The following is a 56149-nucleotide window of genomic DNA, read 5'->3' as shown; positions in this document are numbered from 1 at the left end:
CGGGGCGCCGGGGCGGTGGGCGGCGGCGGCGAGCGCGGCGGCCCCCTCTCGAGCCGCGCGGTCCTCCTCCTCGTCCGGGCGGTGCCCGTAGCCGTCCTCGAAGTCGACCCGCAGGTCCTCGACCGGCTCGCCGATCAGCTTGTCCCGCACCCGGTCGTAGACCTCACCGACCAGGGTCGTGGGCATCTCGGTGGCCTCGGCGAGTGCGGCTGCCGTGGGCGCCTGGCGGTCGAGCAGCTCGCGCGCCGCCCGGCCCCACTGGGCAGGCGTCTCGGCGGTGAACCGGTCGGCGGGCACGTAGACGGTGTGCACCGGCTGCCGGGTGCCGGGATCGCCGGGATAGCGGACCTGCAGTTCCCGGTCGGCCTCGGCCAGGTGCTGGTCGAGCAGGTCGGCGAGCTGGTCGCTGACTCGGGTCATCTGCGTGCTCCTCTCCTCGCACCGCACGGGGCGGTGCACGCGGCCGGCTGGGCCGGCCGGGTCAGTCGGCGCTGCCGGCCTGCTCGGCGACCTTGCGGACCGCGGCCGCGACGGCGGGGGCCACGCCGGCGTCGAAGACGCTGGGGACGATGTAGTTGGCGTTCAGCTCCTCGCCGGTGACGGCGTCGGCGATCGCCGTGGCGGCGGCGACGAGCATGTCGTCGGTGATGTCCTGGGTGCCGGCGTCCAGCAGGCCCCGGAAGACGCCGGGGAAGGCCAGCACGTTGTTGATCTGGTTCGGGAAGTCGCTGCGCCCGGTCGCCACGATCGTCGCGTGCTGCGCCGCCGCCTCCGGTGCGACCTCCGGAACCGGGTTGGCCAGGGCGAAGACGACGGCGTCGGCAGCCATGGTGGCGACGTCCTCACCGGTGAGGATGCCGGGCGCGGACACCCCGATGAAGACGTCGGCGCCGCGCAGCGCCTCCTTGAGCGTGCCGGTGACGCCTTCGGGGTTCGTGTGCTCCAGGAGCCACTGCCGCTCGGGATCGGTGGCCCGGGCCTGCTCCAGCACCCCGTGCCGGTCGCACGCCAGGATCGACCGGGCACCCTGGTGCAACAGCAGCCGGATGATCGCCGTCCCGGCCGCCCCCACACCGGAGACGACGATGCGGGCATCGGCGAGCTCCTTGCCGACCAGGCGCAGGGCGTTGGTCAGCGCGGCCAGGACGACGATCGCCGTGCCGTGCTGGTCGTCGTGGAACACCGGGATGTCGAGGACCTCCCGCAGCCGTCGCTCGATCTCGAAGCAGCGCGGCGCCGCGATGTCCTCGAGGTTCACCCCGCCGTAGACCGGCGCCAGGCAGCGGACGACCTCCACGATCTGGTCGGTGTCCTGGGTGTCGAGGCAGACCGGCCAGGCATCGACGTCGGCGAAGCGCTTGAACAGCGCCGCCTTGCCCTCCATGACCGGCAGGGCCGCGGCCGGGCCGATGTTGCCCAGCCCGAGGACCGCCGAGCCGTCGGTCACGATCGCCACGGTGTTGCGCTTGATGGTCAGCCGGCGGGCGTCCTGCGGGTTCTCGGCGATGGCGGTGCACACCCGGGCCACGCCGGGGGTGTAGGCGCGGGACAGGTCGTCGCGGTGGCGCAGCGACACCTTCGGCGTCACCTCGATCTTGCCGCCCAGGTGCAGCAGGAACGTCCGGTCGGAGACCTTGCGGACGGCGAACCCCTCCAGTGCCCGGATCGCGTCGGTGATCTGCCCGGCGTGGTCGACGTCGACGGCGTCGCAGGAGATGTCGACCACCAGCCGGTCGTGCGCCGATTCCGACACGTCGAGGGCGGTCAGCGCGCCGCCCACGGAGGCGACGACCCGGGACAGCTGGGCCGTGGCCTCGCTCGACGGCTTGGTCTCGACGCGGAGAGTGATCGAGTATCCGGGACTCGGGACGGCCATGATGTCCTCCTCGATGCTGGCTTTCGGTAGGCGAACGTAAGGTTTCACCATACGAGAGAGCAAGTATTTCGCTGGACGAAAACCGCGGCGCTGCTTGGGTAGACTGAGATGATCCGCCGCACGTGAGAGGTTGGCCCAGATGACAGACGCTGCACCGTCCGGCGGGGTCCAGTCGGTCTCCCGGGTCCTCGACGTCCTCGAGATCCTGGCGGGCGCCGGCGGGCAGATGCCCCTCAGCGAGATCGCCGTGGCGTCCGGCGTCCCCCTACCCACGGTCTACCGGCTGGCGCGCACCCTCGTCGACCGGGGCTACATGCAGCAGCTGCCCAACCGCCGCTACGCCCTCGGCTCTCGGCTGATCCCGCTCGGGGAGGTCGCCGGGGCCATGCTCGGCACTCGGGCCCGGCCGGTGCTGCAAGGGCTCGTCGCCGAACTGGGCGAGTCGGCGAACCTGGCCGCCCTGGACGGTGACCGCGCCGTCTACCTCGGCCAGGTCCCGTCCACCCACTCCATGCGGATGTTCACCGAGGTGGGCCGCCGCGTGAACCTGCACTCCACCGGCGTGGGCAAGGCCGTCCTGTCCCTGCTGCCCGACGACGAGGTGCGCGCCCTGATGGCGCGCGCCGGGATGCCGGGTCAGACATCGCACTCCATCACCGATCCCGACACCCTCATCGCCGCGCTGCACCAGATCCGGCAGGACGGCTACGCGGTGGACGAAGGTGAGCAGGAGGTCGGTGTGCGTTGCGTCGCCGTTCCGGTGGACGCTCCCCACCTGCGGATGGCGATGTCCATCTCCGGACCGGCCGGGCGCATGACGCCCGCGCTCGTCGACCGGGCCATCCCGCTGCTGACCGAGGCGAGCAAGCGCCTCGCCGCGGACATGGCCGAGTAGCCCTCGGCTCGTCCAGCACCCTCCTCCACGCCTCCTGCTCGAGGAGGCTGCACCCCTCGGGCACCGACCCGGTGAGGGGTCTTGCGCTGAACGCCGAGCGCTCGGCGCCGGCCGTGACGCCGACCGCCACGCTCGGGACGCCGCTGCGGCGCCTGTCGCCGTCGGCAGCGGCCACCGGTCGCCGGAGAAGCGCTGCAGAACCCCCTTGACTGTGCGGTGGGTCACGCATACCTTTCTGCCAGCGAAAGGGTTGTTTCGACATACGAAAACCGAGGTGGTCCATGGAAGCGCAGCCGGTCAGCGACGCAGCCCTCGACCGCTTCAACACCTCGCCCGCCGACACGGCGCGGCAGGCGCTGAGCGTGTGCTGCGCCAGCACCACCTGGGTGTCCCGGCTCGCCGCCGGCCGCCCGTACCGCAGCAGGGAGGCCCTGCTCGACACCGCCGAGCTCGCCTGTCGTGAGCTCAGCGACGCGGACCTCGAGGAGGCGCTGTCCGCGCACCCCCGGATCGGCGACCGTGCGAGCGGTGGGAGCACCGAGGCCCGCTGGTCTCGGCAGGAGCAGGCATCGGTCAGCGACAGCGACGACCGGACGCGCGCAGAGCTGCGTGCGGCCAACCTCGCCTACGAGGAGCGCTTCGGCCGGGTGTTCCTCATCCGGGCGGCCGGCCGGTCCCCGGTGGAGATGCTCGCCGAGGCCCGCCGTCGCCTGCGCAACGACCCCGCGACCGAGCGGCGCGAGGTGGGCGAACAACTGGGGCAGATCGCCCGCCTCCGGGTCGAGAAGCTGCTCGAGACGTGAGCGAGCGTGCGAGCTCACCCAGGAGCACAGCAGCACTGCGAGCAGTGCCGACGAGCGCCAGCGAGGAGGGGCCGTGAGCTCCCTGTCCACCCACGTGCTCGATGCGGTCACCGGAGACCCGGCCGTCGACGTCGCCGTCCGCCTGGAGCGACGCGGCGGTCGACCGCCCGGCCCCTGGACCCCGGTCGCCGACGCCAGGACCGACGGCGACGGCCGCGTGCGTGACCTCACGCCGGCCGGACTGGAACCCGGCGTCCACCGGCTCGTTTTTGACACCGCCGGCTACTTCGCCGGCTCCGGACAGCGCGGGTTCTACCCCGAGGTCGTCATCTGCTTCGAGGTCACCACCGAGCGGCACTACCACGTGCCGCTGCTGCTGTCCCCCTACGCCTTCTCCACCTACCGAGGTTCCTAGACACACGAGGAGTGATCCCCATGGCAGTCGTGCTCGGGCACAACCAGTACGGCAAGGCGGAGAACCGGGTCGTCCGGGTCTTCCGCGACAGCGACCCGCACGAGATCGTCGACTACAACGTCAGCGTCGCGCTCTCCGGCGACCAGGACCCGCCCCACCTGACCGGCGACAACGCACCGGTGCTGCCGACGGACACGCAGAAGAACACCGTGTTCGCCTTCGCCAAGGAGGACGACGTCGTCGCGCAGCCGGAGTCGTTCGGCATCCGGCTGGCCCGCCACTTCGTGGACAACACCGAGACGATCCACCGGGCGCGGGTGAAGCTGGAGATGTACCCGTGGGCGCGGCTGGGCAACCCGCACGCCTTCGTCCGCGACGGCCGCTACGTCCGCACGGCGACGGTGACCTACGACGGCTCCACCACCTGGGTGGTCTCCGGCGTCAAGGACCTGGTCGTGCTCAAGACCACCGACGCGGAGTTCTGGGGCTACATCGAGGACGAGTACACGACGCTGGAGCCCACCCACGACCGCATCGTGGCCACGTCGCTGCTCGCGCAGTGGTACCACACCAGCGAGGACGTCGACTGGGGCAAGTCCTACGACGGTGTCCTGCAGGCCCTGCAGGACACCTTCGCCGGCCACCACAGCCTGGCGCTGCAGCACACCTTGTTCGAGATGGGCACGGCGGCGCTGGAGAGCCAGCCGGAGATCGCCGAGATCCGCTTCTCCGCCCCGAACAAGCACCACTTCGTCTACGACCTGGATCGCTTCGGGCTGGACAACGCGGGCGAGGTCTTCCACGCCGACGACCGGCCGTACGGCCTGATCGAGGCCACCGTCCGCCGCGACGACGCCCCCGACCCGGGTCTGGCCTTCGACCCCGGTCAGGGCTGGTGACCACACCGACCCGCTGACCGAGGAGGAGGACCGATGGCCCTGTGGAACAAGAGGAAGCACGCCGGGGCGACCAAGGCCGGCGTGCACCCGGTGGACGAGGTGCTGCCGCCCGGACCGATGGTGGCCTACGGCTTGCAGCACGTGCTCAGCATGTACGCCGGGGTGGTGGCGGTACCGCTCATCATCGGCACCGCGCTCGAGCTCACCCCGCAGCAGACCACGTACCTGATCAGCGCCGGGCTGTTCATGTCCGGCCTGGCCACGCTCCTGCAGACCATCGGGGTGTGGCGGATCGGCGCCCGCCTCCCGCTCGTGCAGGGGACGTCGTTCGCGGCCGTCTCGACGATGCTGGCCATCGGGGCACCGCTGGGCGGCGAGGCGGGGCTGCGCGCGATCTTCGGAGCGCTCATCGTCGCCGGCGCCATCGCCTTCTTCATCGCACCGTTCTTCACCCGGCTGCTGCGGTTCTTCCCCCCGGTGGTCACCGGCACGGTGATCACCGTGATCGGGGTGTCCCTGCTGCCGGTGGCGATCCGGTGGGCGCGCGGAACGGCGAACACCCCCGAGTTCGGCTCGATGCGCAACATCGGCCTGGCCGCGGCCACGTTGTTGATCATCGTGCTCATCTACCGCTTCCTGGGCGGCTTCTTCAACCGGGTGGCGATCCTGCTCGGCCTGGTGCTCGGCACGCTGGTGGCCATCCCGTTCGCCGCCACCGACTTCGGCCGGATCGGGGACGCCGCGGCCTTCCAGCTGACCGAGCCGTTCCACTTCGGCACCCCGACCTTCGCCGTGGGCGCCATCGTCTCGATGCTCGTCGTGATGCTGGTGATCATGACCGAGACGACGGCGGACATCCTGGCCATCGGGGAGGTCGTCGACAAGCCGCTCGGCCGCCGCGACGTGACCGGTGGTCTGCAGGCCGACATGCTGGCCACCACCGTCGCCGGCGTCTTCAACGGCTTCTCGGTCAGCGCGTTCGCCCAGAACGTCGGGCTGGTCGCGGTGACCGGGATCAAGAGCCGGTTCGTCGTCGCCGTCAGCGGCGTCATCCTGTTCCTGCTGGGCCTGTTCCCGGTCCTCGGGGCGCTGGTGGCGCTCGTGCCCCTGCCCGTCCTCGGCGGCGCCGGCCTGGTGCTGTTCGGCACGGTCGCCGCCAGCGGCATCCGCACGCTCGCCAAGGTGGACTACGACGGCAACGCCAACCTGGTGATCGTCGCCGCCGCGATCGGGATGGGGATCATCCCCATCGCCGTCCCGGAGTTCTACGACTCCTTCCCGAGCTGGTTCCAGGTCGTCTTCGACTCCGGCATCAGCGCCGCCGCCATCACCGCGATCCTGCTCAACCTGCTGTTCAACGTGCGGCGCGGGCAGCCCGAGGAGGCGCCGATCTTCGCCGAGGCCCCGGCGATCGGCACGACCTTCGAGGGCGACGCCGAGGGGATCGCCGTCGAGCACACCGACACCGACCACCCCACCCCGACCCGGTCCAGGCTGCCCAACCCACGAGCCACCCACTGACCGCCGGAACGACGGAGCGGACCCGACCGGGGCCGCTCCGTCGTCCGCGGAGCTCCTCGCCCGTTCCACGGCGACCTGTTCGGCCAGCCACCATGCACCAAGCCAGCCACCGTGCACCGAGGAGGAAGACCCATGCCGACGCGGCTCCAACCAGGTGATCCGGCCCCCGACTTCACCCTGCCGACCCCCGACGGCGACGAGGTCTCCCTGACAGACCTGCGCGGGGGCAAGGTGATCCTCTACTTCTACCCGGCCGCCGGAACGCCGGGCTGCACCGCCGAGGCCTGCGACTTCCGGGACAACCTGGCGTCCTTGGACTCGGCCGGCTACACCGTCATCGGCGTCTCGCCGGACCAGCCCGCCGACCTCCAGCGGTTCCGCCAGGACCAGTCGCTGACCTTCCCGCTGCTGGCCGACCAGGAGCACGCGGTGCACCGGACGTACGGCGCCTGGGGAGAGAAGAGCATCGACGGGCGGACCGTCACCGGGCCGCTGCGCTGCACCTTCGTCCTGGACGAGGACGGGCGGGTCGAGCTGGCCCGGTACGACGTCCCGGCTCGCGGCCACGTCGCCGACCTTCGCCAGCGGCTCGCGCTGGACGCCTCCACCGCCTGAGTCCCCGGGACCGGCCGACGGGGTGTGTCCCGGCCGGGCACGCAGGTCGTCGAGCGGCGCTGAGGGTGGCGTCGGCCAACGCGAGCGGCTCCCGCGCGCGGTCAGCGCAGTACGGGGAACACCAGGTGGGTGACCCGGTCACCCTGGATGCTGAGCGTGGGGTCGCCCAGGAGGGCGTCGTCGAGGGAGAGTTCGCCGAAGAACGGGCGGCCCTGGCCCATGACGACCGGTACCAGGTCGACGGCCACCTCGTCGAGCAACCCGAGCTCGAGACACTGCCGGGCGATGGTCCCGGCGGTGACCTCGACGACCCGGTCGCCGGCGAGCTCCTGCGCCCGCGCGACGGCGGCCTCCACCCCGGAGGTCACGAAGGACACCTGCGCGTCGGGATGGGCGGCGACCCAGTCGGTCGGCACGGAGTGGGTGACGACCACGACCGGCACGTCCTTGGTGTGTCGCCCACCCCAGCCGTCGGTGAAGTCGAACAGCGTCCGGCCGCAGACGATCGCACCGAGCGTGGCGGCCCGCCGTCGCCAGTACGCGGCGCTGGGCGGGGTCAGGTGGACGGTCATCCCCGGCGTCGCGGTCGAGAACTCGACGTCCCCGTTCTGCAGCCAGTCGAACAATCGGCCGATGGTGTCGTCGTGCTTGGCGATGTAGCCGTCCAGCGACATCGACGCCGTCGCGATGACCTTGCCCATCAAGTCCTCCTCCGATCGCTGATCAACAGGCGCTGTGGCACCCGACGGCTGCTCCCACGGTGTCCGCTGGTGAGGTCGTCCGCGCTACGTGCCGCCGGGGCGTAGTGGGCGGCGGGTCCCCCGGCTCCCGGGAGGTCTCGGTGCAGAGCTCGACCCCGTGCGCGCCCACCTGCACGGACTCTCCCCGTGGGTTCAGTCGGTGAAGTCGGCGGCGGTCATGCCGTCGGGGTGGTCGGGCGGCCACTGGACCAGCTCGATCCGGACGCCGTCGGGGTCGGTGACCCACGCCGTGCGGATCTCGTCCGGTTCGTCCGGCGCGCCGGGCACCTCGGTGTCGATGCCGCCGGCTGCGAGCCGGGCGGTGGTCGCGTCCAGGTCCGCGGTCTGGACGACGAGGTGGCTGAGGCGGTTGCCGCGGTGGACCGGGTCGCCCGCCGGGTCGTGCACGAGCTCCAGGCTCACGAAGTCGTCCCCGGGCAGCTTCAGCATGGTGAGGCGACCCAGCGGGGTGTCGGGCACGCTGCCGACCAGTTCGTAGCCCAGGGCTCGGTAGAAGGCCAGTGACCGGTCCAGGTCGGCCACCCGGAGCCCGACGTGCAGGGTCCTCACGCCGCTGCTGCCGTCCGCCGGACCCGGTGGTGCAGGTGGGTCACCCCGGCCTCCCCCGGCAGGACCCGGGTGCGCTCGAGCTCGACGTGCCCGGCGATGAACCCGTCGAGGGACATCGACGTGTGCAGCACGGTCGCCGACACCGGGTCAGGCCCCGTCCGTCCACCCGGTGCGCGCGTGCGACCCGTCGCAGAACGGCTTGTCCGCCGAGCGACCGCACCGGCACAGGTGCACCTTGGACGCGGGTGCTCCGATCGGGTCGCCGTCCGGACGGGCGATCTCCAGCAGCCCGGTCACCTCGTACGGGCCGTTCGGCAGCGGAACCAGACGTACGGGGATCGCGGACGTCTCCCCGAGGTCGGGTGCGCGGGCCTGCGCCTGTGCGAAGTTCTCCATCGTGATCACCCTCCTGTGGGGTCGGGATGGGTCACCTCACCGGTCGGCGAGGTGCGGACGGCGGCGGGACCCGCGCCTCAGCTCGGCATGACGCCCGTCTCGGGCGGGCGGCCGGTCGGCTCGTACCGCAGCACCACGGCGCCCTTCGGCGAGGTGATCGCGGGTTCCACGAGTCGCAGGCCGGTCGGGAGGGCGCCACCCTGGAAGACCTTCTTGCCCGCGCCGAGCACGAGCGGGTGCACGAAGAGCGTGAGCTGGTCGTAGAGCCCCTCGGCGAGCAGGGTCTGCACGAGGTCGAGGCTGCCGGAGACGTAGACCTTCTCGTGCCGGTCCCGCAGCTCCCGCACCTCGGTCGCGAGGTCGGCGCCGATCCGGGTCGACTCCTCCCAGGTGAGCTGCGGAGTTCCCCGTGACGCGACGTACTTGTGTGCCCCGTTGAACAGCCGCGCGACCTCGTCCTCCGGAGAGGGCCAGAACCCGGCGAAGAACTCGTAGGTCCTGCGGCCCAGCAGGAGGGCGTCCATCCCGCTCATGCCCGCGTCGATGCGTTCGTCGACGACGTCGTCCATCAGCGGCCACTGCCAGCCCGCGTAGGAGAACCCGTCGTCGGCCTGGTCCGCCTCCCCGCCGCCGGGCGCCTGGGCGACGAGGTCCAGGCTGCAGAACAGGTCGATGTGGATGCGTCCCATCGGTTCCTCCCGGTTCCGTCGAAGGGGGTTCGACCTCCGCACGTCTGACGGCGTCCGACGACGGTTCTCATCGCACTGCGTGCGTCCGCCGACGCCGTCCACGCCTGGCTCTGCGCTGCCGACGAGGAGGTGCGGTCCGGGCCGCACCTATTCGGCCGGTGAGACCTCTCCGCCGATCCCCGTCTCGTTGCCGTCGGCGTCGTGGAAGACGTACTTCCACACTCCCCCGTGCTTCTCGACGTCGACCGGTTCCAGGCCCTGTCCGGCGATCCTCGCGACCTCGGCGACGGGGTCGTCGACCCAGATCGTGCTGACCGCGCCGCCGGCCCGGTCGGCGTCCTGGATGACGTACACGTAGCGGTCCTCGGCCAGTTGCCACACGGCCTCGACGTCGTTGGGGTGGAACGACGGCTCGGCTCCGAGCAACCGCCCGTACCACTGGACCGCCGTCCGGTGGTCCCTGACCGGGATGCCGGCGAACACGCCTACCGCCATCGCTGCTCTCCCATCATCGCCTCGCAGGACGCACCGCCGTCCACGTAGCCCAGACCCGATCCGCCGAGAGATCTCATCGATCGGGACGGTCCCCCTCCTGCGGCCCCCGCCAGCGGCGGGACGTGTTCGCCGAGGAACTGGCCTCCGAGCATCGGGCAGCGAGCTGCGCGGTGACGCCCTGCCCCATCAGCGCGTGCGCGACGCCGTCATCACCCGCCCCACCATGGCCGAGGGGCTCAACCTGCTCTTCGACACCGTCACTCAGCAGGCACCCGGCTGAATCCCCATGGTGCCCTGCCCGAGTCAGCGGCTACCGCAGGCCGCAGCCGGCCCCTGCCGGTGCCGGACGCGACGCGGCCCGCAGCAAGACGAGCGCCGTGCGGTAGGGCGAGAATCGCCCGGCGCGGCGTGCACCGTGCCCAGCGGCCTGGCTGAGCCGGCGATCTCCGGCTGGTCGGGCGAACAGCCGGTTGACGCTCATCGCTCCCCGCGCTCGGTTGGCCGCTACGGCTCGTGCTGGTCCAGCCGATCCGGGTCGTCCTCCAGCGTCGCGCGATCCCAGTCGCCGCGCTCCGCGGCCGCCTCGTAGGTGGTGTGGAGGAACTCGCTCAGCGCCGCGTCGGGATCGTCTGCCTCGGCTGCCACCTCGTAGGGCAGCAGGAACTCGCCCAGCTCGCGGCTGTAGAAGGCGCCGGCCGGACCGACCGGGTGGTCGGCGAAGCCGGCCGGTTCCGGATAGGCGTAGGCGTAGAACGCTCCCTCATCGCCACCGCCGGGCCAGAAGCCGGCGCTGGACAGCTCCCCGGAGTAGCCCTCCACCATCACCCAGTCCGGGCAGTTGGGGGCACCACCGGGGTGCGGTGGGGCGGGCCGCCCGGAGAACCGGGTGCAGGCCATGTCCATCGCCCCCCAGAAGAAGTGCACCGGGCTGACCTTCCCGACGAAGTGGGACCGGAACGCGCCGAGCACCCGGTCGGCCTGCAGCAGCTGGCGCCAGAACAGGTGGGTGGCGTGCGGGTCGTAGGAGGCGTGGACGTGGTCCTCGGCGAACGGGATCGCGGGGTCCACCTCGTTGGGGCTCGCCTGGATCGGCGCCTCGATGCCCAGCTCACCCAGTCCTTGCATGGTCTGCGCGTAGAACTCGGCCACCGGCTTGGGCTCCAGCGCCACCGCGCGGGTGCCGCCGTTGCTGCTGCGGATGCGCAGCACGTGCTCGACGAAGTCGAACTCGATGTCGAAGGCGCCGTCGCGGTACGGGACCGCCGAGGTGGTCAGGCCGCGCGGAGTGACGTACAGGGTGACGTGCCACCAGTGGTTGAGCATCGGGGCATGGGCCATCCGGACTTTCCCGACGATCTGCGTCCACATGTGCAGGGTGTCCTTGGTCTCGGCCCAGTCCGCCACCCGCAAGCGCGGCCACGCCGCGGACCGCTGCCCCACCTGAACGGTCATGTCACCGCCCTCCTCAATCGGACACGTGGCTCTCCGGCCGCCGGTAGTCGAGGTCGTGGTAGTCCGGGTGACGGCTCATCCACTGCTGGACGAACGGGCACAGCGGCAGCACCGGCGTCCCGGAGCGGCGGATGCCATCCAAGGCCCGGCGCACCAGCTCGCCGCCCAGCCCCTGCCCCTCGAAGCGGACCTCAACCTCGGTGGAGGTGAAGACGACCAGTTGGCCCGCCCTCTGGTACGCGGCAGAACCGGCCAGCTCGCCATCGACGAGGACCTCGTACCGCTGCCGCTCGGGGTTGTCGACCACCCGGCGGCTTTCCGCCTCCTCCGACCCGCTGCCCATCAGTCGAGCGGCGAGTCTGTCTGGGTGACCAGCAGGTCGGTCGGGGCGTTGTGCACGGCCGGGATCTGCCCGAGCCGGCCGGCCTGGAAGTCCTCGAACGCCTGCCGCACCTCGGTCTCGGTGCTCATCACGAACGGACCCGCCCAGGCGACCGGCTCCCGGATGGGCCGCCCGCCGAGCAACAGCACCTCCATCGTCCGGGTCCGGCCGTCCTGCTCGGGATCGGCGGCCACCGTGATCGCGTCCCCGTCGCCGAGGACGGCGAGCTGCCCCGTCTCCACCGGTCGCCGCCGGGCGCCCACCGTGCCGCGGCCGGCCAGCACGTACACCAGCGCGTTGAAGTCCGGTTCCCACGGCAGGACCATGCGCGCTCCCGGACTCACGGTCGCGTGCACCATCGTGATCGGCGTGTGGGTCGAGCCCGGCCCGGCCCACCCGGCCAGGTTCCCGGCGATGACCCGCACCAGCGCGCCGCCGTCGTCGGAAGCCAGGAGCCGCACCTGCTCCCCGGCGAGATCCTGGTACCGGGGGTCGATCCACTTCTGCGCCTTCGGCAGGTTCACCCACAGCTGCAGCCCGTGGAAGCAGCCACCGCTGGCGACCAGGTGCTCGGGCGGGGTCTCGATGTGCAAGATCCCCTGCCCAGCCGTCATCCACTGCGTGTCTCCGTCGGAGATGACGCCGCCGCCGCCGAGCGAGTCGTTGTGCTGGAGGACGCCGTCGATCATGTAGGTGACCGTTTCGAAGCCGCGGTGCGGATGCCAGGGCGTGCCCTTCGGCTCCCCCGGCCCGTAGTCCACCTCACCCATCTGGTCCAGGTGGATGAACGGGTCGAGGTCGGCCAGGCCGGCCCCCGCGAACGCCCGCCGCACCGGAAAGCCCTCACCCTCCAGACCCCGCGGCGCCGTCGTGATGCTGCGCGGGGCGCGCTGCCGTGCCAGCGCCGGATCCGGCAGCGGGATCCGGGGCAGGACCGTGATGTCCTCGACGGTGACAGCGGGCATGGCGTGTCCCTCCTCGTTCCCCGCCCGGCGGCCGGGCGCGGTTCGGGCACCCTAACGCCGCGGCCACGCGGGCGGGTCCGGCACGGCCCCTCCGGCTGCCGCCGTGCTCATCCCCAGGCGCTGGGATCCCCGGAGCGGGGCGGTGACAGGCGCGGCCGGATTCGGACGGTGGGCATCGCTGGCGCCGGCAGGCGCGCCACCCGGCCGCGGTATCCCTCGACCCGGCCGAAGCGCGCCGACCCGGCCTCCCACTCCTCGCGGAAGCCGGCGATCTCCTCGTGGCTGCGGCCCACGAAGTTCCACCACATCAGCAGCGGCTCGCCGAAGGGCTCCCCACCCAGCAGCAGCACGCGGGCGCGCCGGCCGCCCGGGTTGGCCAGCCGCAGCCGGTCCGCGCCGGGCGGCAGGTAGCCCAGCTCGGCTCGGGCCAGTTCCACGCCGTCGAGCCGGACGGGGCCGGCGTCCACGAGCGCTCCGTGCTCGAAGTCCGCGGCGACGTCGAGGTCGAGCTCCGCGAACGGTTCGAGCACCAGCTCCGCCCCGAGCAGCGGGGTGTGGGTGGGCACCGGCGAGGTGCAGCCCGCCAGCGCGCCCAGCAGCACCCGCCCGGTCGCGCCGTCGAGGTGCAGCGGCTCGGGGACGTGGTGGACGAAGTCCCGGGGCACGTTGCGCGCGGAGTCGGGCAACGCCACCCACAGCTGGACCCCGTGCAGGGTGCCGGTGCCGGCCGTGGAGACCTCCGAGTGCGCGACGCCGGACCCGCCGGTCATCAGGTTCAGCTCGCCGGGCCGGACGAGTTCGTGCACACCGCCGCTGTCCCGGTGCTCGATCTCGCCGGCGAACAGCCAGCTGACCGTCTGCAGGCCGGTGTGCGGATGCGGAGGGACGTCCATCCCGCCGGTGCGGGCCACGTCGTCGGGCCCGTAGTGGTCGACGAAACACCACGCCCCGATGAGGGAACGAGCGCGCTGGGGAAGCGTGCGGCGCACCGTCATCGCCCGTGGGCCGCCGAGCGGCACCTCGCGACTGGCGATGACTTCGACCTGGCTCATCCGGCCCACTCTGGCACGGTCCGGCCCATGGGGGGACGTCGACTCGCGGCCCGGTCAGCCGTCGAAGACCACCGCGCCGCCGTCGTCCTTCCAGCGGTGCACCTGCTTGTCCGGAACCTGCTCGGCGTCCGGATCCGTTTCTGCCGTCTCCTCGCCGGGTCCACCAGCGGAGGACCTCAGCTCGAACTCCGCTCTACGGTCGGCGGGGACCAGGTCCACACAGTCGGGATGGCGCTGGACGTACTGCCGGATGAAGGGACGGACAGGCAGCACCGAATCCCCCGCCGCACGGGTGGCGTCAAGGACGCCGCGGGCGAGCACGCCTGGTCCGACCAGTACGACCTCCGCATCGAGATTGCCGACTGGCTGAGGCCGGACGACGACGTGCATCCCGACGGGCCTTCCTCCACTGCCGATGGCTCCTCGACGGGCCGTCCCCGTCGAAGAAGCCGTCATGCTCTGCAACATCGGTGGACTGGCAACGCGAAGGGAGCCACCGCCGACAGTGCGAGAACCGACTGATCGAGCGTTGACCAGGTGCCCCGAGTGGGAGGTGCGAGATCCACACCGCCGCCACGCTGCTGTTGCAGCAGGGCGTGCCGGCCCGGGTCGTGATGGACATCCTCGGGCACTCGCAGATCAGCCTGACCCTCGGCACGTACTCGCACGTCGTCCCCGAGCTTGCGCAGGAGGCCGCCGAGCGCATGGGAAGTGCGCTGTGGGGCTGATGGCACACAAGCTGGCACACACGCGAGGTCAGTGGAGGGCTGGGCGCGGCGAACACGCAGCTCAAAGCGGAGCCGACGGGGGGACTCAAACCCCCAACCGCCCGATTGTCGGGTCGGACCTGACCTCTACCGACCCTTGGATGCCTTCAGCAGCCGCTAGAGCAGCCAGTTCGGCACAGTTCGTTCGCCTTTCGGCACCCACCGAAACCCATGGTTACCGACGCATCCCCATGATTTCCTGGGGATATAGTGGGGGCCATGGGCCGTCCTCCCCTGCCGCTGGGCACACACGGCGCCATCCGCTGCTACAAGACCGGCACTGGCTACCGGGCCCGCACGCTGGCCCGCGACTATGACGGCCGCACCCGAGCTGTCGAGCGGTGGGGGAAGACCAGGGCAGCCGCCGAGGCCGCGCTTGAGCTCGCCGTCCGCGAGCGCGCCCACACCCAGGCCGACGAGCAGCTCACCGCCGACACCCGCGTGGCGGTCCTCGCCGAGGCCTGGTACTCCTCCCTCGCCGACCTGTCCCCCACCACCATGCAGGCCTACCGCGACCGACTGGACCGGCAGATCCTCCCCGGCCTCGGACAGCTGCGGATCCGGGAACTCACCGTCGGCATCCTCGACCGGCACCTGCGCCTCGTCGCCACCGACCACGGCGCCGCCACCACGAAGATGACCCGCTCGGTGCTCTCCGGCATCTGCACCCTGGCCACCCGCCACGACGCACTGCCCCACAACCCGGTCCGCGACGTCGGCGCCCTCGCCGCACCGGCGAGGAGCTCGCCGCGCGCGCTGACCGTGCCCGAACTCAAGCAGCTGCGCGCCGCGCTGACCTACGACGAGCAGGCCATCGCCCGCGACCTGCCCGAGTTCATCGACCTGATGATGGCCACCGGCATGCGCATCGGCGAGGCCGCCGCACTGTCCTGGGCCGACGTCGACCTGGACGCCGGCACGGTGCACGTGCGCGCCACCATCGCCCGCATCACCGGCAAGGGGCTCATCCGGAAGAGCACCAAGACCGACACCGGGCTACGCAGCCTCGTGCTGCCCTCGTGGGGCGTCCACACACTCCGCAACCGCGCCGCCCGGTCCGACCGCTCGGCCCAGGGCCCGCAGGACGCCCCCGTCTTCCCCGCCCCGCTCGGCGGCTGGCGCGACCCCTCCAACACCCAATCCGACCTGCGGGTCGCCTTCGACAAGGCCGGCTTCGACTGGGTCACCTCGCACGTCTTCCGCAAGAGCGTCGCCAGCGTCATGGACCACGCCGGCCTCTCCGCCCGCGCCGCCGCCGACCAACTCGGACACGCCAACACCTCGATGACCACCGACGTCTACTTCGGTCGCAAGGTCCTCACCACCGGCGCCGCCACCGCCCTCGAAATCCTAGACAGCTGACCCGACCGGCGCCGACGAGACGACGGATCACGACCACTACCTTCCCGCGCCTGTATGCTGCATGTTCCAGGAGATCCGGGCGGACCACCTGGGCACCATCGGCGGTAGACGCATAGTTGACGCCATGTATGCGCGCTGTCATAGTTGGTTTCGCCTGTTGCGCTGAGCTTCAGGAAGTGAGCCCGAGACCCGGCCGGACGACCGTGGCGCTCGGGCTTCGCGCATTTTCGGGTTCGATCAGACCTCGCAGACCGCGGTGACGACCGGGACGATGCGGCGGCGCCAGTCGCCGCCCTTGGCCCAGCACCAGGCGATCGCGTCGGGCAATGCCAGCAACTGTTCGGCGGTCGGTCGCCGGTGCTCGTAGCGCAGGGTGTCGTGCTGGCCGGTTGCGCGGGTGGCCTCGATCAAGCATTGGTTGTCCCAGCTGAGCAGGGTGTCGTCCTGCTCGAGCACCAGCATGGTGTTCCCGCCGCCGGCGATGTCGGCGACCAGCCGGTGCAGGCAGGCGCGGCGCCGGTCGCGCTCGGTGCGGTAGCGCCGTCCGGCGTCGTAGACGGTGGCCCGCACGCCGCTGTCGGCGATAGCCGAGGCGATGACCCGCCGGCGGGGGTCGCTTTCATCCTTCATGTGCAGTCGGCGCTGGCCGGGCAGCAGTAGCTCGCGGACCATCCTGCGGGTGGTGACGAGGTTGCTGGGGACGACGACGGCGGCCACGAGCAAGTAGTCGCGGTGCTTGGTCTCATCGATGAACAGATGTCTGGTGCTCACCGAATTGCAGCCCCGGCGATGCTGCATTCGGCGCGGCGAACGGCACGATGGCTGGTGGAGCGGGTGTCGCCGGATAGCTCGAGTTCGTCGACGCGGTGCCCGCCGGCCCGGTACGGGCCGACCGGCCGAGCATCTCGGCGGGGCGCGGACTTGGGCCGTCTGCCGCGGAGCCGATCCTTGACGCGGGTGACGGTCATGCCGCCCTCGCGGGCGCGGCGCGGGCCAGGTCGGCCTCGAACTCAGCGATCATCGACAGGACGGTAGGCAGCAGCCGACCGACCGGGTCGGTCGGGGGGTGCCGGTCGGCCAGTGACCAGTAACCAAACGTCAGCCTCCCCGAGACAGTATGGAGGGGTGCCAGCCACGTCCGGTCCCGCCGAGCAGGCCACGCTGCCGTTCGGAGCCCCGGACGACGAGCTCGCCGGCCTGCGGGACGAAGTCGCGCGGTTGCACGTCGAGAATGCTCGGTTGCTGCGACTGCTGGAGTTGACCCCACCCGAGGCCCGCCCGCCGGGCCCGGTGCAGACCGGGATCTTCGACGCTCCGCCCGGGCCGGTGCACGCCGGCTCCCCGGAGGCGGCCAAGGTGGCCCTCTTCGCCGCGCTGTTCGCTGCCCGCGCCGACGTCTACGCGCTGCGCTGGGAGAATGCCCGGGCCGGCAAGGCAGGCTGGGTGCCGGCGGTCCGCGGGGGCTGGCGCAAGGGCATCCCGGCCGCGCAGCGCGAGTACTTGCCGCTCTCGGGCGAGGTGATCCACGCGCACCTGTCCGGGAAGCTGGAGATCGGCCTGTACCCGCTGCTGGACGGGGACCGCTGCTGGTGGCTCGCGGCCGACTTCGACGGTCCCGCCGCGCTCCTGGATGCGCTGGCCTACCTCAAGGCGGCGAGCGTCGCCGGCGCCCCTGCGGCGCTGGAGGTCTCCCGCTCCGGGCTCGGCGCCCACGTATGGCTGTTCTTCACCGCCCCGGTGCCCGCCGCGACCGCGCGGCAAGTCGGCAGCGGGCTGCTGCGCGAGGCGATCGCCGTGCGCGGGCGGATGGACCTCTCCAGCTACGACCGGCTCTTCCCCTCCCAGGACGTCCTGGCCACCGGTGGGCCGGGCAACCAGATCGCCGCCCCGCTGTCCGGCCGCGCCCGCCGCCGCGGCGCCACCCTCTTCCTGGATCTGGCCTCTCTGGAGCCGCACGCCGACCAATGGGCCTACCTGTCCAGCCTCGGCCGCATCACGCCGCGCGAGCTGGACCGGCTGGCCCAGCGGCTGGGCGGGGTCAGCGTCGGCGCCGGGGTCGACCGGCTGCGCACGGCAACGTCGACGAAGATCGCCGTCCAGCCGCCCGCAGTGGTCCACGCGACACTGGGAGCCCGGATCACCGTCGAGCCACGGGCCTGCCGCCGGCGCTACTGGCCACGCTCAAGCACGCGGCCTCGATGCCCAACCCGATCTTCCACGAGCGGCAACGGCGCCGGGCCTCGACCTGGGACACGCCCCGGTTCCTGCGCAGCTACGACGAGACCCTCACCGGCGACCTGCTTCTCCCTCGCGGTCTGCAGGATCGACTGACCGCGTTGGTCGAGCAGGCCGGCAGCCGCCTGGAACTCACCGACGCCCGCAACCCCGGCCGGCCACACCCGTTCAGGTTCACCGCAGAGCTGGATCCAGAGCAGCAGGCCGCCCACGACGACCTGGCCGGCCACGACCTCGGCGTCCTGGTCGCCCCGCCCGGCGCCGGCAAGACCGTCATCGCCTGCGCCCTCATCGCCAGCCACGCCGTCTCCACCCTCGTGCTCGTCAACCGCAAGACGCTGGCCGACCAGTGGCGCACCCGCATCCGCGAGCTACTCGGCATCAAAGCAGGGCAGCGCGGCGGCGGGCGTAGCAAGACCACCGGCGTCATCGACGTCGCCACCCTGCAGACTCTCTCCCGCGCGGACGACGTCACCGAGCTGACCGCCGGCTACGGGCTGGTGATCGTCGATGAGTGCCACCACGTCCCCGCCGCCGCCTTCGAGCACGCCGTCCGCCAGATCCCCGCCCGCCGCTGGCTCGGGCTCACAGCCACGCCCTACCGGCGCGACCAGCTCGACGACCTGATCGCTCTGCAACTCGGGCCCATCCGCCACACCCTCACGCCGGCACCGGCCGGCACGCTCGGCATCCGCTCCCTCCAAGCGCCGGAGCCGGTCCTGCACGTGCACCCAACGGGCTACCGCTACACCGGCGAGGCCGATCCCTCGGCGCCCGGCGGGATGGCCGCGATCTACCGCGACCTCGCCGCCGACGACACCCGCAACCGGCAGATCGTCGACGACGTGATCGCCGCCCTCGGCCGCGGGCGACACTGCCTGGTGCTGACCAGACGCACCGATCACCTCGAACGGTTCGCCAAGGCGCTGCGTGACCGAGGGCACGATCCGGTGGTGCTGCGCGGCGGCATGGGTTCGAAGGCCCGTACCGCCGCCCTCGCCCGGCTCGACCCGAGACCCGAGGGCCCGCCGCTGCTCGCCGTCGCCACCGACTCCTACGTGGGCGAGGGATTCGACTGCCCGCCGCTGGACACCCTCTTCCTCGCTGCCCCCGTCGCCTTCAAGGGGGGCCTCGTCCAGCACGCCGGACGGGTGCTCCGCCCGTACCCCGGGAAGACGACCGCCGAGGTCCACGACTACCACGACGTCGCGACCGGCGTGCTCGCCTCCGCCCTGGCCAAGCGCGCGCCCGGTTACACCAGCCTCGGGTTTCCCGACCCCCGCCGCCTCGCCCGTTGACCCAGGGCGAGCACCGACGCGCAGTACGCATCCGTGTGCACACGAAGCGAGCCCCCTTCGACACCGCACAGGAGTCGAGGATCTGGGTCCACAAGCTGAGCCACGCCGGCCAATCTCCCGCAGCAAGCTCCTTCGGCCCGGGTCGCGGCCGCCAACAGGCGGAGGCGAGCGCCCGTGAACAGTGGCAGCCGAGGCCCGTGCCAACCCTGAAACGCAGCGCCCGACAAAGTGGGAGCTAACGTGAGATCGCAACCATCAGGCTGGAAACTTGACGCCATGACCTTGGGTCTTTGAGCCGACGGGGGGACTCGAACCCCCAACCGCCCGATTACAAGTCGGGTGCGCTGCCAGTTGCGCCACGCCGGCGACGGCCCTCAACGGCCGGGACCCCGATCCTAGGTGCCTCCGGCGCCCGGCGGGCCAGCGCTCAGGGGGCCGGGTCGCCGTGCCGCAGGTGGCCGGTGGGGTCGCTGCCGGGCTGCGGGGTGCCGGCCAGCCACCGGGCGAACCCGGCGGGGTCGCGGCGCTCCAGCTCGTCGAGGGTCTCCTGGCGGCGGGCGACGATCGCCTGCCGGGTGCGGACGTCGAGCCGGCCGGCCAGCGCCGCCGTCGTCCGCACCCACTCCCGGCCGAGCTCACCGGTCGCCAGCGACGACACCGGCGGCAGCGCGGCGGTCACCGGGCGGCTCCCGGCGGCCGCGCCCGGCGCCCGGCCGGTCGGGGCCCGGCGGCCGCGCAGCAGCCAGACCGCCAGCCAGGCCGCGATCCCCGCCCCGGCCACCAGCAGGGTGAGCAGCGTCCCGCCGAGGACGGCGGTGCCGGAGAGCACGAGCAGGACCGCGACCGTCATCCCCGCCGCGCGCCACGTCGCTTCCGCGACCGCCCGGCGGTTCCCGCGGGACTCGTGGGCGACGCCCCCGGCCAGGCAGCCGGAGACGACAGCGGCGAGGCCCACGGCCAGCAGTCCGGCCGGTCGCAGGGCCAGGCCGCCGGCGACGGCCAGACCGGCGGCGAGGACGAGGCCGAGCCCGAGCAGGAGTCGGGCGAGCGGTCCGCGGACGGGCATGGGGCAGCCTCCAGGACGGCGCCGGGCACGGGGAGCGGGATGCCGCCGCCGGACGGTGGCCCGCGGTCCGCCCCTACCCAGCTCGCAGACGCCTTGCACCCACCGTGGTCGACGGACTTCCCTGCGGCTGTCCGGACGAGGACGCTCGAGGGACGGCACGGGGGACGAAGAGCCATCCGGAGGTGACCGTGTCCTCGACACTCCCCACTCCCGCAGGGACGCTGCCCGAGCCCGCTGCGACGGACGACCCGCCGGTGCTCCCCCTGCTGGTCGGCGCCGACGGCAGCGAGTGCGGACTGCGGGCGGTCCGGTGGGCGGCCGAGGAGGCCGCGCGCCGGGGAGCCCCGCTGCGGATCGTGCACGCGACCCCGCACCTCGGGCGCAAGGGGGTGGCCGGGGCCGCCGCACCGGAGCTGCACCAGGCCCGCGGCGTCACCGCCCAGGCCTACACGGTGGCCCGGCACACCGCGCCGTCGGTCCAGGCGTCGACCGAGGTCGTCCCCGGCGACCCGGCCGACGCCCTGCTGCGGGCCGCCGACGACGCCCAGCTGCTCGTCCTGGGCATCTCCACCACCGGCGCGGCCGACGAGATGGTGCTCGCCTCGGTCGCCCAGCGGGTCGCCGCCCGCTCGCCCCGGCCGGTCGTCGTCGTCCCGCGGCCCCGCTCCGGTGCCACCGGCTCCCGTCCGCACGTGGCGGTGCTCGGCCTCGGCGAGCCGGCGGACGACGAACCGGTCGTCGTGTTCGCGGCCGGGCAGGCGCTCGGCGCGGGCCGGCCGCTGACGGTGCTGCACACCCGGCCCGACGACGCGGGGAGCTGGAGCGTCGACTCGCCGGCGTGGGCCGAGCGCTTCCCCGGTCTGCGGCTGTCGCACGTCTCGCTGCCCGGCGTGACCGCGGGCCGGGTGCTCGCCGCGGCCTGCCCCACCCCGCTGCTCACCCTCAGCGCCGGGCACGGCGGCCTGCTGCACCGGCCGCTGGACGGGCTGCACCGGTGGCTGCTGCGGCACTGCACCTCCCCCATGGCCTTCGTGCCGCCGGTGCACCGGCCGAGCCGGTCGGAGCCGCGCGAGGAGGTCGCCGCCGTCGGCTGAGGGTCCGTGGCCGCGTACCGGACCCGGGACGCCCGGCGGTCCGGCCGGACCGCCGGGCCCGCCCGCGGCACCGGGCAGGATCGGTGCCCGTGGGTTCCTCCGTCGTCCACCTCGGCCCCGGGCTGCCGGTGGTGCTCGGCCTGCTCACGCTGCTCGCCGCGGGAGCCGGCCGACTCTCCGGCCTCGAGCAGGACCGCCCGGTCGTCGTCGCCGCGCTGCGGGCGACGGTGCAGCTGGCCGCGGTGTCGACCGTCCTCGTCGTCGTGGTGCGCTCGCTGCCCCTGTCGGTCGGGTTCGTGCTGCTCATGGTCACCATCGCGGCGGTCACCGCGGCCGGGCGGGCGACCGGGCTGCCGGTCCGCGCCCCGGGGGCGGCGCGCCGGGTGACGACCGCCGCCGTGCCCGTCGTGGCCGGCGCGACGCCGGTGGTGGCCCTGGTCCTGGCCAGCGGCACCGTGCCGCTGCGCGGCGCGGCGGTCATCCCGGTGGCCGGCATCCTCGTCGGCGGGGCGATGACGGCGACCTCGCTGGCCGGGCGGCGCCTGCGCGAGGAGCTGGCCGGACGGCGCGGCGAGGTGGAGGCCGCCCTCGCGCTCGGGCTGGTGCAGCGGGACGCCGTCCTGGAGGTCGCCCGGCCGGCCGCGGCCACCGCGCTGGTGCCCGGGCTGGACCAGACCCGTACCGTCGGCCTGGTCACCCTGCCGGGCGCCTTCGTCGGGGTGCTGCTCGGCGGCGGGAGCCCGCTGGAGGCCGGTGCGGCCCAGCTGCTGGTGCTGGTCGGGCTGCTGGCCACCCAGGTCACGGCCGTCTGGACCGCGACCGAACTCGTGGCGCGCGGCCGCCTGCTGACCGGCGTCCCCCGGTGAGGGCGTCCAGGGACCTCACAGCCGACCGCCAGCACCGCAGCAGCCGCGCGGCCGACAGTGGTCGTCGAGGGCGGCGGAGCGCCGCCCCTGAGGAGGACTCGTGAACGACCACGGCACCCGCACCCCGGTCACCGGCGCCTGGGCGTCGTCGGCCTGGCAGCAGCCGACTCCCGGGCAGCCGGCCGGCGGACAGCCGGCGGCCGGCCAGACCGTCCCGGGGTACCCCGCGCCCGGGCACCCGGCACCCGGACAGCCGGCAGCCGGGCAGCCGGGGTCCGTCCCGCCGGGATCCGTCCCGCCGGGGCAACCGGCCTCGTCCTTCCCCCCGCCGGGGGCCGGCCAGCCCGGGTACCTCCCGCCGGCCGCCGCACCGTCCCGCCGCGACGGCCGGCTGCGCATCGGCGTCGCCGGCCTGCTCGCCGGGGCCCTCATCGGCGGCGGCGCCGGGGCCGGCGTCGCGGTGCTGGCCGACCGGTCGGACAGCACCGGCAGCAGCCCCGTCGCGGCGCAGAACGTCACCATCACCAACCCGGAGACCGCGACCGCCGTCACCGCCGCGGCGGCCAAGGCGGCGCCGAGCGTGGTCACCGTCTACGTCACCGGCTCCTCCGGCGCGGGCAGCGGGTCGGGCGTCGTCCTCACCGACGACGGGTACGTGCTCACCAACAACCACGTGGTCAGCCTCGACGGCGCCGGCGGGTCCACCGCCGTCTCGGTGCGCACCTCCGACGGCGCGCTGCACGACGCCCGGGTGGTCGGCACCGACCCGGTCTACGACGTGGCGGTGCTGAAGCTCGACGGCGTCTCCGGGCTCACCCCGGCCACCTTCGCCGACTCCGACCAGGTGCAGGTCGGTGACATGGCGGTGGCCATCGGCGCCCCGCTCGGGTTGTCCGACACCGTGACCGACGGGATCATCAGCGCCACCGGCCGCGCCGTCGCCACCGGCTCCACCCAGGGCGACGCCACGGTGATCGACGCGCTGCAGACCGACGCCGCGATCAACCCGGGCAACTCCGGCGGTGCGCTGGTCAACGGCGCCGGCGAGGTGATCGGCATCAACACCGCGATCGCCACCGTCGCCTCCGGCGGGCTCGGCCAGCAGTCGGAGAGCGGCAACATCGGCGTCGGCTTCGCCATCCCGGGCAACGTCGCCCAGCGCATCGCCCAGGAGATCATGGACACCGGCTCGGCCCGGACCACCTACCTCGGTGTCAGCGCGCAGACCGCCGCGGCCGACGGCAACTCCGAGATCGGCACCGGCGCGCAGGTCGTGCAGGTGCAGCCCGGCACCCCCGCGGCCGACGCCGGCCTCCGGGCCGGGGACGTGATCACCGCGGTCGGCGACCGGGTGGTCACCACTTCGACCGAGCTGACCGCCGCGGTCCGCAGCGCGACGCCGGGTGACCAGGTCACCCTCAGCGTGCGCCGCGGGAACGGCACGACGCAGGTCCAGGTGACGCTGGGCAGCACGAACGACTGACCGTGGCACGCCCGGCCCCCCTGCAGGGGCCCGCGGCGAGCGTGCGAGCCGTGGGGGGCAGGGGGGTCCTTTATCTAGTCTGGGACGGGTGTCGTCGAGTCCTCCGCACGCTCCCCTGGCCGGCTCCCTCGACGACCCGGAGCGGGCCCGCGACCTCGCCCACATGAAGCGGCTGGCGACCGGGCTGTTCCTCGCCGCGGCCGCCGTCTTCCTCGGGTGCGTGCTGCTCGGCCCCGACGCGGGCGCCTGGGTCGGCTACGTGCGGGCCACCGCCGAGGCCTCCATGGTCGGCGCGCTGGCCGACTGGTTCGCCGTCACCGCGCTGTTCCGGCACCCGATGCGGCTGCCGATCCCGCACACGGCGATCATCCCGCGCAAGAAGGACCAGATCGGCGCCAGCCTGGGCACCTTCGTGCAGGAGAACTTCCTGACCCGCGCCGTGGTCGAGGAGAAGCTCACCACCATCGACGTGCCCGGCCGGCTCGGCGCGTTCCTCGCCGCGCCGGGGCGCCCCGAGCGGCTCGCCGGGGACGCCGCGGCGGTGCTGCAGTCGGTCGCCGAGCTGCTCCGGGACGACGACCTGCAGCCCGCCGTCGCCGCGCTGGTCGACCGCAAGCTGCACGGAACCCCCGCTGCGCCGATCATGGCCCGCGCGCTGGAGCTGGTGGTCGACGGCGACCGGCACCAGGAGGTGCTCTCGGCCGCGCTGCGCGGGCTGTCCCGCTTCCTCGAGGACAACCGGGTCGTCTTCCGCGCCCAGCTGGGTGACGCCTCCCCGGCCTGGGTGCCCGACTGGGTCGACGACCGGGTCTTCGACCGGGTGTTCTCGGGCGTGCAGGACTTCCTCGAGGAGGTCGGCGACGACCCCCGCCACGAGCTGCGGCGGGTCTACGACGCCCGGCTGCGCGCCTACGTGCGCGCCCTGCGCACCGACCCCGCAACGGCAGCCCGGGTGGAGGAGCTCAAGAAGGAACTGCTCGAGCACCCCGCCGTCCGGACCTGGTCGGGGTCGCTGTGGACCAACCTGAAGAACGCCGTCCTCGCCGCGGCCGCCGACCCCGACTCGGGCCTGCGCACCCGCGTCGCCGGGTTGATCCGCGAGGCCGCCCACCTGTTGCAGAGCGACCCGCGGGTGCGCGAGCTGGTGCAGCGGCACGCGCACACCACCGCCGGCTACCTCGTGGAGCGGTTCTCCGGTGACCTCGCCGACCTGGTCGGCAGCACCGTGGCGCGCTGGGACACCGAGGAGACCAGCCGCCGGATCGAGCTGCAGGTCGGCCGGGACCTGCAGTTCATCCGCATCAACGGCACCGTCGTCGGCGGCCTGGCCGGCCTGGTCATCTACACGATCGCCCAGCTGTTGTCGTGAGCAGTGAGCCCGAAGGGTCCCCGACGAGTAGGAGGACCCCGTCCCGGGCCCCAGCCTTCGGAGACCCCCTGCCCCCCGCCACGCGCAGGCTCGCGCCCGGCCCCCTCCCGGGCACCGCCCCGAGCGGAGCGAGGGGGTCGGTCAAGGGGAGGACGGGGTCCTTGCACCCGCAGGGAGCCGGCGGGGCCCGGGACGGGGCCGGGGCTCAGCGCGACGGGGGCACGGCACCTGGCCGCGGTGCGCTGCGGAGCAGCGCAGTCTGGTAGAGGGCGATGCCGGCGGCGACGCTGACGTTGAGCGACTCGGTGTCCCGGGCGATGGGGATGCGGACGACGACGTCGCAACGCTCACGCACCAGCCGGGACAGCCCCGTGCCCTCGGCGCCGACCACGAGCGCGACCGGGTCGGCGAACCCGTCGAAGTCGTGCACGTCGACCTGGCCGTCGGCGGCCAGGCCGACGGTCATCAGCCCGGCGTCCTGGTAGGAGCCCAGCGCGCGGGCCAGGTTGACCGCGCGGGCGACCGGCAGTCGGGCGGCGGCCCCGGCGCTGGTGCGCCACGCCGAGGCGGTCATGCCCACCGACCGCCGCTGCGGCACGACGACGCCGTGCGCGTCGAACGCGGCGGCCGAGCGGACGACGGCGCCGAGGTTGCGCGGGTCGGTGACGCCGTCCATCGCGACGACCAGCGGCGGCCGGCCCGAGTCGCGGGCGAGCTCCACCAGGTCGTCGGGGTGGGCGTACTGGTACGGCGGGACCTGCAGCCCGATGCCCTGGTGCAGGGCGCCGCCGGACATCCGGTCGAACTCGGCCCTCCCGACCTCCAGCAGCGGCAACCCGCGGTCGCCCGCCAGGTGCAGCGCCTCGGTGATCCGCTCGTCGGTCTGCCCCTTGGCCCCCACCCGACCCGCCCCCGCGTCACCGGTGACCACGTACAGCGCGGTCGCCGGGATCTGCGCCCGCAACGCCTCCACGACCGGGTTGCGGCCGAGCAGCAGCTCGGGCGCCTCCTCGGCGCGCTGGCGGCTGCGGTCGCGGTCGGCCCGCCGCCGGGCGTCGGCCTGCGCCCGCCGCTGCGCCGGGTGGCCCGTGCGCATCTCGGCCGGCGGGGTGGCGCCACGCCCGGCCAGCGCGCGGCGGCCCTTGCCGCCGGTGCCGGCGGTGGCGCCCTTCTTGCCGGCGCCGCTGGTGCGGCCCCGGCGCTGGCTGTTGCCGGCCATCAGCGGCCCAGCTCCCATCGCGGTCCGGTCGGGGTGTCCTCGACCTGGACACCGAGTGCGCCCAGCTGGGCGCGGATGGCGTCGGCCGCGGCGTAGTCCTTGCGGGCGCGGGCGGCCTGCCGCTGCTCCAAGGCCAGCCGCACCAGCCCGTCGGTCACCTCGGTCAGCCGCTCGTCGCCACCGGCATCGGCCCAGCGCGGGTCGAGCGGGTCCAGCCCGAGGACGCCGAGCATCGCCCGCACCGAGCCCAGCGCCGTGGCGGTGGCGTCGTCGTCCCCGGCGGCCAGCGCGGTGTTGCCCTGCCGCACCACCTCGTGGACGGCGGCGACGGCGGCCGGCGTCCCCAGGTCGTCATCCAGTGCGGCGACGAACTCCGGGGCGAGCTCCGGCTTCCCGGCGTCCGCCCCGACCCGCTCGGCGGCGCGCCGCACGAACGACTCCAGCCGCCGGTAGGCCGCACCCGCCTCGGCCAGCGCGGCGTCGGTGAACTCGATCGTCGAGCGGTAGTGCGGAGCGACCAGGTAGTAGCGCAGCTCGACCGGGCGCACCCGCTTGACCACCTCGTCGACCAGCGCGGTGTTGCCCAGCGACTTGCTCATCTTCTCGCCGCCGAGGGTGACCCAGCCGTTGTGCACCCAGTACTGCGCGAAGCCGTCGCCGGCGGCCATGGACTGGGCGCGCTCGTTCTCGTGGTGCGGGAAGCGCAGGTCCAGCCCGCCGCCGTGGATGTCGAACTCGGGCCCCAGGTAGCGCTCGGCCATCGCCGAGCACTCCAGGTGCCAGCCCGGCCGGCCGCGGCCCCACGGAGTGTCCCAGGACGCGGTCGCAGGCTCGCCCTCCTTCGCCGCCTTCCACAGGGCGAAGTCACGGGGGTCGCGCTTGCGCTCGTCGGTGTCGGTGTCGGCGGCCGGCTGCAGGTCGGCCAGCTTCTGCCCGGTGAGCTCCCCGTAGCCGGGAAAGGAGCGGACGTCGAAGTAGACGTCCCCGTCGACGGCGTAGGCGTGCCCGCGCTCGACCAGCCGCGCCATGAGCGCGACCATGTCGGGGATGTGCCCCGTGGCCCGCGGCTCGTAGGTCGGCGGCAGCACCCCGAGGACGTCGTAGGCGCGGGTGCAGGCCAGCTCGTTGGCGTACGCCCACGCCCACCACGGGACGCCGTTGGCTGCGGCCTTGGCCAGGATCTTGTCGTCGATGTCGGTGACGTTGCGGACGTAGCGCACCTCGAGCCCGCCGGCGGTCAGCCAGCGGCGCAGCACGTCGAAGACGAGCGCGGCCCGCACGTGCCCGACGTGCGGCGGGCCCTGGACGGTGAGCCCGCAGACGTACACGGAGGCCTGTCCCGCACGCAGGGGCGTGAAGTCGCGGACCGCGCGGGCGGCCGTGTCGTACAGGCGGAGGCTCACCGCTGGGAGTCTACGGACGGCGGCGCGTCGTCCGTCCGGACCACCAGCGCCGTCGCCACCGCCGCCCGGCCCTCGCCGCGGCCGGTCAGCCCCAGCCCGTCGGTGGTGGTCGCGGTGACGCTGACCGGCGCGCCGAGGGCCTCGCCGAGCACCCGCTCGGCCTCGGCGCGGCGCGGGCCGACCCTCGGGCTGTTGCCCACCAGCTGGACCGCGGCGTTGCCCACCGCCCAGCCGGCGGCGGTCAGCACCTCGCGGACGTGCACCAGCACCGCCACCCCGCGTGCGCCGGCCCAGCGCGGGTCGCCGGTGCCCAGCAGGCCGCCGATGTCGCCCAGCCCGGCCGCGGAGAGGACGGCGTCGGTGAGCGCGTGGGCGGCGACGTCCCCGTCGGAGTGGCCGGCGCAGCCGTCGGCGTCCGGCCACTCCAGCCCGGCCAGCCAGCACGCCCGCCCGGCCTCGACCGGGTGGACGTCGACCCCGATCCCCACGCGCGGCAGGGTCACCGCGCCACCTGCAGCTCCGCCAGCGCGAGGTCGTGGGCGACGGTCACCTTGGCCGCCCGCTCGTCCCCGGGGACGGTCGTGACCGGGACCCCGGCGGCGCGGACCACGGCGGCGTCGTCGGTCAGCTCGGCGTCGGCGGGCAGCCGGTCGTAGGCGTCGGCCAGGACGGCGCGGGAGAAGCCCTGCGGGGTCTGCACCCGGCGCAGCCGGCCGCGCGGGACCGCGTCGACCACCACCCCGTCGCCGTCGACGACGACGGTCGTGTCGACCACCGGCAGCACCGGCACCACGGCCGGGGCGCCGTCGGCGAGCGCGGTGAGCACCCGGGCCACCACGTCGGGCGGGGTCAGCGGCCGGGCGGCGTCGTGCACCAGGACGGCGTCGGGCGCGGGGCGGGCAGGGAGGGTCACCGCGGCGAGGGCAGCGCGGACCGAGGCGGTCCGGGTGGCGCCGCCGACGACCAGCCGCGCGTCCGCGGGCAGGACGGCGGCGAAGGCGGCCAGGTCGTTCGCCGGGACCGCCACGACGACGTCGGCCACGCCGCCCTCGTGCAGGGTGTCGACCGCCCAGCGGACCAGGGCCCGGCCGCCGAGGCCGACCAGCGCCTTGGGCCGGTCGGCCCCCAGACGCAGTCCACTCCCGGCCGCTGCGACGATGCCGACAGCGTGCACGGGAGTGGGCTGGACGTACGAGGTGGCTGGTCCGGCGGGACGAGCTCAGCTGGCGAGGACCTCGTCGAGGAGCACCTCGGCCTTGTCCTCGTTGGTGCCCTCGGCGAGGGCGAGCTCGCTGACCAGGATCTGGCGGGCCTTGGAGAGCATCCGCTTCTCGCCGGCGGACAGCCCTCGGTCCTTGTCGCGGCGCCACAGGTCGCGGACCACCTCGGCGACCTTGTTGACGTCACCGGAGGCCAGCTTCTCCAGGTTGGCCTTGTACCGACGCGACCAGTTGGTCGGCTCCTCGGTGTGCGGGGCACGCAGCACCTCGAAGACCCGGTTCAGCCCGTCCTGACCGACGACGTCGCGCACGCCGACGATCTCGGCGTTGTCGGCCGGCACGCGCACGGTGAGGTCACCCTGGGCGACCTTGAGCACGAGGTAGGCCTTCTCTTCACCCTTGATGACCCGCGTCTCGATCGCTTCGATGAGCGCGGCCCCGTGGTGCGGGTAGACAACGGTCTCGCCGACAGTGAAGCCCATGTGTGTGTGACCCCTTTCGCTGTCCCCAGGCTACCACGGCACACTGGCGAACGGGACCGTCGGATTCCGTAAAGTCGCAGGTCAGAGCCGGAGTGAAGTGCTTGAGGGGGTTGACAGGAGCATGGTTGGTGTGCCTGTGCGTCCCGCCCGCCCGGCGGCCACCGTGCGCGCGCTCGCGCTGGCGACCCACCCCGCGCCGGCCGGCGCGGTCACCGTCGTGGCCACCCTGCTCGCCGTCGGCGCCGGGGTGTCCGCGGTGCGCGTGGCGCTCGTGGCGGCGGCCGTCCTCGCAGGTCAGGCGTCGATCGGGTGGAGCAACGACTGGCTCGACGCCGACCGGGACCGGGCCGTGGCGCGGGCCGACAAGCCGGTCGTCCAGGGCGCCGTGGCCCCCGCCCTGCTGCGCACGCTCGCCCTCGGATCGGCCGCCGCCGCCGTCGTCCTCTCCCTGCTGCTGGGCGCCGTCCCGGGGGTGCTGCTGCTCGTCCTGGTGGCCAGCGGGTGGGCGTACAACGCCGGGCTCAAGCGCACCGCGGCGTCGGTGCTGCCCTACGTCACCGGCTTCGGCGCGCTGCCCGCCGGGGTGGTCGCGGCGGCGCCCGGGAGGCCGGGTGCGCCGTGGTGGCTGGTCGCGGCCGGGGCCGCCCTGGGTGCCGCCGCGCACCTGGCCAACGTCGCCCCCGACCTCGAGGACGACCTGGCCACCGGCGTCCGCGGGCTGCCGCACCGGCTCGGCGCGCGGGTCTGCGCCGTCGTCGGCGCGGTGCTGCTCGGGGGGGCCTCGTTGGTCCTCGTCCTGGGCCCCGCAGGTCCGCCGACCCCTGCCGGCTGGACCGCCCTGGCGCTGGCCGTGCCGGCCGTCGCGGTCGCCGCCCTGGCGGGCACCGCACGGTTCCGCCGGCGGGCGTTCCCGGCGGTCATGCTGCTGACCGTCCTCGACGTGGTGCTGCTGCTGGCCGGCGGGGCCGCGGTCACCTGAGAGAGGACCCCCTGCCCCCCACCGCTCGTGAGAGGACCCCGTCCTCCCCACCCCTCGCAGGCTCGGGGCGGTACCCGGGACGGGGCCGGGGCCCCTGCAGGAGGGCCGGGACCCGGGACGGGGCCGAGCTCAGGGGGCCTCGGTGCCGCGCAGCCGTTCCTGCTCGACGACCTCGGGGAGGTCCGTGAGCCGGTCCAGACCGCGCAGCGGCTGGCGCATGCGGTGGTTGACGGCCAGCCGGTCGCGGTTGCGGTCGAGGAACGCCCAGTAGCCGGCGGTGTACGGGCAGGCGTCCTCCCCCAGCCGGCGCCGGGGGTCGTACCGGCACCCGCCGCAGTAGTCGCTCATCCGGTCGATGTAGGCGCCGCCGGCCGCGTAGGGCTTGGTGGCCAGCACCCCGCCGTCGGCGTGCTGGCTCATCCCGACGACGTTGGCGACCATCACCCAGTCGTAGCCGTCGACGAAGCTGCGGTGGAACCAGTCGGTCATGGCCAGCGGGTCGATCCCGCGCTGCAGGGCGTAGTTGCCCAGCACCATCAGCCGCGGGATGTGGTGGACCCAGCCGTCGCGGCGCAGGTCGGCGAGGACGTCGGACAGGCACGCCGCGTCGACGGCGCCGTCGTCGAGGTCGGCCAGCCACCCCGGCACCGGTTCGTGGGCGGCCAGGGCGTTGGCGTGCCGGAAGTCCCGGCCCAGGTGCCAGTACACGTGCCAGATGTAGTCGCGCCAGCCCATGACCTGGCGGACGAAGCCCTCCACGCTGTTCAGCGGCAGGGGGTCGCCGTCGGCGACCGAGTCCCGGTACCGCTGCTCGGCGGCGTGCACCACCGCCATCGGGTCGAGCAGTCCCAGGTTGAGCGCCGGGGAGAGCAGCGAGTGGGCCATCCACCGCTGGCCGGCCAGCATCGCGTCCTCGTGCGGGCCGAAGGTGCCCAGCCGGGTGTCGAGGAAGTCGGCCAGGCGGCGCAGCGCCTCTCTGCGGGTCACCGGGAACAGCCGCGGGCCGTCGTCCCCCACGAAGGCGACGTCCCCGTCGGCGGCCCAGCGGTCGAGGTCGGCGCGCACTTGCTCGTCGATCTCGTCCTCCTCCGGCCACCACGGCTCCGGCGCCGGGGAGCGGCCGTCGGCCGGCGGGGGCTCCCGGTTGTCCGCGTCGAGGTTCCAGCGCCCGCCCACCGGCTCGGCGCCGTCCATGAGGACGTCGTGCCGGCGGCGGGCGTCGCGGTAGAAGTCCTCCATGAGCAGCCGGCGTCTCCCCCGGCCCGCGGCCCAGGCGGCGAACTCCTCCTGGGAGCTGACGAAGCCGCGGGCGGCGAGCACCTGCAGCCCGGGACGGCCGAGCACGTGATCGCGGCTGGCCCACGTCGTCGGCGCGCACACCGACAGCGGCTCGCGCACCCGGTCGAGCGCCTCGCCGTAGGTGCGCACCCGGTGGAACTGCGCCTGGTCGCCGAGCTCGGCGGCCCGGTGGCGCAGCGCGGACAGCAACAGGTGGGCCTTCTGGCGGTGGAACCGGCGGCGGGCGAAGACCGCCCGCGACTCGACCAGCAGCACCGGCTGGTCGGGGGCGTCGAGGAAGTGCGGGCCCAGCTGGTCGGCGAAGCACCACCTGCGGGTGGCGGGCGCGCGGGCGGGGAACCCGGCGAGCGCCGGGTCGGCCGCAGTCGGTGGTGGCATGCCGGGGACCACGGCCTCACCTCCCGGCAGACATCCTGGGCCGGGCGTTAGGCTCGGCGCGACTCGGGGCCACCGACCTGCGGTGGCCGGCACGTCCTGGAGGTCGACGGCTGTGAACCGCGCACTGCGCGCCGCCACGATCGGTGCCCTGCTGCTCAGCCCGGTCGCGCTGACCGCCTGCAGCGCCGGGCAGGTCTCCCAGACGGCCACCCAGAACCGGGACAAGGTCGGCCCGGAGGCCGAGGCCGGGGACATCACCCTGCGCCAGATCCAGCTGGCCTACCCCGCCGACGGTCGCTACGCCGTCGGCGACGCCGCCGAGCTGCAGATGGCCATCGTCAACAGCAGCAACGAGGCCGACACCCTGGTCGGCATCGAGGGCGACGCCTTCGACGGCGCCGTCGTCACCGGCCGGACCACCGCGTCCCCCGCCGTCCCGGGCTCCCCGTCCGCGACGCCGTCCGGCACCCCGAGCGCGACCCCGGGCACGGTCGCCACCGAGAGCACCTCGCCCGGCGCGTCGGCCACTCCGAGCACCTTGCCCGGCGCGTCGGCCACTCCGAGCACCTTGCCCGGCGCGTCGGCCACCTCGGCCACCCCCAGCAGCCCGGCCACGCCGACGACCGTTCCCGCACCGGCCACCGCGTCGGCCAGCACGCGGGTGGACATCCCCGTGCCGCCCCGCTCCACGGTCTTCCTCGGTGGCGCCGACGGCCTCACGGTGGAGCTGGTCGACCTCTCCGAGGAGTTGACCTCGGGCCAGAGCATCCAGCTCACGCTCACCTTCGAGCGCGCCGGTGACATCACCACGCAGGCGCTCGTGGCCACCCCCGACCGGGCGCTGCCGCGCGGAGAGGGCTTCGACTTCCACGACGAGGCGGCGCCGGGCCGCGACGCCGAGCAGGACACCGAGACGGAGTGAGCAAGGACCCCCTGCCCCCCACCGGGGAAGGACCCCGTCCTCCCCACCCTTCGTAGGAGGACCCTGGCCCCCTTGCAGGCTCGCCGTCGCGAGCTCGCGAGCGGTGGGGCAAGGAGGCCATCACTCCACCACTCGCAGGTTCGCGGTGAGACCCTGCAGGGGGCGCGTCCGCACCCGTCCTGTCGTACCCGGCGGTTAGCGTCGGCCGCGTGCCACCCGCAGGAGTGAAGTCCCCTCGTCCCGCCCACCGCTGCACCGAGTGCGGCCACGCCTCGGCCAAGTGGGTCGGTCGCTGCCCCGAGTGCCAGGCCTGGGGCACCCTGCAGGAGGTCGGCACCCCCGCCTCGCCGCTGCGAGCCGTCGCGGCCGGCCCGGTGACCGCGCCTGCGGTCCCCATCGCCCAGGTCGAGCTCGCGGCCGCCCGTGCCGTGCCGACCGGCATCGACGAGTTCGACCGCGTCCTCGGCGGCGGGCTGGTCCCCGGTGCGGTGCTGCTGGTCGCCGGTGAGCCGGGCGTGGGCAAGTCGACGCTGCTCCTGGAGGTCGCCCACCGGGTGGCCGCCACCAACGGCCCGGCCCTCGTCGTCTCCGGCGAGGAGTCGGCGGCGCAGGTGCGGCTGCGCGCCGAGCGCATCGGCGCGCTGCACGAGCGGCTCTACCTCGCCGCGGAGACCGAGCTGTCGGCCGTCCTCGCCCACGTCGAGCAGGTGCAGCCGTCGCTGCTGGTCCTCGACAGCGTGCAGACGGTGCGCTCCCCCGCCGTCGAGGGGACCGACGGCGGCTCCACGCAGGTGCGGGCGGTGGCCAGCGCGCTGACCGGCGTGGCGAAGAGCCGCGCGATGACGACGATCCTGGTCGGCCACGTCACCAAGGACGGCGCGGTCGCCGGACCGCGCACCCTCGAGCACCTCGTCGACGTCGTGGTCTCCTTCGACGGCGAGCGGCACTCCACGCTGCGCCTCATCCGCGCGCTGAAGAACCGGTTCGGCCCGGCCGACGAGATCGGCTGCTTCGAGATCGGCGACGGCGGCGTCGTCGGCGTCCCCGACCCCTCCCACCTGTTCGTCTCCCGGCGCACCGCACCGGTGCCCGGCAGCTGCGTCACGGTGACCCTCGAGGGCAGCCGCCCGCTGCTGGCCGAGGTGCAGGCCCTGGTCGCGGGCACCGGTGGGGGCGGCTCACCCCGGCGGGCGGTCAGCGGCCTGGACTCCCAACGCGTGGCGATGGTGAACGCGGTGGTCGAGCGGCGCGGCGGGGTCAGGCTCGCCGACGCCGACGTCTTCGCCGCCTCCGTCGGTGGCGTGCGCATCGTCGAGCCGGCCGCCGACCTCGCCCTGGCGCTGGCGATCGCCTCCGCGGCGAAGGACGTCCCCCTCCCCCAGGGTGTGGTCGCCCTCGGCGAGGTCGGCCTCTCCGGCGAGATCCGCCGGGTGGGTGGCACCGGCCGCCGGCTGGCCGAGGCGGCCCGGCAGGGGTACCGGGTGGCGCTCGTCCCCGAGGACGCCGGCAGCGCGCCGCGCGGGATGCGCCTGGTCGAGGTGCCCGATCTGGGAGCCGCCTTCGCCCGCCTCTTCTGAGGTCGGCCGCCCGCTCCTCGGTGCGGTGGCCCACCGACCGCCGCACGTACCGTGGGGAGCCACGTAGGATCAGCTCCCACAACACCGAACGTCAGGAGCGCTCGTGGCCCCCGCTGTGGATTCCGAGGTCGCGCTCCGCGAACTGCTCGGCCGCATCGCACCGGGGACGGCGCTGCGGGACGGCCTCGAGCGCATCCTCGCCGGGCGGACCGGTGCGCTGATCGTGCTGGGCTACGACCGGGTCGTCGAGTCCATCAGCACCGGCGGCTTCGCCCTGGACGTCGCCCTGTCGGCCACCCGGCTGCGCGAGCTGGCGAAGATGGACGGCGCGGTGATCGTCTCCTACGACGGTGCGCGGATCGTGCGGGCCGGTGTCCACCTCATGCCCGACCCGACCGTGCCCACCGAGGAGTCGGGCACCCGGCACCGCACCGCCGAGCGGGTCGCCATCCAGACCGGCTTCCCGGTGATCTCGGTCAGCCAGTCGATGAGCATCATCAGCGTCTACGTCGCCGGCCGGCGGTACACGCTGGAACACCCGACCACCATCCTGGCGCGCGCCAACCAGGCCCTGGCCGCGCTCGAGCGGTACAAGCTGCGGCTCGACGAGGTGGCCAGCACCCTGTCGGCGCTGGAGATCGAGGACCTCGTCACCGTCCGCGACGCGATGAGCGTGAGCCAACGGCTGGAGATGGTCCGGCGGATCGCCGACGAGATCGAGGGCTTCGTCGTCGAGCTCGGCACCGACGGACGGCTGCTTGCGCTGCAGCTGGACGAGATGCTCGCCGGCGTCGAGGAGGACCGCGCCCTGCTGGTGCACGACTACCTGCCCGGCGACGTCCACCGGCCGAAGACCATCGAGCAGGTCCTCACCGACCTGCGGGCGCTGTCGCCGACCGAGCTGCTCGACCTCTCCGCGGTGGCCCGCTGCTACGGGCTGCCGACCTCCGCCGACGCGCTGGACTCCCCGGTCAGCCCGCGCGGCTACCGCCTGCTCTCTCGCGTCCCGCGTCTGCCGGCCGGGATCATCGACCGCCTGGTCGACCACTTCGGCGGCCTGCAGAAGCTGCTGGCCGCCACCATCGAGGACCTGCTCGCCGTGGACGGTGTCGGCGAGGCCCGCGCCCGCGGGATCCGCGAGGGCCTGTCCCGGCTGGCCGAGACCTCGATCCTCGACCGCTACAGCTGAGGAAGGCCCCGCCCCGAGAGGACGGGGCCCTCACACGACCGTGAACGGCGTGTCCGCGCTGGTCTTCGTGTCCAACCGGCCCCGTAGCACGTACTGACCGGGAGGCGGCGCGGTGCGGGCCGCGCCGCAGGTCGGCTCGCTGGTCAGCCCGCTCCACACCAGCGGGAACGACACCGACTCGCCCGGCGCCAGGGTGCGGGTGTCCGAGCTGGCCTCCGGGAAGCAGTCGTTGCTGCCCCACACGCGGTTGCCTGCGCCGTCGAGCATGACGATCTCCTGCAGGCCCTCGTCCAGCACCCGCACGCAGGGCACCGGCGTGGTGTTGGTGACCACCAGCTCGAAGGTGGGCCGATCCTCCGCCCGCGCGTTGGCGGGCGCCCGCACCTCCAGGTTGACCATGTCGTCGCTGCACGGGCCGCCGGGGCTCGGCGCGGGAGTGGTGGGCGCCGGAGCGGGGGCCGGCGTCGGCGTCGACGGCGGCGTCGGCGTCTGCACGCTGGCCAGGGAGGGCACCACGCGCTCGAGAGCCGGTGGCGCGGCGGGCTCGCCGCTGCGGCTGGCGGTTGCCGCGGCCGTCGACGAGCTGTCCTGACCGCCGCTGCCCGCGGCGACCGCCAGCCAGCCCCCGCCGACCAGCACCGCCAGGAGCAGCACGAGCAGCAACAGGCGCCGGCGCCAGTAGACGGCCGAGCGGTGCGGGCCGACCGGGTGCAGCACGGGAGAACCGTAGTGCGCCGCGGACACCCGACCTGCACCGGCACGCCGCCCGGAGAGGACGGCACACTGGGACCCCGTGGACAGCACGGCCCGCACCCTCCCGGCCTCGGGGCGCGACCTCGGTGAGGCCCTCGTCGACTGGTACGCCACCGCCGCCCGCGACCTGCCGTGGCGCCGGCCGCAGGTGGACCCGTGGGCCGTGCTGGTCAGCGAGGTGATGTTGCAGCAGACACCGGTCACCCGGGTGGAACCGGTGTGGCGGGAGTGGATGGCCCGCTGGCCGACGCCGGCTGCGCTCGCCGCGGCCTCCCCGGCCGAGGTGATCCGCGCCTGGGGCAAGCTGGGCTACCCGCGCCGCGCGCTGCGGCTGCGGGAGACCGCCCTGGCCCTCACCGAGCGGCACGGCGGCGTCGTCCCGGCGGACGTCGCGGCGCTGGAGGCGCTGCCAGGCGTCGGGACCTACACCGCCCGCGCGGTCGCCTGCTTCGGCCACGGCCGGCCGCAACCGGTGGTCGACACCAACGTGCGGCGGGTCGTGGCCCGGCTGGTGCACGGGCGGGCCGAGGCAGGCAGCGCGCGGGCGACCGACCTCACCGACGTGGCGGCGCTCGCCCCGGCCGACCCGGAGCGGGCCGTGCGGTTCTCGGTGGCGGCCATGGAGCTCGGCGCGCTGGTGTGCGTGGCCCGCACGCCGCGGTGCGGGGTCTGTCCCGTGCGGGAGAGCTGCGCCTGGCGGCTGGCCGGCCACCCGGCGGCCGACGGACCGCCCCGCAGGGTGCAGACCTTCGCCGGGACCGACCGTCAAGCTCGTGGCCGGCTGCTCGACGTCCTGCGGGCCGCTCCGGGCCCGGTGGAGGCACGTCTGCTGGACGAGGCCTGGGCCGACGCCGTCCAGCGCTCACGCTGCCTGGACTCGCTGCTGGTCGACGGCCTGGTCGAGCAGACGCCCGACGGCCGGTTCCGCCTCCCCGCGTGATCGCCGCCGCACCCCGCCGACCGACCCGCCACAGCTGATCATGGGCTTGTTGCGCTCTCCTGCGGCGTGTCCCCGCGTGTCGCCCGCGACAACCCCATGATCAACGACGGCGTGGGCGGCGGCGGGGGTTGCTGAGGTCGCGGAAGGTCATCAACCAGCCGGCGACCGCGGCCACGAGGGCGAGCACGAGGGCCGCAGCCTTCAGCCCGCCAGGCAGGCCGCTGGTCCACACCAGCGTGGCGCCGACCATGGCCGTCACGATCAGCAGCCCGCCGTAGACCGGCGTCCGTCTCGGGTGCTCGCCCAACGTCACGAGAGGATTGTCCCCGCCAGCAGGCGGACGGCCCGGCGAGGTATGGGAAGCGATACCCGCGTCAGGGGCGCTCTGACGCGGGTATCGCTTCCCATACCTGGGGAGGGGACAGACGACGAAGGGGCCGCCCCCCACCTTCTCGGGCGGGGAACGGCCCCTGTCCGACTCCGTCCCGAGGCTCACCCCGAGCGTGCGAGAGGTGAGGAGGACGGGGTCCTACTACTACTACTGCTCGGCCGAGGCCGCGGACCCCTCCTCGTCGCCGCCGGAGAGGGCCACCGGCGGGGTGTCGGGCAGGTCGATCGGCTTGGCCTCGCCGCGGAAGGTGAACCGCTGCTCGGGGCCCTCGCCCTCGACGTCCACCACGATGATCTGACCGGCGGTCAGCTCGCCGTAGAGGATCTTCTCCGACAGCGCGTCCTCGATCTCGCGCTGGATGGTCCGCCGCAGTGGCCGGGCACCCAGCACCGGGTCGAACCCGCGGGCGGCCAGCAGCTTCTTGGCCTCCTGGGTGACCTCGAGGGACATGTCCTTGTTCGCCAGCTGGCTCTCCACGCGGGCGAGCATGAGGTCGACGATCTGGATGATCTCGTCCTCGGTCAGCTGGTGGAACACCACGATGTCGTCGATGCGGTTGAGGAACTCGGGCCGGAAGTGCTGCTTGAGCTCGTCGTTCACCCGCGACTTCATGCGCTCGTAGTTGGACTGGCTGTCGTTCCCGGCCTGGAAGCCGAGGCCGACCGCCTTGGAGATGTCCCGCGTCCCGAGGTTGGTCGTGAGGATCAGGATCGTGTTCTTGAAGTCCACGATCCGGCCCTGGCCGTCGGTGAGCCGGCCGTCCTCCAGCACCTGCAGGAGCGTGTTGAACACGTCCGCGTGCGCCTTCTCGATCTCGTCGAAGAGGACCACCGAGAACGGCTTGCGCCGCACCTTCTCGGTCAGCTGGCCACCCTCGTCGTACCCGACGTAGCCGGGAGGGGCACCCACCAGCCGCGACACGGTGAAGCGGTCGTGGAACTCGCCCATGTCGATCTGGATGAGCGCGTCGTCCTCACCGAAGAGGAAGTTGGCCAGCGCCTTGGCCAGCTCGGTCTTCCCGACACCCGAGGGGCCGGCGAAGATGAACGAGCCACCGGGGCGGCGCGGGTCCTTGAGGCCGGCCCGCGTGCGCCGGATCGCCTGGCTGACGCTCTTGATGGCCTCTTCCTGACCGATGATGCGCTTGTGGAGCTCGTCCTCCATGCGCAGGAGACGGGTGGTCTCCTCCTCGGTCAGCTTGAAGACGGGGATGCCGGTCCAGTTGGCCAGCACCTCGGCGATCTGCTCGTCGTCGACCTCGGCGACGACGTCCATGTCGCCGGCTTTCCACTGCTTCTCGCGCTCGGACTTCTCTGCCAGGAGGGTCTTCTCCTTGTCGCGCAGCGACGCGGCCTTCTCGAAGTCCTGCGCGTCGATGGCCGACTCCTTCTCGCGGCGGATGGCCGCGATCCGGTCGTCGAACTCGCGCAGGTCCGGCGGAGCCGTCATCCGCTTGATCCGCATCCGGGCGCCGGCCTCGTCGATCAGGTCGATCGCCTTGTCCGGCAGGAAGCGGTCGGAGATGTACCGGTCGGCCAGCGTCGCGGCGGCGACCAGGGCACCGTCGGTGATGCTGATCCGGTGGTGCGCCTCGTACCGGTCGCGCAGCCCCTTGAGGATCTCGATGGTGTGGGTGAGCGTCGGCTCGCCCACCTGGATCGGCTGGAAGCGCCGCTCGAGAGCGGCGTCCTTCTCCAGGTGCTTGCGGTACTCGTCGAGCGTGGTGGCGCCGATGGTCTGCAGCTCGCCGCGGGCCAGCATCGGCTTGAGGATGCTGGCGGCGTCGATCGCGCCCTCCGCGGCACCGGCCCCGACGAGGGTGTGGATCTCGTCGATGAACAGGATGATGTCGCCGCGGGTGCGGATCTCCTTGAGGACCTTCTTCAGCCGCTCCTCGAAGTCACCGCGGTAGCGGGAGCCGGCGACCAGCGCGCCGAGGTCGAGGGTGTAGAGCTGCTTGTCCTTGAGCGTCTCGGGGACCTCGCCCTTCACGATCGCCTGGGCCAGGCCCTCGACGACGGCGGTCTTGCCGACGCCGGGCTCACCGATGAGGACGGGGTTGTTCTTGGTCCGCCGCGACAGGACCTGCATGACCCGCTCGATCTCCTTGGCCCGCCCGATGACCGGGTCGAGCTTGGAGTCGCGCGCGGCCTGGGTCAGGTTGCGGCCGAACTGGTCGAGCACCAGCGAGGTCGACGGCGTGCCCTCGGCCGGGCCACCGGCGGCGGCCGGCTCCTTGCCCTGGTAGCCGGAGAGCAGCTGGATGACCTGCTGGCGGACGCGGTTGAGGTCGGCGCCCAGCTTCACCAGGACCTGGGCGGCCACGCCCTCGCCCTCGCGGATCAGGCCGAGCAGGATGTGCTCGGTGCCGATGTAGTTGTGACCGAGCTGCAGCGCCTCGCGCAGCGACAGCTCGAGGACCTTCTTGGCCCGCGGCGTGAAGGGGATGTGCCCGGACGGTGCCTGCTGGCCCTGCCCGATGATCTCCTCCACCTGCTGGCGGACGCCCTCCAGCGAGATGCCGAGGGACTCGAGCGCCTTGGCCGCGACGCCTTCACCCTCGTGGATCAGGCCCAGGAGGATGTGCTCGGTGCCGATGTAGTTGTGGTTGAGCATCCGGGCCTCTTCCTGGGCCAGGACGACCACGCGGCGGGCTCGGTCGGTGAACCGTTCGAACATCTGCTGCTTCTCCTCTGACCGGCTGGTCCGGCACTGCCCTCCCCGCGATGGGGAGGAGCACCCGACGTCCGTCGGCGCGCGGGGGCACCAGTCTTCCACTGTAGTCGCGGACTCCGACCCTCCGTCGGCACGCGGCCGGACCGGAGGAGAGGAGCTGCACGGTCCAACCGATGGTGACCGACCGGTGTTCCGTGCCGGTTACGCCGAGAGCGGACGGTGAGCACCCGCCTGCCGCGGCGCACCTCCCCGAGCAGTCCAGCTCCGCCCCACCCACAGCGGACGGTGAGCACCCGCCTGCCGCGGCGCACCTCCCCGAGCAGTCCAGCTCCGCCCCACCCACAGCGGACGGTGAGCACCCGCCTGCCGCGGCGCACCTCCCCCAGGGTCCGGCCCCGCCCCACCCACGGTGGACGGCGTGTCAGGTCCGGTCAGCAGGTCAGCGCGAGGCACACCCAGCACAACGGCCACGCCTCGTCGCCGTCGTCGGGCCAGCTCCAGTGGGCCGGGTCCAGCAGGGTGACAGGGGTGAGGCAGAGAGCCAGAGAGCCCGACCGGCGATCAGGCCGGCGCCGCCGACCGCGTGCAGCCGGCTCACCGGCCCCGACGCCGACGTCCCGGACCCCGCGTGCGGCTGCCCGGTGTCCACCCCGACGGTCCAGCGACCGCGCTTCTCGGAGCGCTCGGCGGTCACGGCCGGCGCCCCCGGTCGGCGGGCGGACGGCGGGGCGCTGCCGCGGCGGGCGCGCGCCCCGGCCTCACTCGAACGTCAGCCGCACGCCGTCGACGGCCAGCCGCCCGGCGAGGTCGGTGAGCAGCCGGCGTGCGTCGGCGTCGATCGTGGCGAGGGGCCGCAGCTGGACGGTGAGCTCCCGGTGCCCCTGCCGCTGCAGCGCGACGATGCTGCCGGACAGCAGGTCCGCGGCCAGCGCGTCCAGGTGGCCGCGGGTCCGGACGACGCCGTGGACCTGGTCGAGGGTGGCGGTGAAGGACGGCGCCTGGGGACGGGTGTCCGCGCCGGTCCACGGGTCGCCGGACGTGGTGGTGTCGGCCGTTCCTTGGCTCATGCCCCAACCGTCACCAATCCGTCCGGAACCCCCAGGGTCCAACGACCCTGCCCGTGCCCGGCCGCCGGCGTACGACGCCGGCGGCCCTGCAGGGTCCCGGCCCCGTCCTGCCCACCCCTCGCGAGCTCGGTGGAAGGACCGCCTCTTCCCCACCCCTCGCAAGCTCGGGGCGGGACCCGGGAGGCGGCCGGGACGGGGCCGGGTGGGGACGGGGAGGCCCCGTGCGGAGGCTCACCCTGAGCTTGCGAAGGGTGAGGGGGACGGCGGCCTGCCTGCAAGGGTCCCGCCGCGAGCCTGCGAGCGGTGGGGGGCAGGGAGGTCCTTCCTTCAGTGCGCGGCCTCGTAGGCCTCGACCACGCTGGCCGGGATGCGCCCGCGGTCGCTGACCGCGTGACCGTTCTTGCGGGCCCACTCGCGGATCGCACTCGCCTGCTCCCGGTCCATCCGGCCGCCGCCACCGGTCGCCCGCGATCGACCGCCGCCCGAGGCGCGGCCGCCGCCGCGGCTGACCTTGCGAGCGGCCTGCACGTAGCGGGAGAAGGCGTTGCGCAACTCCTGCGCGTTCTCCTCCGAGAGGTCGATCTCGTAGTTGGTGCCGTCGAGCGAGAAGCTCACGGTCTCGTCAGCGGGCACATTCTCATCGAGGTCGTCGCTGAGGATCACCTGGACCTTGCGCGCCATTCCACTTCCTCACGTCTCGTCGTGGCCCCCATTCGGGGCGGTGTGACACCCCGTACGGGGTCGTGCCATTGCCGCTCCGAACGATAGACCATTCAGCGACATTTCAGGCGAGGAACCCACAATGGAGTGAGAGCGAGCCGCGCCGGTTCAGGACGACGAAAGCGGCCGGACCAGCGGGAAGAGGATGGTCTCGCGGATTCCCAGGCCGGTGAGCGTCATCATCAGCCGGTCCATCCCCATGCCCAGACCGCCGGTCGGCGGCATGCCGTATTCCAGGGCCTCGAGGAAGTCCTCGTCGAACGCCATCGCCTCGGGGTCGCCCGCCGCGGCCATCGCGGCCTGAGCGGTGAACCGCTCGCGCTGCGCGACCGGGTCGACCAGCTCGGAGTAGGCCGTGGCCCGCTCGACGCCGGCGATGTAGAGGTCCCACTTCTCGGCCAGCCCCGGCGTCGACCGGTGCGCGCGGGTCAGCGGGGAGGTGTCCAGCGGGTAGTCGATGACGAAGGTCGGCGCCTGCAGCGTGTCCTGGACCAGCGCCTCGAACAGCTCCTCGACCACCTTGCCGGGGACCCACGCGGGATCCACCCCGACGTCGTGGCGCTCGGCGACCTCCCGCAACCGCGGGAGCGGCGTCTCCGTGGTGACCTCCTCGCCGACGGCCTCGGAGACCGCCGTGTACAGGGGGACCTGCCGCCACTCCCCCGACAGGTCGATCTCGGTGCCGTCGTTGTGCCGCGCGACGTGGTCGCCGAACAGCGCCGCGCAGCACTCCTGGGTCAGCTCCCGGGTGAGCGTGGCCATCACCTGGTAGTCGGCGTGGGCCTGGTAGGCCTCGAGCATCGCGAACTCCGGCGAGTGGGTGCTGTCGACGCCCTCGTTGCGGAAGTTGCGGTTGATCTCGAACACCCGCTCCAGGCCGCCGACGATGCAGCGCTTGAGAAACAGCTCGGGCGCGATGCGCAGGTAGAGGTCGAGGTCGAACGCGTTCATGTGGGTCCGGAACGGGCGGGCGGCCGCGCCGCCGTGCACCGTCTGCAGCATCGGCGTCTCGACCTCGAGGTAGCCGCGCGAGGTCAGCCCGGCGCGCAGCGTCGACACCACCGTGGCCCGCTGCCGCACCGTGCGGCGGGCCTCGTCGCGCACGATCAGGTCGACGTAGCGCCGGCGGACCCGCAGCTCCTCGCTCATCGGCTTGTGCGCCACCGGCAGCGGCCGCAGCGCCTTGGCGGTCAGCTGCCAGGAGTCGGCGAACACCGACAGCTCCCCGCGCCGCGACGTCCCGACCTCGCCCTCGACGAAGACGTGGTCACCGAGGTCGACGTCGGCCTTCCAGGCGTCCAGCGACTCCTCGCCCACCCGGTCCCGGGAGAGCATGACCTGCAGCTCGGCGTCGCCCTCGCGCAGCGTCGCGAAGCACAGCTTGCCGGTGTTGCGGGAGAAGATGACCCGGCCGGTGACGCCGACCTTCTCGCCGGTCGTGGTGTCGGGCGGGAGGTCGGGGTGGGCCGCGCGGACCTCGGCCAGGGACGTCGTGCGCGCCACGGCCACCGGGTAGGGGTCGGTTCCGGCTGCACGCAGCCGGTCCAGCTTCGCCCGGCGGACCCGGAGCTGCTCGGGGACGTCGTCGGGCGGACCTGGGGGTTCCTCGCTCACGAAGGACCAGCCTACGGGGCCGGTGATCGCCGGACGGGTGGGAGACGGGCACCCGCCTGGTGCCGCTCGAAGGCCAGCCGCAGCCCGTGCACGGTGAGGTCGGGCTCGCGCTCGGCGATCGACCGGCAGCTGTCGGCGACCAGGGGGGCGAGCCCGCCGGTGGCGACGACGACCGGCGCCGCGCCGAACTGGGCCACGAGCTCGGCGGCGATCCGGGCGACCAGCCCGTCGACCAGGCCGGCGAAGCCGAGCACGAGGCCCGACTGCAGCGCCGCCACGGTGTTCTTGCCGATCGCCTGCGGCGGCACGGACAGCTCGACCGAGCGCAGCTGCGCCGCGCGGGCGGTCAGCGCCTCGAGGCTGACCTCGACGCCGGGCGCCAGCGCCCCGCCGAGGAACTGCCCGCCGGGGCCGACGGCGTCGACGTTGGTCGAGGTGCCGAAGTCGACGACGACGACCGGCCGGGTGCCGCCGTCCGGGCGGTGGCCGAACAGCTCGTGCGCGGCCAGCGCGGTGACCACCCGGTCGGCGCCGACCTCGCGGGGGTTGTCGACGTGCAGGGGGACGCCGGTCCGCACCCCCGGGCCGATGAGGACCACCGGCACCTCGAGCGAGTCCAGCAGCTGGCGCAGGGCCGGCAGCAGCGCGGGCACCGTGGAGCAGGCCGAGACGCCGGTGACGACGGTGTCGCGCAGCAGCCCGCGCCACAGCATGCGCAGCTCGTCGGCGGTCGCCCGGGGAGCGGTCGTCACCCGCCAGCAGCCCACCCGGCGGTCGCCGTCGAAGGTGGCCAGGACGGTCTGGCTGTTGCCGACGTCGACGGTGAGCAGCACGCCTCAGCCCGCCCGCAGGTCGAGGGCGAGGTCGAGGGCAGGCGCCGAGTGGGTCAGCGCCCCCACCGACAGGAAGTCGACGCCGGTCTCGGCCACCTCGCGGGCGACGGCGAGGGTGAGCCCGCCGGTGGCCTCCAGCTCCGCCCGGCCGCCGACCAGCGCGACCACCTCGCGCAGCTGGGCCGGAGTCATGTTGTCCAGCAGCAGGAACCGCGCCCCGGCCTCGACCGCCTCCACGGCCTGGGCGGGGGTGTCGGCCTCCACCTGCACCGCCACCCGCGGCGCCCGCTCGCGCACGAGCGCCACCGCGGCGGCGACCGAGCCGGCGGCCGCGACGTGGTTGTCCTTGACCATCGCCACGTCGTAGAGGCCCATGCGCTTGTTGGACCCGCCACCGCAGCGGACGGCGTACTTCTCCAGCGGCCGCAGCCCCGGCGTGGTCTTGCGGGTGTCGAGGACGACGGCGCCGGTGCCCGCGACCGCGTCGACCCAGCGGCGGGTCAGGGTGGCGATGCCGCTGGCCCGGGCGGCGGTGTTGAGCGCGCTGCGCTCGGCGGCCAGCAGCGCGCGCACCGGCCCCCGCACGGTGAGCAGCACGTCGCCGCGGGCGACGCGGTCGCCGTCGGCCGCCCCCGCGGTGAGGGTCGCGCCGGGGGCGAGCCGGGTGAAGACGCGGGCGGCGACCGGGAGGCCGGCGAGGACGCCGTCGGCGCGGGCCACCAGGTCCGCGGTGCCCAGCTGACCGGCCGGCACGGTGGCCGCGCTGGTGACGTCGTGGGCCACCGCGAGGTCGGGGGCGGCGGGCAGCGGGGCGCCGCCGGTGAGGTCCTCGGCCAGCGTGCGCTCGACCAGCTCGTCCACCCAGGCCTCGGTCAGCCCGGTGCCGGCGAGGTCGCGGGGGTCGCTCACCACGGCTCCACCACCGGCAGGCCCACCGGACGGCGGGTCAGCCGCAGCCGCCCGTCGTCGTCGAGCCGGACGTCGAGGTGTACGCGCCACTCGTCCCGAGCGTCGGGGTGGTCCTCGCGCCAGTGGCAGCCGCGGGTCTCCTCGCGGGCGGCCGCCGCGGTGGTCAGGGCGCCGGCCACGGTGAGCAGGTCGGTGGCCTCCCAGCTCTGCACCCCTGGTGCGACACCCGGCCCGAGCCCGGCGGCCAGCGCCGCCAGCACGTCGGTGGCCTCCGCCAGGCCGGCGCCGCTGCGCAGCGCGCCCACCCGGGCGGACATCGTGTCGGTGACCTGCCGGCGGCCGGCCGGGTCGAGCAGCCCGGAGGGTGCGGCCTGCCGCGGCTCGACCGGCGCGGGCGGCGGCAACCGCTCGGCCAGCTCGGCGCCGATGCGGGCGGCGAAGACCAGCCCCTCGAGCAGCGAGTTCGACGCCAGCCGGTTGGCGCCGTGGACGCCGGTGCAGGCCACCTCCCCGCAGGCGTAGAGCCCGGGCACGGTCGTCCGCCCGGCCAGGTCGGTGACCAGCCCGCCGGAGGCGTAGTGCGCCGCCGGGGTGACCGGGACCAGCTCGGTGACCGGGTCGATGCCGGCCTCCCGGCAGCGGGCGACGATCGTCGGGAACCGCTCGGCGAGGCCGGGCACGTGCCGGGCGTCGAGCCAGACGTGCGGGACGCCGTCGCGCAGCTGCACCCGGGTGATCGCCTTGGCCACCACGTCGCGCGGGGCCAGTTCGGCCAGCGGGTGCACGCCGAGCATGAACCGCTCCCCCGCCCCGTCGCGCAGGACGGCGCCCTCACCGCGCAGCGCCTCGCTGACCAGCGGCTGCTGCCCCCGCACGCCCGGGCCCAGGTACAGCGAGGTGGGGTGGAACTGGACGAACTCCAGGTCGGTGGCGACCGCGCCGGCGCGCAGCCCGAGGGCGACGCCGTCCCCGGTGGAGACCGCGGGGTTGGTGGTGGCGGCGTAGACCTGGCCCATGCCGCCGGTGGCCAGCACGACCGCGCGGGCGCGCACCGCGCCGACGCCGTCCGCGCTGCCCTCGCCCAGCACGTGCAGGGTGACCCCGGCCGCCCGGCCCTCGGCGTCGGTCAGCAGGTCGAGCACCATCGCGTCCTCGACCAGGGTGACGCCGGGGTCGGCGCGGACGGCGTCGGTCAGGGCGCGCTGCACCTCGGAGCCGGTGGCGTCGCCGCCGGCGTGCACGATGCGGTCGGCGGAGTGCCCGCCCTCCCGGGTGAGCAGCAGCCGGCCCGACGGGTCGCGGTCGAAGGCCGCACCCCAGCCGATCAGCTGGCGCAGCCGGTCGGGCCCCTCGCCGACCAGCGCGCGGACCGCGTCGGGCTCGCACAGCCCGGCCCCGGCGACCTCGGTGTCGCGGGCGTGCGCCGCCGGGCTGTCGGCGGGGTCGAGCACGGCGGCGATGCCGCCCTGCGCCCAGCGGGTCGACCCGGCGTCCACCCGCACCTTGGTGACGACGGCGACCGACAGGCCCGCGGCGCGGGCGTGCAGGGCGACGCAGAGGCCGGCCACGCCGGAGCCGACGACGCAGACGTCGGCGGCCAGCTCCCAGCCGGGCGCCGGCGCCGCCAGGCGCAGCGGCAGACCGGTGACGGCGCCGACCGCGGCGGTGGTCACCGAACGGGTACGCCGAGCGGAAGGACCTCGTCCTGCCCTCCGCTCGCACGCTCGCGAGGGAACCCGGGACGAGGCCGGAACGCGAGCGGGCTCCGCACGTGGTCCGTCGCGCCGGGCACCGGGGCCGAGGGGTCTCCGCCCAGTGCGACGACGCGGTTGGCGCCGTCGACGTGCACGACCCTGGGCAGGTGGCTCCTCGCCTCGGTCTCGTCCATCACGCCGTAGCCGATGACGATGACCAGGTCGCCGGGGTGGACGAGGTGCGCCGCGGCGCCGTTGATGCCGACCACACCGCTGCCCCGCTCGCCGGGGATGACGTAGGTCTCCAGGCGGGCGCCGTTGGTGACGTCGACGATCGCGACCTGTTCACCGGGCAGCAGGTCGGCGGCGTCGAGCAGGTCCTCGTCGATGGTCACCGAGCCCACGTAGTGCAGGTCGGCCTGGGTGACCGTCGCCCGATGGATCTTGCTCGTCAGCATGGTGCGCATCATCGGGGGGCTCCCAGGGTCAGACCCGTGTTGTCGATCAGCCGGGTGGTGCCGGCGCGGGCGGCGACCAGCAGGCGGGCGGGGCCGGCGACCGGCGCCGGGCCGAGGTCGGGGTCGGTGAGCTCGAGGTAGTCGGGCACCAGCTCGGGGGCGGTGGCGAGCACCTCCCGCGCGGCGGCGAGGACGGCGTCGGCCCCCTGCGGCCCGGCCGCCGCACCCGCCCGCAACGCCCGCGGCAGCGTGACCGCAGCGGCCCGCTGCTGCGGGCTGAGGTAGCGGTTGCGGGAGGACAGCGCCAGGCCGTCGTCCTCGCGGACGGTGGGCACGCCGACGACCTCCACGGGCAGCGCCAGCTCCCGGGCCATCGCCCGGATCAGGGTGAGCTGCTGGTAGTCCTTCTCGCCGAAGACGGCGAGGTCGGGGCGGGTGAGCCCGAACAGCTTGGCGACGACGGTGAGGACGCCGGCGAAGTGCCCGGGGCGGACCGCGCCCTCGAGCACGCCGCCGAGCGGACCCGGGTGCACGGTCACGCCGAGCGCGCCGGGCGGGTAGACGTCGTCCACCTGCGGGTGGAAGACGACGTCGACGTCCTCCTCGGTCAGCGCGGCCAGGTCGGCGTCCCAGGTGCGGGGGTAGCGGTCGTAGTCCTCGCCGGGGCCGAACTGGGTCGGGTTGACGAACACCGAGACGACGACGCTGCCGGCGCGCTCGCGGGCGGCGCGCACCAGCGTGCGGTGCCCCCGGTGCAGCGCGCCCATCGTGGGGACGAGTGCGACCGGGCCGGGCAGCTGCGCCCGCAGCCGGTGCAGGTCGGAAGCCGTCTCCGCGACGACGGGGGCGGTGGGGCGGGGAGACGACGCCGTACTGGTGGTCACCGGGAGCCGGCCGGTAGGAGGACCACGGTCAGCCCTCCGCTCGCACGCTCGCGAGGGAACCCGGACCGTGGCCGTCGAGCAGGTCGAGCAGCGGAGCGCCCTCGTGCCGCCTGAGCCGGCCGGTGGCCAGCGCGCGCTCGGTGGTCCGCTGCGCCATCGCGACGTAGGCGGCGACCGAGGCGGGGGCCCGCTCGGTGAGGGTCTGCAGGTGGTCGCGCACGGTGCCGACGTCCCCGCGGCTGACCGGACCGGTGAGCCCGCGGTCGCCGCGGCGCAGCCCGTTGTCCAGCGCGGCGGTGAGCAGGGGGGCGAGCACCCGGGCCGGCTCGACGACGCCCGCGGTGCGCAGCAGGTCGGCGGCCTCGGCAACCAGCGTGACCAGGTGGTTGGCGCCGGTGACCAGGGCGGCGTGGTAGAGCCGCCGGTCGGCCTCGGCGACGAAGAACGGCTCGCCGCCCATCTCCAGCACCAGGGTCTCGGCCACCGCCCGGTGCTCGGGGGCGCTGGTGACGCCGAAGGGTGCGCCGGCGAGCCGGTCGGTGTCCTCGGGCGCGCCGGTGAAGGTCATGGCCGGGTGCAGCGCCAGCGGCAGGACGCCGGCCCGCGCGGCGGGGGCGAGCACGGCCAGCCCGTGCGCACCCGAGGTGTGGAAGGCCAGCTGGCCGGCGCGCCAGCCGGCGGTCTCGGCCAGGCCGGCGACGAGGCCGGGGAGGGTGTCGTCGGGCACGGCCAGGACGACCAGGTCGGCGGCGGCGACCACCTCGTCGGTGGGCAGCAGCGGGACCCCGGGCAGCAGGCGGGCGGCGCGTTCGGCCGAGGCCGCGGACAGGCCCGCGGCGGCGACCACGTCGTGGCCGGCGGCGGCGAGGGCGGCGCCCAGGACGGCGCCGACGCGCCCGGCGCCGACGACGCCGACGCGGAGGCGGGCGGGAGCGGTGGCCGCCGGCTCGAGACCGGCAGCGCGGAGCGTCCTGCGGGCGGCAGGCATGGGCGCACCTCTCGTTCCAGTCCCTCGCGGGTACCGGACTCGCAGGTCGCGGACTCCGGCGTTGGAGCCCGTCGGGTGTTGCGGTACTGCGGGTCGTGCCGACGCGGGGAGCCGCTGCGACCGTGCTGTGCCACGCGGACCACGCGTCGAAGGCGAGTGTGTGACCGCCCTCCGGCGGGTGCAACGCCTGCACCCTGTGGCGTGGCTCACTCCCGGCGCCGGCCTACGGTGTGCGGCGACAGAACGACGGCAGGAGGGGACGCGTGGGCAGCTTCGAGGGACGCACCGCACTGGTCACCGGCGCCAGCCGGGGCATCGGACTGGCCATCGCGCGGAGCCTGGTGGACCGCGGCGCGCGGGTCGTCGTCACCGCCCGCAAGGCCGACGCGCTGGCCGAGGCGGTGAGCGCGCTGGGCGGCCCGGAGGTCGCCGTCGGCGTGGCCGGGAACGCCGGGGACGCCGAACACCGGGCCGAGGCCGTGCGCACCGCCGTCGACACCTTCGGCAGCCTCGACCTGCTGGTCGGCAACGTCGGCATCAACCCCGTCTACGGCCCGATGGTCGAGCTCTCGCTGGACAGCTTCCGCAAGATCCTCGACACCAACGTCGTGTCCACCCTCGGCCTGGTGCAGGAGGCGTGGCGGGCGTGGATGGCCGAGCACGGCGGCTCGGTCCTGGTGGTCGCCTCGGTCGCCGGGCTCAAGGCCTCCCCGCTGATCGGCGGCTACGGGGTGAGCAAGGCCGCCCTGGTCAACCTGGTCACCCAGCTGGCCGTCGAGCTGGGCCCGACGGTGCGGGTCAACGCGGTGGCGCCGGCCGTGGTGCGGACCCGCTTCGCCGGGGCGCTCTACGAGGGCCGCGAGGCCGAGGCCGCGGCCCAGTACCCGGTGGGCCGGCTCGGTGAACCCGCCGACGTCGGGGAGGCCGCGGCCTACCTGCTCGGGGACGGCGCGGGCTGGGTCACCGGCCAGACGCTGGTGCTCGACGGCGGCGCGCTCGCCCGCGGCCCCGGGTGAGCGGCGCGGGGCAGCAGGGTCCTCTCTTCAGCGGCCGAGGACCCGCGCGAGGACGTCGTCGGCCTCGTCGTCCTCGCGGTAGCGGCGCCGCCGGCGGCCGCCGGCCGACGGGGTGACCCCGTTCTCGGCGAGGATCTGCGCCAGCCGAGAGGAGCCCTCCTCCGGAGGACCCGCCGGCGCGACCGGCTCCGGCGGCCCGGGAACCGGCGGACGATCCCGCTGGGTGAGCGGCCGCTCCACCGTCGGCTGCTCGGCGGACCGGGCGTCGGCGGACCGGTGCGCGGCATCGGTGCGGCGGCGGCGCGGGCCGGTGCCGGCCGGCGGCTCCCCCGGCGACCGCCCGACCAGCCGGTCTGGGGGCGGCGCGGAGAGGACCGCCGTCCACGGGGGCCCGGGCGCCGGCCGGGCAACGGGCTCGGCGTGGACCTCGGCGGGGACCTCCGCGGGCCGGCTGCTCCCGCTCCCGTCGATGAGGTCCTCGACCCGGACGGCCGGGGCGGCGGCGGTCAGCTCGGGTGCCTGCTCGATCGTCCGGTTCGCCGACGTCTCGACGGTCGCCGCGCCGGTCCGGGTCGACTGGGTGCGCAGCAGGATCCGCTCGATGAGCACCTCGCCGGACGGCTGCTCGGCCAGCTCCGCCCGCAACCGCCCCACCTCGGCGCCCAGCTGGGCGAGGTCGGCACGCAGTCCGGTCACCCGAGCCAGCTCCCGGCGCAGCTCGGCGACCCCGGTCAGCTCGGCACGCAGCGCGTCGAGCTGACCGCGCACCACCCGCTCGGCCTCGCGCCGCAGGTCGTGCTCCGCCTGCAGCTCGTGCTCACGCCGAGCCACGACCGGCCCGCCGCCGTGCTCCTCGGCGCTCCCCCGGCGGGAGGCGGCCAGCGCGGCGAGCACGAACGCCCAGGCCGCGGCCAGGACCGCCAGCCGCAGCACCTGCGGGTCCTCGGTGACGAAGACCACGACCGTGGCCGCGGCGGCGAGGCCGGCGCCCGCGGTCAGGCCGGCGGTGCGCAGGCTCGTGGACGCCGGGGCTGAGGACCGGCGGTGGACGGCGTGGGGCCGGTGCGCCGATCCCCCGTCCCCCCGCACCCGGTCAGGGTAACGCTATGAGAGTTGCCGACTCCGCGGTGGAGTGGGCAGACCCGGGACACGCGCCGGGCCCGGGGTGCGGTGTCCGGGGCCCGGTCGGTCACTGCTGGGCCAGCGCCCCGTCCGAGCTGAAGACCAGGCCGATGGAGACCTCTCCCTGCTGCAGTGCGGACTTGGTCAACGGCCCGCCGCTGTCCAGCTCGCGGAAGCTGGCGAACTTCAGGCCGTAGGTCTCCTCCAGGCCCAGCTGGCAGTAGTCGCGGGTCGGGCACTCGGCCGGTCCACCGAGGACGAGCGACCCGTCGCCGCAGGCGTCGGCCAGCTCCGAGAGCGTGCTGACCCCGAGCCCTTCTGCGAAGGTCTGGGTGACGGCGAAGGCGTTCTGGTCGGCGGCCTCCGAGGGGTCGCCGAACACGAGGCCGACCTGCTCGGCCAACGGCTTCAGCGCGCTCAGCGTCCTCTGCACGTCCCCGCTGGCCACCGGCTCGGCCTCGGCGCCGTTGACCTGGCGGTTGATGAACTCGGTGACGGTGGCCAGGTACTCCGGGAAGACCTGGATCTCCGAGCCGGAGATCAGCGCCGGCAGGTACAGCTCGCGGTTGCCGACCTCGCGGACCGAGGCGTCGAAGCCCGCGGCGTCCAGCACGTCGGCGTAGACGTTGGCCAGGATCGTCGACTCGGTGAAGTTCGCGCCGCCGACGACGACCGTCCCGCTGCCCCGCTGCAGATCCGCGGCGTCGATGTTCTCCTGCACCCAGCCGGCGGCGACGTCCGTGGCGCTGCGCCGCTGCACGTCCACCGCGTTGTTGAGGTCGATGAGCTGGTCGGTGGTCAGCGCCGCGGAGACCGCGTCCAGCGCCGGCACCAGGGCCGGGTCGGCCTGGGCGGTGGCGGCGTTGACCGCGGGGACGACGTTGTCGGCGTTCTGCAGGTGCTGGTCGTCCTCCAGCACCACCAGCTGCTGGCCGGCGACCGGGGCGCAGGCCTGGCCGGAGGCGTTGGCACCGCTCGACCCGCCTCCGGTGCCCGAGGAGCCGGACTCCCCGCAGGCGGCCGCGGTGAGCAGCACCCCGGCGAGGGCGAGGGGGGCGAGGACGTGTGGACGCTTGCGCATGGCCCGCCTTCTGTGTCCCGTGCGGCCGGCGGCCGCGACGCGTGTCTGGCGGGAGGAGCCCCGCGTCGGTCATGCAACTCCGCGGGAGGGGCCGGGGCCAAGCCCGAACGGCGTCTGTTGCCCGGTTGTTACCGAACCCCCCGAGCCGCACGCCGGATCCTCACAGCGGCACACCGGCCGCCGTCGGCTCCGGCTCCGCGGCCGGACCGCGCCGGGCGGGGCGGAACGGCAGGCGGCGCGGCCCCGGGGTGAGCGCCCAGGACACCAGCACCAGGACCAGCTCGGTGAGCAGGGCGAGCGCGGCCACCACGACCGCGCCGGCGAGGATCTGGCCGAGGTCCTGCTGCCCGAAGCCGAGGTTGATGATCCGGCCCAGCCCTCCCCCGCCGACCAGCGCCGCGAGCGTCGCCGTGGCCACGACCTGCACCGCCGCCGTCCGGATGCCGGTCATCACCAGGGGCAGCGCCAGCGGGGTCTCGACCCGGGTCAGCAGCTGACCGCGGCTCATCCCCATGGCCCGGGCGGCCTCGACGACGTCCCGGTCGACCTCGCGGAAGCCGACGGAGGTGTTGGTGAGCATCGGCGGGACGGCGAACACGGCGAGCGCGAGCACGGTCGCGGTGTCGCTGAAGCCGATCGGGGTCACGGCGAAGACGGTGAGCAGGGCCAGGGTGGGCACGGCCCGGCTGACGTTGGACAGCACCACGATCGCCCCACCGCCCCGGCCGCTGCGGCCCAGCAGGACACCGGCGGGGATGGCCAGGACGGCGGCGAGCAGGACGGCGGCGGCGGAGATCGCCAGGTGCTCGACCAGCAGGTCGAGGATGCCGTCCGGGCGGGTCCAGTTGAACGGGTCGTTGAGGTAGACCACGGCGTCGCCGACGGCGCTCATGCCCGGACCGCCCGGGTCCACGGGGTGAGCAACCGCTCGACGCCGGCGAGCAGGACGTCGGCGACCAGCGCCAGCAGCACGCAGCCGAGCGCGCCGGTGACGATCTCGGCCCGGTAGAAGTTGGCGTTGAACCCGCCGACGATCAGCTGCCCCAGCCCGCCGTTGCCGGTGATGACGCCCACGGTCACCAGGGCCACGGTCGACACGGTGGCGATGCGCAGCCCGGCCATGAAGGCGGGCAGCGCGAGCGGCAGGTCGACCTGCCAGAACAGCCGCGCCGGGCCGTACCCCATGCCGCGCGCCGCCTCGCGGACGTCGGCGGGCACCCCCTGCAGCCCGGCCAGGAAGTTCCGCACCAGGATCACCAGCGTGTAGAGGGTGAGCCCGACCAGCACGGTCGTGGCCGACAGCGGCCCGGTGACCGGCGCCAGGAACGAGAACATCGCCAGCGACGGGATCGTGTAGACCACCGAGGACAGGCCCAGCACCGGCCCGGACAGCAGCCGGGTGCGCCGGGCCAGCAGCGCCAGCGGCAGGGCGATCAGCGTGCCGAGCAGCACCGCGCCGACGGTGAGCCTGACGTGCTGGCCCAGGTAGCCCACAATGGTGTGCCAGTTGTCGGACACGTACGACGGGCTGAACCAGGGGTTCGGCGCCTCGTCCGCCGCGAGGGCCCGGGTCACCGGGTCGCTCGCCGCGCCCAGCGCGCGGGTACCAGGAAGGCCACGTCGTGGACGCTACTGCCACCGCCCTGCCCGGGGCCGCCTCGGCCGCCGACGGGGCTGGCGCCGCCCAGGAGATCCGTCTGGAGGGGGTCAGCAAGGTCTACCCCGACGGCACCGTGGGCGTGGCCGAGCTCGACCTGACGTTCGCCGCCGGGGAGCTGTCGGTGCTGGTGGGCCCGTCGGGCTGCGGCAAGACGACGACGATGAAGATGATCAATCGGATCATCGAGCCGACGACCGGGCGGATCCTGATCGGCGGCGAGGACGTCACCCGGGTCGACGCCGACCGGCTGCGCCGCCGGATCGGCTACGTCATCCAGAGCGTGGGGCTCTTCCCGCACCAGACGGTCCGGGCCAACGTGGCGACCGTCCCCCGCCTGCTCGGCTGGGACCGCCGCCGCACCCGCGACCGGGTCGACGAGCTGCTGGAGACCGTGGGCCTCGACCCCGCCGTCCACGGCGACCGCTACCCCGCCCAGCTCTCCGGTGGCCAGCGGCAGCGGGCCGGCGTGGCGCGGGCGCTGGCCGCCGACCCCGCCGTCCTGCTCATGGACGAGCCGTTCTCCGCCGTCGACCCGGTGGTGCGCGAGCGGCTGCAGTCGGAGTTCCTGCGGCTGCAGGAGACGGTGCGCAAGACCATCGTGTTCGTCACCCACGACATCGAGGAGGCCGTCCGGCTGGGCGACCGGATCGCGGTGATGAGCACCGGCGGCCACGTGGAGCAGTTCGCGCCCCCGGCCGAGCTGCTGGGTCGGCCGGCCAACGACGTGGTGGCCGGCTTCGTCGGCGCCGACCGGGGCCTGAAGCGGCTGGTCGTCACCGCGATCGACCCCGCCGTCCTGGAGCGGCCACCGGTGGTCGGGCCGGCCGACGGGCTGGCCGACGCCGGAGCCGCGCTCGACCGGGCCGGCGTCCACTGGGCGGTGGTGCTCGACGGGGCCGGGCGGCCGGTCGGCTGGCTGCCGGCGGACCGGGCCGCGGGGCCCGGGACGGTCGCCTCGGCCGCCGTCCCCGCCGACGCCGTGCCGGTGCAGGCCGACTTGCGGACGGCGCTGTCGACCATGCTGCAGTCCGACGCCGGCCGGGTCGCGGTGCTCGACGGCGACCGCTACCTCGGCGTCCTCACCCCGGGCGCGCTGCACGCGACCCTGCGCCGCTCGATCACATCGTCGGCCTACCGGCCGACACCGCGGCCAGGTGCCGTCCCCGACATGCGCTGAGCCTCCACCCGTGCCCCGATCGGGAGACCCTGCGGGCCTCCGCGACCGGTCCACCCCGCGGCCAGCTGCCGTCCCCGACATGCGCTGAGCCTCCACCCGTGCCCCGATCGGGAGACCCTGCGGGCCTCCGCGACCGGTCCACCCCGCGGCCAGCTGCCGTCCCCGACATGCGCTGAGCCTCCACCCGTGCCCC

Annotated in this window: 58 protein-coding genes and 1 tRNA gene (1 of these 59 cut by a window edge); 21 read left to right on the top strand and 38 right to left on the bottom strand. The window is 74.3% G+C overall.

The window, feature by feature from the left end:
* Both DQ238_RS16295 and DQ238_RS16290 read right to left on the bottom strand, forming a co-directional pair.
* On the bottom strand, positions 1-420 hold the 5' portion of the coding sequence (locus tag DQ238_RS16295; RefSeq protein ID WP_113782319.1) for an aldolase/citrate lyase family protein. Its footprint begins 837 nt before the window's first position; the window shows 420 of its 1257 coding nt (coding positions 1-420); it begins with the start codon at positions 418-420; the stop codon falls past the left edge of the window.
* A 61-nt stretch (positions 421-481) separates the two neighbouring features.
* Complete coding sequence (locus tag DQ238_RS16290; protein WP_113782318.1) at positions 482-1876, bottom strand: NAD-dependent malic enzyme; 1395 nt, start codon at positions 1874-1876, stop codon at positions 482-484.
* Positions 1877-2015: 139 nt separating this feature from the next.
* Here DQ238_RS16290 and DQ238_RS16285 point away from each other — a divergent pair, with 139 nt between their 5' ends.
* The 6 genes from DQ238_RS16285 (at position 2016) to bcp (ending at position 7024) form a co-directional block, all read left to right on the top strand.
* Positions 2016-2771, top strand: coding sequence for an IclR family transcriptional regulator (locus DQ238_RS16285; RefSeq protein ID WP_113782317.1), 756 nt, complete (start codon positions 2016-2018; stop codon positions 2769-2771).
* 281 nt (positions 2772-3052) lie between these two features.
* Positions 3053-3574 (top strand): 2-oxo-4-hydroxy-4-carboxy-5-ureidoimidazoline decarboxylase, encoded by a 522-nt coding sequence (uraD, locus tag DQ238_RS16280; protein ID WP_113782316.1) that lies wholly within the window; start codon positions 3053-3055, stop codon positions 3572-3574.
* Positions 3575-3647: 73 nt separating this feature from the next.
* Positions 3648-3989, top strand: coding sequence for a hydroxyisourate hydrolase (uraH, locus tag DQ238_RS16275; protein WP_113782315.1), 342 nt, complete (start codon positions 3648-3650; stop codon positions 3987-3989).
* A gap of 20 nt (positions 3990-4009) precedes the next feature.
* Complete coding sequence (gene pucL / locus DQ238_RS16270; RefSeq protein WP_113782314.1) at positions 4010-4888, top strand: factor-independent urate hydroxylase; 879 nt, start codon at positions 4010-4012, stop codon at positions 4886-4888.
* A gap of 33 nt (positions 4889-4921) precedes the next feature.
* Positions 4922-6409 carry a nucleobase:cation symporter-2 family protein gene (locus DQ238_RS16265; RefSeq protein ID WP_113782313.1) on the top strand — a complete coding sequence of 496 codons (1488 nt, stop codon included), beginning with the start codon at positions 4922-4924 and terminating at the stop codon, positions 6407-6409.
* Between the two features lie 132 nt (positions 6410-6541).
* Positions 6542-7024 carry a thioredoxin-dependent thiol peroxidase gene (gene bcp / locus DQ238_RS16260; protein WP_113782312.1) on the top strand — a complete coding sequence of 161 codons (483 nt, stop codon included), beginning with the start codon at positions 6542-6544 and terminating at the stop codon, positions 7022-7024.
* A gap of 101 nt (positions 7025-7125) precedes the next feature.
* Here bcp and DQ238_RS16255 read toward each other — a convergent pair whose 3' ends face one another.
* The 11 genes from DQ238_RS16255 to DQ238_RS16210 all read right to left on the bottom strand — a co-directional run bounded on the left by DQ238_RS16255 (position 7126) and on the right by DQ238_RS16210 (position 14155).
* Positions 7126-7725: a dihydrofolate reductase family protein gene (locus DQ238_RS16255; RefSeq protein WP_113782311.1), complete on the bottom strand. Its 600-nt coding sequence runs from the start codon at positions 7723-7725 to the stop codon at positions 7126-7128.
* Between the two features lie 192 nt (positions 7726-7917).
* The gene (locus DQ238_RS16250) at positions 7918-8334 is read right to left on the bottom strand and encodes a VOC family protein (protein WP_113782310.1); all 417 of its coding nucleotides are present in this window, start codon (positions 8332-8334) and stop codon (positions 7918-7920) included.
* Positions 8331-8477: a hypothetical protein gene (locus DQ238_RS22885; RefSeq protein ID WP_158550812.1), complete on the bottom strand. Its 147-nt coding sequence runs from the start codon at positions 8475-8477 to the stop codon at positions 8331-8333. Before DQ238_RS22885 ends, DQ238_RS16250 begins: the two co-directional genes overlap by 4 nt.
* Positions 8478-8481: 4 nt before the next feature.
* Complete coding sequence (locus tag DQ238_RS16245) at positions 8482-8730, bottom strand: CDGSH iron-sulfur domain-containing protein (protein ID WP_113782358.1); 249 nt, start codon at positions 8728-8730, stop codon at positions 8482-8484.
* Positions 8731-8807: 77 nt separating this feature from the next.
* Positions 8808-9419 (bottom strand): dihydrofolate reductase family protein, encoded by a 612-nt coding sequence (locus tag DQ238_RS16240; protein WP_113782309.1) that lies wholly within the window; start codon positions 9417-9419, stop codon positions 8808-8810.
* A gap of 147 nt (positions 9420-9566) precedes the next feature.
* Positions 9567-9914 (bottom strand): VOC family protein, encoded by a 348-nt coding sequence (locus DQ238_RS16235; RefSeq protein ID WP_113782308.1) that lies wholly within the window; start codon positions 9912-9914, stop codon positions 9567-9569.
* Between the two features lie 504 nt (positions 9915-10418).
* Positions 10419-11366, bottom strand: coding sequence for a DUF5996 family protein (locus DQ238_RS16230; protein ID WP_113782307.1), 948 nt, complete (start codon positions 11364-11366; stop codon positions 10419-10421).
* 13 nt (positions 11367-11379) lie between these two features.
* Complete coding sequence (locus DQ238_RS16225) at positions 11380-11709, bottom strand: GNAT family N-acetyltransferase (RefSeq protein ID WP_113782306.1); 330 nt, start codon at positions 11707-11709, stop codon at positions 11380-11382.
* A complete protein-coding gene (locus tag DQ238_RS16220) occupies positions 11709-12713 on the bottom strand; it encodes a pirin family protein (protein WP_113782305.1) in 1005 nt (334 codons plus the stop codon). The genes DQ238_RS16225 and DQ238_RS16220 overlap by 1 nt, the downstream gene beginning before the upstream one ends.
* A gap of 107 nt (positions 12714-12820) precedes the next feature.
* Entirely contained in the window at positions 12821-13765 is a 945-nt protein-coding gene (locus tag DQ238_RS16215; protein WP_199506398.1) for a pirin family protein, read from the bottom strand.
* Positions 13766-13819: 54 nt separating this feature from the next.
* Positions 13820-14155, bottom strand: a complete 336-nt coding sequence (locus DQ238_RS16210; RefSeq protein ID WP_113782303.1) for a hypothetical protein — start codon at positions 14153-14155, stop codon at positions 13820-13822.
* Positions 14156-14325: 170 nt separating this feature from the next.
* Here DQ238_RS16210 and DQ238_RS16205 point away from each other — a divergent pair, with 170 nt between their 5' ends.
* Positions 14326-14493 (top strand): tyrosine-type recombinase/integrase, encoded by a 168-nt coding sequence (locus DQ238_RS16205; protein WP_113782302.1) that lies wholly within the window; start codon positions 14326-14328, stop codon positions 14491-14493.
* 258 nt (positions 14494-14751) lie between these two features.
* On the top strand, positions 14752-15894 hold the full coding sequence (gene xerC / locus DQ238_RS16200) for a tyrosine recombinase XerC (protein WP_113782301.1): 1143 nt from the start codon (positions 14752-14754) through the stop codon (positions 15892-15894).
* A gap of 237 nt (positions 15895-16131) precedes the next feature.
* On the opposite strand, the gene DQ238_RS16195 is transcribed toward xerC, so the two are convergent.
* A complete protein-coding gene (locus DQ238_RS16195) occupies positions 16132-16665 on the bottom strand; it encodes a hypothetical protein (RefSeq protein WP_113782300.1) in 534 nt (177 codons plus the stop codon).
* Between the two features lie 354 nt (positions 16666-17019).
* Between DQ238_RS16195 and DQ238_RS23850 the strand changes: the two genes are divergently transcribed.
* A complete protein-coding gene (locus DQ238_RS23850) occupies positions 17020-18225 on the top strand; it encodes a hypothetical protein (protein ID WP_233496017.1) in 1206 nt (401 codons plus the stop codon).
* A gap of 5 nt (positions 18226-18230) precedes the next feature.
* On the top strand, positions 18231-19427 hold the full coding sequence (locus tag DQ238_RS23345; protein WP_233496027.1) for a DEAD/DEAH box helicase: 1197 nt from the start codon (positions 18231-18233) through the stop codon (positions 19425-19427).
* 293 nt (positions 19428-19720) lie between these two features.
* Here the strand turns inward: DQ238_RS23345 and DQ238_RS16180 are convergent.
* Positions 19721-19793, bottom strand: a tRNA-Thr gene (locus DQ238_RS16180).
* A gap of 61 nt (positions 19794-19854) precedes the next feature.
* A complete protein-coding gene (locus DQ238_RS16175) occupies positions 19855-20493 on the bottom strand; it encodes a hypothetical protein (protein ID WP_113782299.1) in 639 nt (212 codons plus the stop codon).
* Positions 20494-20681: 188 nt separating this feature from the next.
* On the opposite strand from DQ238_RS16175, the gene DQ238_RS16170 reads away from it, so the two are divergent.
* From DQ238_RS16170 to DQ238_RS16155, 4 genes are all read left to right on the top strand, one after another.
* Entirely contained in the window at positions 20682-21587 is a 906-nt protein-coding gene (locus DQ238_RS16170; RefSeq protein WP_113782298.1) for a universal stress protein, read from the top strand.
* A gap of 89 nt (positions 21588-21676) precedes the next feature.
* Positions 21677-22453 (top strand): ABC transporter permease, encoded by a 777-nt coding sequence (locus DQ238_RS16165; RefSeq protein ID WP_158550811.1) that lies wholly within the window; start codon positions 21677-21679, stop codon positions 22451-22453.
* Between the two features lie 100 nt (positions 22454-22553).
* A complete protein-coding gene (locus DQ238_RS16160; protein ID WP_305037573.1) occupies positions 22554-23936 on the top strand; it encodes a S1C family serine protease in 1383 nt (460 codons plus the stop codon).
* A gap of 88 nt (positions 23937-24024) precedes the next feature.
* A complete protein-coding gene (locus DQ238_RS16155) occupies positions 24025-25305 on the top strand; it encodes a DUF445 domain-containing protein (protein WP_113782296.1) in 1281 nt (426 codons plus the stop codon).
* Between the two features lie 205 nt (positions 25306-25510).
* Here the strand turns inward: DQ238_RS16155 and rlmB are convergent, their stop codons facing one another.
* Genes rlmB through DQ238_RS16130 form a run of 5 tightly spaced genes read right to left on the bottom strand, consistent with a single transcriptional unit; the run spans position 25511 to position 29629 of the window.
* Entirely contained in the window at positions 25511-26524 is a 1014-nt protein-coding gene (gene rlmB / locus DQ238_RS16150; protein WP_113782357.1) for a 23S rRNA (guanosine(2251)-2'-O)-methyltransferase RlmB, read from the bottom strand.
* Positions 26524-27927: a cysteine--tRNA ligase gene (cysS, locus tag DQ238_RS16145; RefSeq protein ID WP_113782295.1), complete on the bottom strand. Its 1404-nt coding sequence runs from the start codon at positions 27925-27927 to the stop codon at positions 26524-26526. Before cysS ends, rlmB begins: the two co-directional genes overlap by 1 nt.
* Entirely contained in the window at positions 27924-28430 is a 507-nt protein-coding gene (gene ispF, locus DQ238_RS16140) for a 2-C-methyl-D-erythritol 2,4-cyclodiphosphate synthase (protein WP_113782294.1), read from the bottom strand. Before ispF ends, cysS begins: the two co-directional genes overlap by 4 nt.
* Complete coding sequence (ispD, locus tag DQ238_RS16135; RefSeq protein WP_113782293.1) at positions 28427-29101, bottom strand: 2-C-methyl-D-erythritol 4-phosphate cytidylyltransferase; 675 nt, start codon at positions 29099-29101, stop codon at positions 28427-28429. The genes ispF and ispD overlap by 4 nt, the downstream gene beginning before the upstream one ends.
* 45 nt (positions 29102-29146) lie before the next feature.
* On the bottom strand, positions 29147-29629 hold the full coding sequence (locus tag DQ238_RS16130) for a CarD family transcriptional regulator (protein WP_073418385.1): 483 nt from the start codon (positions 29627-29629) through the stop codon (positions 29147-29149).
* A 130-nt stretch (positions 29630-29759) separates the two neighbouring features.
* On the opposite strand from DQ238_RS16130, the gene DQ238_RS16125 reads away from it, so the two are divergent.
* The gene (locus DQ238_RS16125) at positions 29760-30608 is read left to right on the top strand and encodes a UbiA family prenyltransferase (protein WP_233496016.1); all 849 of its coding nucleotides are present in this window, start codon (positions 29760-29762) and stop codon (positions 30606-30608) included.
* 129 nt (positions 30609-30737) lie between these two features.
* Here DQ238_RS16125 and DQ238_RS16120 read toward each other — a convergent pair whose 3' ends face one another.
* Positions 30738-32285 (bottom strand): cryptochrome/photolyase family protein, encoded by a 1548-nt coding sequence (locus DQ238_RS16120; RefSeq protein ID WP_113782291.1) that lies wholly within the window; start codon positions 32283-32285, stop codon positions 30738-30740.
* A 112-nt stretch (positions 32286-32397) separates the two neighbouring features.
* Between DQ238_RS16120 and DQ238_RS16115 the strand changes: the two genes are divergently transcribed.
* The 3 genes from DQ238_RS16115 (at position 32398) to disA (ending at position 35973) form a co-directional block, all read left to right on the top strand.
* Positions 32398-33207 carry a copper chaperone PCu(A)C gene (locus DQ238_RS16115; protein WP_158550810.1) on the top strand — a complete coding sequence of 270 codons (810 nt, stop codon included), beginning with the start codon at positions 32398-32400 and terminating at the stop codon, positions 33205-33207.
* Positions 33208-33416: 209 nt separating this feature from the next.
* Positions 33417-34784: a DNA repair protein RadA gene (gene radA / locus DQ238_RS16110; RefSeq protein ID WP_233496015.1), complete on the top strand. Its 1368-nt coding sequence runs from the start codon at positions 33417-33419 to the stop codon at positions 34782-34784.
* A 103-nt stretch (positions 34785-34887) separates the two neighbouring features.
* The gene (disA, locus tag DQ238_RS16105; protein ID WP_113782288.1) at positions 34888-35973 is read left to right on the top strand and encodes a DNA integrity scanning diadenylate cyclase DisA; all 1086 of its coding nucleotides are present in this window, start codon (positions 34888-34890) and stop codon (positions 35971-35973) included.
* 30 nt (positions 35974-36003) lie between these two features.
* On the opposite strand, the gene DQ238_RS16100 is transcribed toward disA, so the two are convergent.
* Positions 36004-36690, bottom strand: coding sequence for a MucR family transcriptional regulator (locus DQ238_RS16100; RefSeq protein WP_113782287.1), 687 nt, complete (start codon positions 36688-36690; stop codon positions 36004-36006).
* 76 nt (positions 36691-36766) lie between these two features.
* On the opposite strand from DQ238_RS16100, the gene DQ238_RS16095 reads away from it, so the two are divergent.
* Positions 36767-37666 (top strand): A/G-specific adenine glycosylase, encoded by a 900-nt coding sequence (locus tag DQ238_RS16095; protein ID WP_113782286.1) that lies wholly within the window; start codon positions 36767-36769, stop codon positions 37664-37666.
* A gap of 100 nt (positions 37667-37766) precedes the next feature.
* Here the strand turns inward: DQ238_RS16095 and DQ238_RS16090 are convergent, their stop codons facing one another.
* The 11 genes from DQ238_RS16090 to DQ238_RS16035 form a co-directional block, all read right to left on the bottom strand.
* Complete coding sequence (locus DQ238_RS16090) at positions 37767-37979, bottom strand: hypothetical protein (protein WP_113782285.1); 213 nt, start codon at positions 37977-37979, stop codon at positions 37767-37769.
* Between the two features lie 225 nt (positions 37980-38204).
* The gene (locus DQ238_RS16085) at positions 38205-40736 is read right to left on the bottom strand and encodes an ATP-dependent Clp protease ATP-binding subunit (RefSeq protein WP_113782284.1); all 2532 of its coding nucleotides are present in this window, start codon (positions 40734-40736) and stop codon (positions 38205-38207) included.
* A gap of 755 nt (positions 40737-41491) precedes the next feature.
* On the bottom strand, positions 41492-41800 hold the full coding sequence (locus DQ238_RS16075; RefSeq protein WP_113782283.1) for a hypothetical protein: 309 nt from the start codon (positions 41798-41800) through the stop codon (positions 41492-41494).
* A gap of 327 nt (positions 41801-42127) precedes the next feature.
* Positions 42128-42481 carry an Lsr2 family protein gene (locus DQ238_RS16070; RefSeq protein WP_113782282.1) on the bottom strand — a complete coding sequence of 118 codons (354 nt, stop codon included), beginning with the start codon at positions 42479-42481 and terminating at the stop codon, positions 42128-42130.
* Between the two features lie 147 nt (positions 42482-42628).
* On the bottom strand, positions 42629-44134 hold the full coding sequence (gene lysS, locus DQ238_RS16065) for a lysine--tRNA ligase (RefSeq protein WP_113782281.1): 1506 nt from the start codon (positions 44132-44134) through the stop codon (positions 42629-42631).
* A gap of 11 nt (positions 44135-44145) precedes the next feature.
* A complete protein-coding gene (locus DQ238_RS16060; protein WP_113782280.1) occupies positions 44146-44967 on the bottom strand; it encodes a type III pantothenate kinase in 822 nt (273 codons plus the stop codon).
* Between the two features lie 3 nt (positions 44968-44970).
* Positions 44971-45876, bottom strand: a complete 906-nt coding sequence (gene nadC, locus DQ238_RS16055; RefSeq protein WP_233496014.1) for a carboxylating nicotinate-nucleotide diphosphorylase — start codon at positions 45874-45876, stop codon at positions 44971-44973.
* The gene (locus tag DQ238_RS16050) at positions 45873-47549 is read right to left on the bottom strand and encodes an L-aspartate oxidase (RefSeq protein WP_113782279.1); all 1677 of its coding nucleotides are present in this window, start codon (positions 47547-47549) and stop codon (positions 45873-45875) included. Before DQ238_RS16050 ends, nadC begins: the two co-directional genes overlap by 4 nt.
* On the bottom strand, positions 47546-48028 hold the full coding sequence (gene panD / locus DQ238_RS16045; protein WP_305037572.1) for an aspartate 1-decarboxylase: 483 nt from the start codon (positions 48026-48028) through the stop codon (positions 47546-47548). Before panD ends, DQ238_RS16050 begins: the two co-directional genes overlap by 4 nt.
* 8 nt (positions 48029-48036) lie before the next feature.
* Positions 48037-48912 (bottom strand): pantoate--beta-alanine ligase, encoded by an 876-nt coding sequence (gene panC / locus DQ238_RS16040; protein ID WP_113782277.1) that lies wholly within the window; start codon positions 48910-48912, stop codon positions 48037-48039.
* Between the two features lie 28 nt (positions 48913-48940).
* Positions 48941-49900 (bottom strand): Rossmann-like and DUF2520 domain-containing protein, encoded by a 960-nt coding sequence (locus tag DQ238_RS16035; RefSeq protein WP_113782276.1) that lies wholly within the window; start codon positions 49898-49900, stop codon positions 48941-48943.
* 263 nt (positions 49901-50163) lie between these two features.
* On the opposite strand from DQ238_RS16035, the gene DQ238_RS16030 reads away from it, so the two are divergent.
* On the top strand, positions 50164-50916 hold the full coding sequence (locus DQ238_RS16030; protein ID WP_113782275.1) for an SDR family oxidoreductase: 753 nt from the start codon (positions 50164-50166) through the stop codon (positions 50914-50916).
* A 27-nt stretch (positions 50917-50943) separates the two neighbouring features.
* Here the strand turns inward: DQ238_RS16030 and DQ238_RS16025 are convergent, their stop codons facing one another.
* The 4 genes from DQ238_RS16025 to DQ238_RS16010 all read right to left on the bottom strand — a co-directional run bounded on the left by DQ238_RS16025 (position 50944) and on the right by DQ238_RS16010 (position 54694).
* The gene (locus DQ238_RS16025; RefSeq protein WP_113782274.1) at positions 50944-52005 is read right to left on the bottom strand and encodes a hypothetical protein; all 1062 of its coding nucleotides are present in this window, start codon (positions 52003-52005) and stop codon (positions 50944-50946) included.
* 100 nt (positions 52006-52105) lie between these two features.
* Positions 52106-53119: a glycine betaine ABC transporter substrate-binding protein gene (locus DQ238_RS16020; protein ID WP_113782273.1), complete on the bottom strand. Its 1014-nt coding sequence runs from the start codon at positions 53117-53119 to the stop codon at positions 52106-52108.
* Between the two features lie 160 nt (positions 53120-53279).
* The gene (locus tag DQ238_RS16015) at positions 53280-54011 is read right to left on the bottom strand and encodes an ABC transporter permease (protein ID WP_113782355.1); all 732 of its coding nucleotides are present in this window, start codon (positions 54009-54011) and stop codon (positions 53280-53282) included.
* A complete protein-coding gene (locus DQ238_RS16010; RefSeq protein WP_113782272.1) occupies positions 54008-54694 on the bottom strand; it encodes an ABC transporter permease in 687 nt (228 codons plus the stop codon). The genes DQ238_RS16015 and DQ238_RS16010 overlap by 4 nt, the downstream gene beginning before the upstream one ends.
* Before the next feature lie 47 nt (positions 54695-54741).
* Between DQ238_RS16010 and DQ238_RS16005 the strand changes: the two genes are divergently transcribed.
* Positions 54742-55956, top strand: coding sequence for an ABC transporter ATP-binding protein (locus tag DQ238_RS16005; RefSeq protein WP_199506394.1), 1215 nt, complete (start codon positions 54742-54744; stop codon positions 55954-55956).
* Positions 55957-56149 lie beyond the last annotated feature (193 nt).

The organism is Geodermatophilus sp. TF02-6 (genome assembly GCF_003319115.1).
In the GTDB taxonomy this organism is placed as follows: Bacteria; Actinomycetota; Actinomycetes; order Mycobacteriales; family Geodermatophilaceae; genus Geodermatophilus.
Note: the sequence above shows the minus strand (reverse complement) of the source record. Positions and strands in the feature narration are given on the sequence as shown.

Excerpts from the sequence above, each read along its gene's own strand:
- DQ238_RS16120 (WP_113782291.1), bottom strand. The coding sequence starts at position 32,285 with ATGCCACCACCGACTGCGGCCGACCCGGCGCTCGCCGGGTTCCCCGCC.
- DQ238_RS16070 (WP_113782282.1), bottom strand. The coding sequence starts at position 42,481 with ATGGCGCGCAAGGTCCAGGTGATCCTCAGCGACGACCTCGATGAGAAT.
- DQ238_RS16020 (WP_113782273.1), bottom strand. The coding sequence starts at position 53,119 with ATGCGCAAGCGTCCACACGTCCTCGCCCCCCTCGCCCTCGCCGGGGTG.
- pucL (WP_113782314.1), top strand. The coding sequence starts at position 4,010 with ATGGCAGTCGTGCTCGGGCACAACCAGTACGGCAAGGCGGAGAACCGG.
- DQ238_RS16265 (WP_113782313.1), top strand. The coding sequence starts at position 4,922 with ATGGCCCTGTGGAACAAGAGGAAGCACGCCGGGGCGACCAAGGCCGGC.
- DQ238_RS16240 (WP_113782309.1), bottom strand. The coding sequence starts at position 9,419 with ATGGGACGCATCCACATCGACCTGTTCTGCAGCCTGGACCTCGTCGCC.
- DQ238_RS16210 (WP_113782303.1), bottom strand. The coding sequence starts at position 14,155 with ATGCACGTCGTCGTCCGGCCTCAGCCAGTCGGCAATCTCGATGCGGAG.
- DQ238_RS16015 (WP_113782355.1), bottom strand. The coding sequence starts at position 54,011 with ATGAGCGCCGTCGGCGACGCCGTGGTCTACCTCAACGACCCGTTCAAC.
- DQ238_RS16175 (WP_113782299.1), bottom strand. The coding sequence starts at position 20,493 with ATGCCCGTCCGCGGACCGCTCGCCCGACTCCTGCTCGGGCTCGGCCTC.
- DQ238_RS16245 (WP_113782358.1), bottom strand. The coding sequence starts at position 8,730 with ATGGAGAACTTCGCACAGGCGCAGGCCCGCGCACCCGACCTCGGGGAG.
- DQ238_RS16255 (WP_113782311.1), bottom strand. The coding sequence starts at position 7,725 with ATGGGCAAGGTCATCGCGACGGCGTCGATGTCGCTGGACGGCTACATC.
- DQ238_RS16285 (WP_113782317.1), top strand. The coding sequence starts at position 2,016 with ATGACAGACGCTGCACCGTCCGGCGGGGTCCAGTCGGTCTCCCGGGTC.
- DQ238_RS16225 (WP_113782306.1), bottom strand. The coding sequence starts at position 11,709 with ATGGGCAGCGGGTCGGAGGAGGCGGAAAGCCGCCGGGTGGTCGACAAC.
- DQ238_RS16130 (WP_073418385.1), bottom strand. The coding sequence starts at position 29,629 with ATGGGCTTCACTGTCGGCGAGACCGTTGTCTACCCGCACCACGGGGCC.
- uraD (WP_113782316.1), top strand. The coding sequence starts at position 3,053 with ATGGAAGCGCAGCCGGTCAGCGACGCAGCCCTCGACCGCTTCAACACC.
- DQ238_RS16220 (WP_113782305.1), bottom strand. The coding sequence starts at position 12,713 with ATGCCCGCTGTCACCGTCGAGGACATCACGGTCCTGCCCCGGATCCCG.
- DQ238_RS16235 (WP_113782308.1), bottom strand. The coding sequence starts at position 9,914 with ATGGCGGTAGGCGTGTTCGCCGGCATCCCGGTCAGGGACCACCGGACG.
- DQ238_RS16035 (WP_113782276.1), bottom strand. The coding sequence starts at position 49,900 with ATGCCTGCCGCCCGCAGGACGCTCCGCGCTGCCGGTCTCGAGCCGGCG.
- bcp (WP_113782312.1), top strand. The coding sequence starts at position 6,542 with ATGCCGACGCGGCTCCAACCAGGTGATCCGGCCCCCGACTTCACCCTG.
- DQ238_RS16290 (WP_113782318.1), bottom strand. The coding sequence starts at position 1,876 with ATGGCCGTCCCGAGTCCCGGATACTCGATCACTCTCCGCGTCGAGACC.
- DQ238_RS16085 (WP_113782284.1), bottom strand. The coding sequence starts at position 40,736 with ATGTTCGAACGGTTCACCGACCGAGCCCGCCGCGTGGTCGTCCTGGCC.
- DQ238_RS16215 (WP_199506398.1), bottom strand. The coding sequence starts at position 13,765 with ATGAGCCAGGTCGAAGTCATCGCCAGTCGCGAGGTGCCGCTCGGCGGC.
- panD (WP_305037572.1), bottom strand. The coding sequence starts at position 48,028 with ATGCTGACGAGCAAGATCCATCGGGCGACGGTCACCCAGGCCGACCTG.
- DQ238_RS16230 (WP_113782307.1), bottom strand. The coding sequence starts at position 11,366 with ATGACCGTTCAGGTGGGGCAGCGGTCCGCGGCGTGGCCGCGCTTGCGG.
- DQ238_RS16075 (WP_113782283.1), bottom strand. The coding sequence starts at position 41,800 with ATGAGCCAAGGAACGGCCGACACCACCACGTCCGGCGACCCGTGGACC.
- xerC (WP_113782301.1), top strand. The coding sequence starts at position 14,752 with ATGGGCCGTCCTCCCCTGCCGCTGGGCACACACGGCGCCATCCGCTGC.
- rlmB (WP_113782357.1), bottom strand. The coding sequence starts at position 26,524 with ATGGCCGGCAACAGCCAGCGCCGGGGCCGCACCAGCGGCGCCGGCAAG.